General features: G+C 70.3%; 52 protein-coding genes and 2 pseudogenes (1 of these 54 running past the window's edge). 25 read left to right on the forward strand and 29 right to left on the reverse strand.

The features are described 5' to 3' along the window. Positions 1–1,141, reverse strand: a 1,141-nt coding sequence (locus ACFWBB_RS16780) for an MAB_1171c family putative transporter (RefSeq protein WP_385272061.1), incomplete at its 3' end; no start/stop codon positions are given. After that, positions 1,138–1,776: a toxin-antitoxin system, toxin component family protein gene (locus ACFWBB_RS16785; protein ID WP_385272064.1), complete on the reverse strand. Its 639-nt coding sequence runs from the start codon at positions 1,774–1,776 to the stop codon at positions 1,138–1,140. The genes ACFWBB_RS16780 and ACFWBB_RS16785, both read right to left, overlap by 4 nt. Positions 1,777–2,035: 259 nt before the next feature. Between ACFWBB_RS16785 and ACFWBB_RS16790 the strand changes: the two genes are divergently transcribed. The 4 genes from ACFWBB_RS16790 (at position 2,036) to ACFWBB_RS16805 (ending at position 6,860) form a co-directional block, all read left to right on the forward strand. Continuing rightward, complete coding sequence (locus ACFWBB_RS16790) at positions 2,036–3,394, forward strand: extracellular solute-binding protein (RefSeq protein WP_385272067.1); 1,359 nt, start codon at positions 2,036–2,038, stop codon at positions 3,392–3,394. Continuing rightward, positions 3,391–4,332: a carbohydrate ABC transporter permease gene (locus ACFWBB_RS16795; RefSeq protein WP_385272070.1), complete on the forward strand. Its 942-nt coding sequence runs from the start codon at positions 3,391–3,393 to the stop codon at positions 4,330–4,332. Before ACFWBB_RS16790 ends, ACFWBB_RS16795 begins: the two co-directional genes overlap by 4 nt. A gap of 20 nt (positions 4,333–4,352) precedes the next feature. After that, positions 4,353–5,243, forward strand: a complete 891-nt coding sequence (locus tag ACFWBB_RS16800; RefSeq protein WP_385272286.1) for a carbohydrate ABC transporter permease — start codon at positions 4,353–4,355, stop codon at positions 5,241–5,243. Between the two features lie 102 nt (positions 5,244–5,345). Continuing rightward, positions 5,346–6,860 carry an alpha-N-arabinofuranosidase gene (locus ACFWBB_RS16805; RefSeq protein WP_385272073.1) on the forward strand — a complete coding sequence of 505 codons (1,515 nt, stop codon included), beginning with the start codon at positions 5,346–5,348 and terminating at the stop codon, positions 6,858–6,860. Positions 6,861–7,025: 165 nt separating this feature from the next. Here ACFWBB_RS16805 and ACFWBB_RS16810 read toward each other — a convergent pair whose 3' ends face one another. Beyond that, positions 7,026–7,781: a helix-turn-helix domain-containing protein gene (locus ACFWBB_RS16810; protein WP_385272076.1), complete on the reverse strand. Its 756-nt coding sequence runs from the start codon at positions 7,779–7,781 to the stop codon at positions 7,026–7,028. 221 nt (positions 7,782–8,002) lie between these two features. On the opposite strand from ACFWBB_RS16810, the gene ACFWBB_RS16815 reads away from it, so the two are divergent. From ACFWBB_RS16815 to ACFWBB_RS16840, 6 genes are all read left to right on the forward strand, one after another. After that, on the forward strand, positions 8,003–8,674 hold the full coding sequence (locus tag ACFWBB_RS16815; protein ID WP_385272079.1) for a DUF4097 family beta strand repeat-containing protein: 672 nt from the start codon (positions 8,003–8,005) through the stop codon (positions 8,672–8,674). 34 nt (positions 8,675–8,708) lie between these two features. Beyond that, positions 8,709–9,683, forward strand: coding sequence for an ATP-binding cassette domain-containing protein (locus ACFWBB_RS16820; protein ID WP_385272082.1), 975 nt, complete (start codon positions 8,709–8,711; stop codon positions 9,681–9,683). Further along, the gene (locus tag ACFWBB_RS16825) at positions 9,680–10,492 is read left to right on the forward strand and encodes an ABC transporter permease (RefSeq protein WP_385272085.1); all 813 of its coding nucleotides are present in this window, start codon (positions 9,680–9,682) and stop codon (positions 10,490–10,492) included. Before ACFWBB_RS16820 ends, ACFWBB_RS16825 begins: the two co-directional genes overlap by 4 nt. 129 nt (positions 10,493–10,621) lie before the next feature. Next, on the forward strand, positions 10,622–11,080 hold the full coding sequence (locus tag ACFWBB_RS16830) for an RrF2 family transcriptional regulator (RefSeq protein WP_385272088.1): 459 nt from the start codon (positions 10,622–10,624) through the stop codon (positions 11,078–11,080). 282 nt (positions 11,081–11,362) lie between these two features. Next, positions 11,363–11,551 (forward strand): hypothetical protein, encoded by a 189-nt coding sequence (locus tag ACFWBB_RS16835; protein ID WP_385272091.1) that lies wholly within the window; start codon positions 11,363–11,365, stop codon positions 11,549–11,551. A 153-nt stretch (positions 11,552–11,704) separates the two neighbouring features. Beyond that, positions 11,705–12,355, forward strand: coding sequence for a DUF4360 domain-containing protein (locus tag ACFWBB_RS16840; protein ID WP_385272094.1), 651 nt, complete (start codon positions 11,705–11,707; stop codon positions 12,353–12,355). Between the two features lie 24 nt (positions 12,356–12,379). Here the strand turns inward: ACFWBB_RS16840 and ACFWBB_RS16845 are convergent, their stop codons facing one another. Continuing rightward, positions 12,380–12,622 (reverse strand): DUF397 domain-containing protein, encoded by a 243-nt coding sequence (locus tag ACFWBB_RS16845; protein ID WP_385272097.1) that lies wholly within the window; start codon positions 12,620–12,622, stop codon positions 12,380–12,382. Continuing rightward, positions 12,619–13,440: a helix-turn-helix domain-containing protein gene (locus tag ACFWBB_RS16850; protein ID WP_385272099.1), complete on the reverse strand. Its 822-nt coding sequence runs from the start codon at positions 13,438–13,440 to the stop codon at positions 12,619–12,621. Before ACFWBB_RS16850 ends, ACFWBB_RS16845 begins: the two co-directional genes overlap by 4 nt. 126 nt (positions 13,441–13,566) lie before the next feature. Here ACFWBB_RS16850 and ACFWBB_RS16855 point away from each other — a divergent pair, with 126 nt between their 5' ends. Then, positions 13,567–14,046 carry an ATP-binding protein gene (locus tag ACFWBB_RS16855; RefSeq protein WP_385272102.1) on the forward strand — a complete coding sequence of 160 codons (480 nt, stop codon included), beginning with the start codon at positions 13,567–13,569 and terminating at the stop codon, positions 14,044–14,046. 99 nt (positions 14,047–14,145) lie between these two features. Here ACFWBB_RS16855 and ACFWBB_RS16860 read toward each other — a convergent pair whose 3' ends face one another. Further along, a complete protein-coding gene (locus tag ACFWBB_RS16860) occupies positions 14,146–14,913 on the reverse strand; it encodes an intradiol ring-cleavage dioxygenase (RefSeq protein ID WP_385272105.1) in 768 nt (255 codons plus the stop codon). Between the two features lie 386 nt (positions 14,914–15,299). Between ACFWBB_RS16860 and ACFWBB_RS16865 the strand changes: the two genes are divergently transcribed. Beyond that, entirely contained in the window at positions 15,300–16,361 is a 1,062-nt protein-coding gene (locus ACFWBB_RS16865) for an arabinan endo-1,5-alpha-L-arabinosidase (protein WP_385272108.1), read from the forward strand. Between the two features lie 70 nt (positions 16,362–16,431). On the opposite strand, the gene ACFWBB_RS16870 is transcribed toward ACFWBB_RS16865, so the two are convergent. From ACFWBB_RS16870 to ACFWBB_RS16905, 8 genes are all read right to left on the reverse strand, one after another. Further along, positions 16,432–18,177, reverse strand: coding sequence for a pyridoxal phosphate-dependent aminotransferase (locus ACFWBB_RS16870; protein WP_385272111.1), 1,746 nt, complete (start codon positions 18,175–18,177; stop codon positions 16,432–16,434). A gap of 182 nt (positions 18,178–18,359) precedes the next feature. Continuing rightward, complete coding sequence (locus tag ACFWBB_RS16875) at positions 18,360–19,406, reverse strand: aldose epimerase family protein (protein ID WP_385272289.1); 1,047 nt, start codon at positions 19,404–19,406, stop codon at positions 18,360–18,362. A 215-nt stretch (positions 19,407–19,621) separates the two neighbouring features. Then, entirely contained in the window at positions 19,622–20,869 is a 1,248-nt protein-coding gene (mmsB, locus tag ACFWBB_RS16880; RefSeq protein WP_385272114.1) for a multiple monosaccharide ABC transporter permease, read from the reverse strand. Continuing rightward, positions 20,866–22,416, reverse strand: coding sequence for a multiple monosaccharide ABC transporter ATP-binding protein (gene mmsA, locus ACFWBB_RS16885; protein WP_385272117.1), 1,551 nt, complete (start codon positions 22,414–22,416; stop codon positions 20,866–20,868). Before mmsA ends, mmsB begins: the two co-directional genes overlap by 4 nt. 32 nt (positions 22,417–22,448) lie before the next feature. After that, positions 22,449–23,555 (reverse strand): multiple monosaccharide ABC transporter substrate-binding protein, encoded by a 1,107-nt coding sequence (chvE, locus tag ACFWBB_RS16890; protein WP_385272120.1) that lies wholly within the window; start codon positions 23,553–23,555, stop codon positions 22,449–22,451. A 142-nt stretch (positions 23,556–23,697) separates the two neighbouring features. After that, positions 23,698–24,669: a hypothetical protein gene (locus tag ACFWBB_RS16895; protein ID WP_385272123.1), complete on the reverse strand. Its 972-nt coding sequence runs from the start codon at positions 24,667–24,669 to the stop codon at positions 23,698–23,700. A 119-nt stretch (positions 24,670–24,788) separates the two neighbouring features. Further along, on the reverse strand, positions 24,789–25,793 hold the full coding sequence (locus ACFWBB_RS16900; protein WP_385272126.1) for a zinc-binding dehydrogenase: 1,005 nt from the start codon (positions 25,791–25,793) through the stop codon (positions 24,789–24,791). Next, entirely contained in the window at positions 25,790–26,950 is a 1,161-nt protein-coding gene (locus ACFWBB_RS16905) for a mandelate racemase/muconate lactonizing enzyme family protein (RefSeq protein ID WP_385272129.1), read from the reverse strand. The genes ACFWBB_RS16900 and ACFWBB_RS16905 overlap by 4 nt, the downstream gene beginning before the upstream one ends. Positions 26,951–27,410: 460 nt before the next feature. Between ACFWBB_RS16905 and ACFWBB_RS16910 the strand changes: the two genes are divergently transcribed. From ACFWBB_RS16910 to yjfF, 6 genes are all read left to right on the forward strand, one after another. Beyond that, positions 27,411–28,253, forward strand: coding sequence for a hypothetical protein (locus ACFWBB_RS16910; protein WP_385272132.1), 843 nt, complete (start codon positions 27,411–27,413; stop codon positions 28,251–28,253). 524 nt (positions 28,254–28,777) lie between these two features. Beyond that, positions 28,778–29,824 (forward strand): LacI family DNA-binding transcriptional regulator, encoded by a 1,047-nt coding sequence (locus ACFWBB_RS16915; protein WP_385272135.1) that lies wholly within the window; start codon positions 28,778–28,780, stop codon positions 29,822–29,824. Between the two features lie 135 nt (positions 29,825–29,959). After that, positions 29,960–30,967: an ABC transporter substrate-binding protein gene (locus ACFWBB_RS16920; RefSeq protein WP_385272138.1), complete on the forward strand. Its 1,008-nt coding sequence runs from the start codon at positions 29,960–29,962 to the stop codon at positions 30,965–30,967. Positions 30,968–31,211: 244 nt separating this feature from the next. Next, the gene (locus ACFWBB_RS16925) at positions 31,212–32,753 is read left to right on the forward strand and encodes a sugar ABC transporter ATP-binding protein (RefSeq protein ID WP_385272141.1); all 1,542 of its coding nucleotides are present in this window, start codon (positions 31,212–31,214) and stop codon (positions 32,751–32,753) included. Beyond that, a complete protein-coding gene (locus ACFWBB_RS16930; RefSeq protein ID WP_385272144.1) occupies positions 32,750–33,871 on the forward strand; it encodes an ABC transporter permease in 1,122 nt (373 codons plus the stop codon). Before ACFWBB_RS16925 ends, ACFWBB_RS16930 begins: the two co-directional genes overlap by 4 nt. Further along, positions 33,871–34,893, forward strand: a complete 1,023-nt coding sequence (gene yjfF / locus ACFWBB_RS16935) for a galactofuranose ABC transporter, permease protein YjfF (protein ID WP_385272147.1) — start codon at positions 33,871–33,873, stop codon at positions 34,891–34,893. The genes ACFWBB_RS16930 and yjfF overlap by 1 nt, the downstream gene beginning before the upstream one ends. Positions 34,894–35,096: 203 nt before the next feature. Here the strand turns inward: yjfF and ACFWBB_RS16940 are convergent. Both ACFWBB_RS16940 and ACFWBB_RS16945 read right to left on the reverse strand, forming a co-directional pair. Then, positions 35,097–35,270 (reverse strand): annotated as a pseudogene (locus ACFWBB_RS16940) (transposase); the annotation flags it as partial. 432 nt (positions 35,271–35,702) lie between these two features. After that, complete coding sequence (locus tag ACFWBB_RS16945) at positions 35,703–36,155, reverse strand: MarR family winged helix-turn-helix transcriptional regulator (protein WP_385272150.1); 453 nt, start codon at positions 36,153–36,155, stop codon at positions 35,703–35,705. Between the two features lie 96 nt (positions 36,156–36,251). Here ACFWBB_RS16945 and ACFWBB_RS16950 point away from each other — a divergent pair, with 96 nt between their 5' ends. Next, positions 36,252–37,271, forward strand: coding sequence for an NADP-dependent oxidoreductase (locus ACFWBB_RS16950; RefSeq protein ID WP_385272153.1), 1,020 nt, complete (start codon positions 36,252–36,254; stop codon positions 37,269–37,271). Positions 37,272–37,593: 322 nt separating this feature from the next. On the opposite strand, the gene ACFWBB_RS16955 is transcribed toward ACFWBB_RS16950, so the two are convergent. Beyond that, positions 37,594–38,751, reverse strand: a complete 1,158-nt coding sequence (locus ACFWBB_RS16955) for a serine hydrolase domain-containing protein (protein WP_385272292.1) — start codon at positions 38,749–38,751, stop codon at positions 37,594–37,596. A 299-nt stretch (positions 38,752–39,050) separates the two neighbouring features. On the opposite strand from ACFWBB_RS16955, the gene ACFWBB_RS16960 reads away from it, so the two are divergent. After that, on the forward strand, positions 39,051–39,935 hold the full coding sequence (locus ACFWBB_RS16960; protein ID WP_385272157.1) for an EI24 domain-containing protein: 885 nt from the start codon (positions 39,051–39,053) through the stop codon (positions 39,933–39,935). Between the two features lie 53 nt (positions 39,936–39,988). Here the strand turns inward: ACFWBB_RS16960 and ACFWBB_RS16965 are convergent. Further along, positions 39,989–40,135 (reverse strand): annotated as a pseudogene (locus tag ACFWBB_RS16965) (pyroglutamyl peptidase); the annotation flags it as partial. Positions 40,136–40,156: 21 nt separating this feature from the next. Next, complete coding sequence (locus ACFWBB_RS16970; protein ID WP_385272161.1) at positions 40,157–40,555, reverse strand: LysR substrate-binding domain-containing protein; 399 nt, start codon at positions 40,553–40,555, stop codon at positions 40,157–40,159. Between ACFWBB_RS16970 and ACFWBB_RS16975 the strand changes: the two genes are divergently transcribed. Continuing rightward, positions 40,470–42,905 (forward strand): glycoside hydrolase family 3 protein, encoded by a 2,436-nt coding sequence (locus ACFWBB_RS16975; RefSeq protein ID WP_385272164.1) that lies wholly within the window; start codon positions 40,470–40,472, stop codon positions 42,903–42,905. The two genes, ACFWBB_RS16970 and ACFWBB_RS16975, sit on opposite strands and share 86 nt — an antisense overlap. 125 nt (positions 42,906–43,030) lie before the next feature. Here ACFWBB_RS16975 and ACFWBB_RS16980 read toward each other — a convergent pair whose 3' ends face one another. Beyond that, complete coding sequence (locus ACFWBB_RS16980) at positions 43,031–44,008, reverse strand: aldose epimerase family protein (RefSeq protein ID WP_385272167.1); 978 nt, start codon at positions 44,006–44,008, stop codon at positions 43,031–43,033. Positions 44,009–44,023: 15 nt separating this feature from the next. Then, positions 44,024–44,926 carry an SGNH/GDSL hydrolase family protein gene (locus ACFWBB_RS16985; protein ID WP_385272170.1) on the reverse strand — a complete coding sequence of 301 codons (903 nt, stop codon included), beginning with the start codon at positions 44,924–44,926 and terminating at the stop codon, positions 44,024–44,026. 273 nt (positions 44,927–45,199) lie between these two features. On the opposite strand from ACFWBB_RS16985, the gene ACFWBB_RS16990 reads away from it, so the two are divergent. Next, complete coding sequence (locus tag ACFWBB_RS16990; RefSeq protein ID WP_385272173.1) at positions 45,200–45,694, forward strand: DUF3145 domain-containing protein; 495 nt, start codon at positions 45,200–45,202, stop codon at positions 45,692–45,694. Positions 45,695–45,788: 94 nt separating this feature from the next. Here the strand turns inward: ACFWBB_RS16990 and fabF are convergent, their stop codons facing one another. The 5 genes from fabF to ACFWBB_RS17015 all read right to left on the reverse strand — a co-directional run bounded on the left by fabF (position 45,789) and on the right by ACFWBB_RS17015 (position 50,755). Further along, complete coding sequence (fabF, locus tag ACFWBB_RS16995) at positions 45,789–47,069, reverse strand: beta-ketoacyl-ACP synthase II (RefSeq protein ID WP_385272176.1); 1,281 nt, start codon at positions 47,067–47,069, stop codon at positions 45,789–45,791. A gap of 103 nt (positions 47,070–47,172) precedes the next feature. Continuing rightward, positions 47,173–47,421: an acyl carrier protein gene (locus tag ACFWBB_RS17000; RefSeq protein ID WP_385272179.1), complete on the reverse strand. Its 249-nt coding sequence runs from the start codon at positions 47,419–47,421 to the stop codon at positions 47,173–47,175. Between the two features lie 80 nt (positions 47,422–47,501). Continuing rightward, on the reverse strand, positions 47,502–48,533 hold the full coding sequence (locus ACFWBB_RS17005) for a ketoacyl-ACP synthase III (protein ID WP_385272182.1): 1,032 nt from the start codon (positions 48,531–48,533) through the stop codon (positions 47,502–47,504). A 9-nt stretch (positions 48,534–48,542) separates the two neighbouring features. Further along, positions 48,543–49,460, reverse strand: coding sequence for an ACP S-malonyltransferase (locus tag ACFWBB_RS17010; protein WP_385272185.1), 918 nt, complete (start codon positions 49,458–49,460; stop codon positions 48,543–48,545). Between the two features lie 89 nt (positions 49,461–49,549). Beyond that, the gene (locus ACFWBB_RS17015; protein ID WP_385272188.1) at positions 49,550–50,755 is read right to left on the reverse strand and encodes a PucR family transcriptional regulator; all 1,206 of its coding nucleotides are present in this window, start codon (positions 50,753–50,755) and stop codon (positions 49,550–49,552) included. 112 nt (positions 50,756–50,867) lie between these two features. Between ACFWBB_RS17015 and ACFWBB_RS17020 the strand changes: the two genes are divergently transcribed. Further along, complete coding sequence (locus ACFWBB_RS17020; protein ID WP_385272295.1) at positions 50,868–51,566, forward strand: pirin family protein; 699 nt, start codon at positions 50,868–50,870, stop codon at positions 51,564–51,566. On the opposite strand, the gene ACFWBB_RS17025 is transcribed toward ACFWBB_RS17020, so the two are convergent. Beyond that, positions 51,532–52,353 (reverse strand): serine hydrolase domain-containing protein, encoded by an 822-nt coding sequence (locus ACFWBB_RS17025; RefSeq protein ID WP_385272191.1) that lies wholly within the window; start codon positions 52,351–52,353, stop codon positions 51,532–51,534. The two genes, ACFWBB_RS17020 and ACFWBB_RS17025, sit on opposite strands and share 35 nt — an antisense overlap. Before the next feature lie 19 nt (positions 52,354–52,372). Then, entirely contained in the window at positions 52,373–52,843 is a 471-nt protein-coding gene (locus ACFWBB_RS17030) for a GNAT family N-acetyltransferase (protein WP_385272194.1), read from the reverse strand. Between the two features lie 96 nt (positions 52,844–52,939). On the opposite strand from ACFWBB_RS17030, the gene ACFWBB_RS17035 reads away from it, so the two are divergent. Together ACFWBB_RS17035 and ACFWBB_RS17040 are read left to right on the forward strand one after the other, a co-directional pair. Next, positions 52,940–53,434, forward strand: coding sequence for a MerR family transcriptional regulator (locus ACFWBB_RS17035; RefSeq protein WP_385272197.1), 495 nt, complete (start codon positions 52,940–52,942; stop codon positions 53,432–53,434). After that, positions 53,431–54,447, forward strand: coding sequence for an aldo/keto reductase (locus ACFWBB_RS17040; RefSeq protein ID WP_385272200.1), 1,017 nt, complete (start codon positions 53,431–53,433; stop codon positions 54,445–54,447). The genes ACFWBB_RS17035 and ACFWBB_RS17040 overlap by 4 nt, the downstream gene beginning before the upstream one ends. Positions 54,448–54,462: 15 nt before the next feature. Here the strand turns inward: ACFWBB_RS17040 and ACFWBB_RS17045 are convergent, their stop codons facing one another. Then, positions 54,463–55,157, reverse strand: the 3' portion of a protein-coding gene (locus ACFWBB_RS17045; RefSeq protein ID WP_385272298.1) for a DUF4429 domain-containing protein. The gene runs 160 nt beyond the window's last position; 695 of the gene's 855 nt are visible here — the last part of the coding sequence; its start codon lies off the right edge, out of view; it ends in the stop codon at positions 54,463–54,465.

Consider the following 55,157-nt stretch of genomic DNA (forward strand, 5'->3'; position numbering starts at 1 on the left):
CGGCACCGGCGGCACCGGCGGCACCGGCGGCACCGGCGGCACCGGCGGCACCGGCAGCCCCCGTAGCCACGGCGGCGGAACCCGGGTGCCGCAGAGCCCGCTGCCGGGTCTCGACCGCGTCCAGGAGCGTCACGGCGGCGGCGAGGGCCTGCGCCCGGCCGCGCTCGAAGCCGAGGGCGACGCCCGCCTCGTAGGACCGCGTGCGCAGGTCGTCGTCGAGGTGCCGGGCGAGCTGGAGCAGCGCGTCGCGGATGAACGTCTCGCGGCGGATCAGCCGCAGTTCGGGCGTGGCCCGCAGGTCGAAGGGTTCGCGGGCGCCGGTGACGCTCCGCATCAGCCGGGCCAGGGGCTTCAGGCTGCGGTGCCGGCGCCGGACCCGCCACCGCTCCTGGAGGTACTGGCCGGCGTGCGGGACGATGAAGCCGATCGCGACCAGTGTGGCGGCGATACAGGCGGCCGACGGGGCGATGTTGGTGTTCAGCCAGTCGAGGTCGTGCCCGGTCCAGCGGGCCCCGACGGCCGTCAGCTTGGCCGCGCTGAACAGCAGGTTCGTGACATAGCCGGCCCCCAGGAACCGAAGTCCCCAGCGCAGCCAGGCGTCCAGGCCCGTGGTGCGGCTCCAGTTCCACACGAGCCGGGCCGTGACCGAGCAGGCCACCGTGTGCGCGACCAGGTAGAGCAGGATCTCCTCGCGCATGTAGGGCGTGTTGGCGTAGTAGGTGTCCAGGTCCCGGATCTGCTCCACGGGCACGTCGGCCAGCGCGAAGAGCACCCACAGCGCGACGACCACACCCGCGTAGACGGAGACCACCCAGCGGGTCGCCCGCCGGGTCTGGGCCGAGCGCTCGCTGCGGCCGTTGCGCCAGGCGATGATCAGCAGCAGCCAGGACGCGGAGAGCGCGGTGAGCAGGGAGTACACCCAGGGCGCCGCGATGTTCGGCACGCCGGTGACCCGGTTGGTCCAGGCGATGGTCTTCGGGGCCGCGAAGACGAACACCGCGCAGGCGAAGATCAGCAGACCGCCGACGGCGCGCAGCAGCGGATCCCGCCACAGTTTGAGGATGCTGGGCAGCTTGATGGCGAGTGCCGCGCCCAGGACGACGGTGGGCAGCCAGAAGGAGACGTACAGCCCGTGGCTCACCGCGCGGTGCCCCTGCGTCCGCGATAGCCCAGGGTCCGCTGGACCGCGGCCGTCTCCCCGCCCGGGCCGGGGGCGCCCGGGCCGGGGGCGGCCGGTCCGGGGTCGGAGAGGTAGCGCCGGAAGCGGGCCGCCAGCCGGTGGCCGAAGTCGTCGGCCTCGGCCTCGTCGTCCTCGCGGGAGCCGTTGCGGGCGGCGACGGTCAGCGCGGGGGAGTCCCAGCCGGACCGGCCGGCCAGGACGCCCGCCGCCACCGTGCCGACGCCGTGGTGGTGGTGCCGGTGCCCGGCGTGCAGATGCCACAACTCGTGGCCGAGAATGACCAGTTGCTGCACGGCTTCGGCCCGCTCCTCGACGATGACCAGGTCGAAGTCCTGGAACTCCACCCACAGTCCGGTCACCTCGATCTCGTCGGGGAACCGCTCGAACCGCACCTCGACGGGCCGCCCGCCGCGCCGCGCGGACATCTCCTCGCACAGCGCCCGGCACACGTCCCGCACCCCGGCCGGCCGGCCGGGGCGTGCCCGCACCGCTGCGGAGAGATCGCCGGTCAGCTCGCGCATGGCCGGTCCGGTCCTCGCGCGCCGCAGCGCCGAGCCGATCCGGGCCGCCCTCCCGAGGGCGCCCGCGATGTCCATCAACTCCCCCTTCTCAACCGCCCTGCGGCAGCCTGTTCGAGCCTACGCGGCCGGTTGTGCTCACGTCACGAGAAGTTTTCACGGGGGTGTCGCGGGTGCGGTCGAGGGCCGTCGGGAACCACCGATAGAAAGCGCTGTCAGAGATCCCGTCAAAACCATTGACGGGCGGGCGCATCGATTTTACGGTCCCGTTCGAAGTTACGAGCGCAATTCGAAATGTCGAACGAAATGTCGAACCAACGAACGGCAGGGGCAAGGTATGGGACAACCTGGCCTGAATCGCAGGCAACTTCTCTCCGCCGCGGGCGGGTTGGCGGTGGCGGGCAGCTTCGGCTTCGCCGCACTCGGCACCGGAGCCGACGCGCTCGCCGCCGGAGCGCACACCCGGGTCCGCTACTGGAACCTCTTCCAGGGCGGCGACGGCGCCAACCAGGTCGCGATGGTGGACGCCTTCCGCGACGGGCACCCGGACATCGCGGTGAAGGACTCCACCCTCGCCTGGGGCGGCCCCTACTACACCAAGCTCGCCATGGCCGCCGCCGGCAACCGCGCGCCCGACCTCGGTGTCATGCACCAGGGCCGCATCCCCGGCTTCGCGCCCGGCCGCCTCCTGGACCCCTGGGACGTCGACCTCCTCGCCAAGTACGGCGTACGCGAATCCGACTTCAACCCGGTGCTGTGGCAACGCGGCATCGTGGACGGCGAGTTGTACGCGCTGCCGCTGGACATCCACGTCCAGCTGAACTTCTACCGCAAGGACGTCTGTGAGAAGGCGGGCCTCCTCGACGCCGACGGCCGCCTCCCCGCCGCCGGTTCCGCCGACGAGTGGTTCGACATCCTGAAGGCGGCCAAGGGGCAGTTGAAGAAGGGGCAGCAGACGCTCGGCCTGCACGCCAACGACCAGAACTTCTGCTGGTGGTTCTTCGTCGCCTTCTACCAGCAGCTCGGCGGCACCTACTTCGACGACGACCGGACGACCGTCACCTTCGACACCGACAGGGCCACCCAGGTCCTGGAGTTCTTCCGCAGACACGTCACCGAGGGCTACGTCACCGTCGGCGAGGCGGACGGCGAGGCCTTCCTCGCCGGTTCGCCGTTCACCTGGGAGGGTAACTGGTCGGTGCCCTACTTCAACGGCGAGAAGGTCGAGTACGGCGCCCAGCCGCTGCCCCCGGTCTTCGGCACCCCCGCCACCCACGCCGAGTCGCACTCCTTCGTCCTGCCCCACCAGGCCGGCCGCGGCGGAGACGCGGACGAGGGCGCCTACCAGCTCGCCGCCTACATGGTCACCCACGCCACCACCTGGGCCAACGGCGGCCATGTCCCCGCCTATCTGCCCACCTTCGAGGACCCGGCCTATCTGAAACTGGCCCCCCAGAGCGAGTACTCGCGCCCCGCCATGGACCACCAGGCCAACGAGCCACACATCTGGTTCGCCGGCTCCACCGGCATCCTCGCCCAGCGCGTCGGCCCGATCGTGGCCTCCTCCAACCTGGGCTCCGCCGCACCGGACGAGGCAGCCCGCCGGATGAAGTCCGCGCTGAGCCAGCTGCTGGCGATGCGGAACCCGATGGACGGCCGCACGGCAGCCCAGGAGCTGAAGGGAACGCGCGCATGAGCACGCTCGCGCACGCCGGGACGCTGTCACCGCGCACCGCGGTCGCCGCCGAATCGGCCCGCGCCCGCTGGGGCCGCCGCTTCCAGCACGGCGGCTGGTTCGTGGCCCCGTTCTTCGTCCTCTACGGCCTGTTCGTCATCGTGCCGGTCGTCCGCGGCCTCTACCTCAGCTTCACCGACGCCAACATCTCCGGCGACCACACCGGCTTCGTCGGCCTCGCCAACTACCGCGAGGCACTCAAGGACGACCTGGCCTGGGACTCCCTCTGGCACAGCGTCCAGTTCACCCTCTACGTGGTCCCGGTGATCGTCGTCGTGGCCCTGCTGATGGCGCTGATCGCCCATCACACCACGCACTTCAAGTGGCTGTGGCGGTTGTGCTTCTTCGCACCCTTCCTGCTCCCCTCCGCGGTCATCGGCAACCTGTGGTGGTGGCTGTTCCAGCCCACCAACGGCATGGTCAACCACGTCCTGGGACTGGACACCCCGTGGCTCACCCAGAAGTCCACGGCGATGCTCGCGGTCGTCGTCGCCACCCTGTGGTGGACGGTCGGCTTCTCCTTCCTCCTCTACCTGGCCGCCCTCCAGAACATCCCCCAGCACCTCTACGAGGCGGCCGAGTTGGACGGGGCGAACGCCTTCCAGCGGATGCTGCACATCACCGTGCCCAACCTGCGCAACATCACCGGCCTGATCTTCGCCCTGCAGATCCTCGCCTCGCTCCAGGTCTTCGACCAGGCCGTGGTGATGTACCAGTTCGGACCGGGGCCGGAGGAATCGACCCGCACCTTCGTGCAGTACACCCTCGAACAGGGCTTCACGAGCTACCGCGTGGGCTACGCCTCCGCGATCTCCTTCATCCTCTTCATCATCGTCGCGGCCGTCGCCCTCGGGCGGATGTGGCTGCTGCGCAACCGCGAGGAGGCCACGACCCGATGACCACGCAGCCGATGCAGCCGATGCGGCCGGCGCAGCCGAACCGTTCGACGCGGCCGACGCCCACCGACGCCTCGCTCCGCAAGCCGCGCGGTTCCTGGACCCCGGCCCAGATCGCCCTCACCCTGGTGGCGGCGGCCCTCTCCCTCGTCTGGCTGGCCCCGCTCGCCTGGGCGCTGTCGACGTCCCTCAAGACCCCCACCGAGTCGGTGTCGGCGCCGCACTGGATCCCGCGGGACTTCACCCTGGAGTCCTGGAAGGCGGTGATCCGGGCCGGCAACATCCCCAACTGGTTCGTGAACTCGCTGGTCGTGTCCGTCTGCGTCACCTTCATCGTCCTGGCGGTCGCCTCCCTCGCCGGATACGGCTTCGCACGCACGGAGTTCAGGGGCAGGTCGGCGCTGATGGCGCTGACGATGGCGGGCCTGATGTTCTCCCCGGCGATCCTCGGTGTCCCGCTCTTCACCACGGTCCAGTCGCTCGGCATGGTGGACACCTACTGGGGCATGATCCTCCCGCAGTGCGCGCCGGCGGCGATGGTCTACATCCTCTACAAGTTCTTCCAGTCACTGCCGAAGGAGCTGGAGGAGGCGGCCTTCATCGACGGCGCGGGCCGCTGGCGGATCTTCTTCACGATCGTCCTGCCCCTGTCGAAGCCCTCGCTCTCGGCGGTCGGCATCTTCACGTTCATCGCCTCCTGGAACAACTTCCTGTGGCCGTACATGGTGACCAACAACCCCGACCTGATGACCATGCCGAACGGCATCGCGACCGTGCAGAACGCCTTCGGCATCGTCTGGCCCCAGCTCATGGCCGGCGGTCTGCTGGCGGGTCTCCCGCTGATCGTCGTGTTCGTCTTCTTCCAGAGCCAGATCGTGCGGGGCGTGGCCCACACGGGTCTGGCGGGCCAGTAGACACCGGCTTCCCAGGGGCGCGGGGAACCGCGCGACCGGCCACAGACCCACCCGTAGCGGCCAACGGACAAGCACCCCCTCCCCGATCCTCGAAAGGCGTACATGCGCACCGCACGTCTCACCCTCGACCCCGCCTTCACCGTCGGCGAAGTCAACCCCCGCCTCTTCGGCAGCTTCGTGGAACACCTCGGCCGCTGTGTCTACACCGGCGTCTTCGAACCCGGCCACCCGACCGCCGACGAGGCGGGACTGCGCACGGACGTCCTGGACCTGGTCCGCGAACTCGGTGTCACCGCCGTCCGCTACCCCGGCGGCAACTTCGTCTCGGGCTACAAGTGGGAGGACTCCGTCGGCCCGGCCGAGGACCGCCCGCGCCGCCTCGACCTCGCCTGGCGCTCCACGGAGACGAACCGCTTCGGTCTCTCCGAGTACATCGCCTTCCTGCGGAAGATCGGCCCGCAGGCCGAGCCGATGATGGCGGTCAACCTCGGCACCCGGGGCGTGGCCGAGGCCCTGGAGCTCCAGGAGTACGCCAACCACCCGTCCGGCACGGCCCTGGCGGAGCAGCGCATCGCGCACGGCGACAAGGACCCCTTCGGCATCCGGCTCTGGTGCCTGGGCAACGAGATGGACGGGCCGTGGCAGACCGGCCACAAGACGGCCGAGGAGTACGGCAGGCTCGCCGCCGAGACGGCCCGCGCGATGCGCCAGATCGACCCGGCGGTCGAACTCGTCGCCTGTGGCAGTTCCAGCCAGTCGATGCCGACGTTCGCCGACTGGGAGGCGAAGGTCCTGACGGAGACCTACGACCTGGTCGACCACATCTCCCTGCACGCCTACTACGAGCCGCACGACGGCGACTTCGACTCCTTCCTCGCCTCGGCGGTGGACATGGAGTCGTTCATCGAGAACGTCGTCGCCACCTGCGACCACGTGGGCGCGAAGCTCAAGTCGAAGAAGAAGATCAACCTTTCCTTCGACGAGTGGAACGTCTGGTACCTGTCCAGGTGGGAGGAGCACGCCCGCACGGCCGACCCGGGCGACTGGCCGGAGGCCCCCCGTCTGCTGGAGGACAACTACAGCGTCATGGACGCGGTCGTCTTCGGTTCGCTCCTCATCGCGCTGCTGCGGCACGCGGACCGGGTGACGGTCGCCTGTCTCGCCCAGCTCGTCAACGTCATCGCGCCGATCCTCACCGAGCCGGGGGGCCCGGCCTGGCGGCAGACGACGTTCTTCCCGTTCGCGCAGGCGTCGAAGCACGGCCGGGGCACGGTCCTCGACGTACGCGTGGACTCACCGACGTACGAGACGGCCAAGTACGGCGAGGCGGACCTCCTGCACGCCACCGCCGTCCGCGCCGACGACGGCACGGTCACCGTGTTCGCGGTCAACCGCAGCCGCACCGAGGCGCTGCCTCTCCATATCGGCCTGACCGGCCTCGACCTGACCTCGGTCGTCGAACACAGCGTGCTCGCGGACGCCGACCCGGACGCCCGCAACACCCTCGCCGACCCCGAGCGGGTCGCCCCGCACGCGGCCGAGGGCACGGCGCTGACGGACGGCGGGCTGACGGCGACGCTGGAGCCGCTGTCGTGGAACGTGATCAGGCTGGCGTAGGCAGGCCCGGCCTGGCCCGGCAGGCCCGGTCCGGCCGGGCCGGGCGTACGGGGGTATCGCCGGCCGGGCGGGCACGACCGGGACCGGCACCGGGGCCTGTCCTGGGACAGTCCCAGGACAGGCCCCGGACAGTAGGACTGGACCGTGGCGGGTGCCAGGGAGTCCTCACCCATGATCCGAACCCGGCTCGGCGGTGCCGTCAGAGGTCGCTTCGGCTTTCGTGTGGAGGACCTCGCGGGCCTGCTCCGCGGCGCGCAGGGTGCTCTCGCTGACGAAGTCGACGAAGCGGGCGATGTTCTCGAGGCGGGTGCCTGCCGGGGTGTCGGGGCCGAGGATGCGGACGCCCTGCCGTGAGGTCTCGACGACCTGGGCGAGGGACCGGGCGCTGGCGACCGTCGCCTGGTACCAGACGTCGTCGTCGATGACGTAGCGCTCGCGGCGGCGGTCGTCGCGTTCCCGGCGCGCGAGGCCCTGGCTCTCGAGGAACGTGATCGCCTTGGAGATGGACGCCGGGCTGACCTGGAGGCGCTGGACGAGTTCGGACGCGGTGAGGCTGGCCGTGTCGGTGGTGTAGAGGCAGACCAGCACCCGGGCCATCATCTTGGGCAGGCCCGACTGTATGAAGACGGTGGTGAGCGTCTCCTCGTACTCGCGCACGGCCTCGGCGTCGCGTCCGTGGGCCGGTGGGGGCGCCCCCGCCCCCCGGGGCGCCGTCTGCCTGCGTTGGTGGGCGCGGCGTTCCGTGGCGCGGTGGGCCAGATCGGCGCGGTAGGCGGTGGGGCCGCCGTTGCGCATCACCTCACGCGTGACCGTCGAGGTGGGACGGTCGAGACCTCTGGCGATCTCCGCGTAGGCGAGGCCGTCGGCCAGCCCCGACGCGATCTGCTGACGTTCCTGCTGGGTGAGCCTGCCTCCCGGCATCGCGGTCTCCTTCGTGGTTCCTGGTCTCTCAGCATAGCGTTCACTTCCTAGCCATTGCAACGCTCCGCATGACTGTTGTTGCGTTAGATTTCGAGCCGTTGCAACGATTTATGCACTGTGAGCTGCAACTATGACGCTCCTGTGCAACGAGTATGTTGCCGGATAGCTGAATGCAACGTAGCGTTTTCTTCATCGGAAACAACGAACCGAAGGAGCGCACGATGAACAAGTTCGCCACCCCCGCCCCGGTCTCCGCCATCCTCGCCGTCCCCGCGGGCCGCATCCGGATCATCGCCGCCGACCGGGCCGACACCACGGTCGAGGTCCGGCCCGCGGACGCCTCGAAGAGCCGTGACGTGAAGGCGGCGGAGCAGGTCACCGTCGAGTACGCCGACGGCATCCTGCGGGTCGAGGCCACACCGGCGAAGAACCGGGTCCTCGGCAACTCGGGGTCCGTCGAGGTGACCGTCCAGCTGCCCGCCGGCTCCAGCGTCGAGGTGAAGGCGGCCGCCGCCGAGTTCCGGGGCGTCGGACGGCTCGGCGACGTCGCCTTCGACGGCGCGCAGGGCTCGGTCAAGCTCGACGAGGCCGCGAGCGCCCGCCTCGTCCTCCTCGCCGGTGACGTCTCGCTCGGCCGTCTGGGCGGCTCCGCGGAGATCAGCACCCAGAAGGGCGACATCCGGATCGCCGAGGCCATGCGCGGCACGCTCGAACTGCGCACCGAGGCCGGCGCGATCTCGGTCGGCGCCGCCCGCGGAGTCTCCGCCTCCCTGGACGCCGGCACCGCCTACGGCCGGATCGACAACGCGCTCCAGAACACCGACGGCGCCGCCACCGGCCTGAACATCCGCGCGACCACCGCCTTCGGTGACATCACCGCCCGCAGCCTCTAGTCCACCGCTCGCAGCCTTCGAAGGAGCCCCTCTCATGACCAGCTTGGCCATCGCGGCGAACGGGCTGCGCAAGTCCTACGGCGACAAGGTCGTCCTCGACGGCGTCGACCTGGCCGTGCCGCAGGGAACGGTCTTCTCCCTGCTCGGTCCGAACGGGGCCGGCAAGACCACCGCCGTCAAGATCCTCTCCACCCTCGTCACCGCCGACGCCGGTGAGATCCACGTCGGCGGCCACGACCTCGCCGCCGACCCGCAGGCCGTACGGGCCGCGATCGGCGTCACCGGCCAGTTCTCCGCCGTCGACGGCCTGATCACCGGCGAGGAGAACATGCTCCTCATGGCCGACCTGCACCATCTGTCCCGGCAGGACGGACGGCGGATCGCCGCCGAACTGCTGGAACGCTTCGACCTCGTCGAAGCCGCGAAGAAGCCCGCCTCCACGTACTCCGGCGGTATGAAGCGCCGCCTCGACATCGCCATGACCCTGGTCGGCGGCCCGCGCATCATCTTCCTCGACGAGCCCACCACCGGCCTCGACCCCCGCAGCCGCCACAACATGTGGCAGATCATCCGCGAACTCGTCTCCGACGGCGTCACCGTCTTCCTCACCACCCAGTACCTGGAAGAAGCCGACGAACTCGCCGACCGCATCGCCGTACTCGACGACGGCAGGATCGCCGCCGAAGGGACCGCCGAGGAACTGAAACGGATCGTCCCCGGCGGTCACGTCCGGCTCCGCTTCACCGACCCGGCCGCCTACCGGTCCGCCGCCTCCGCGCTGCGCGAGGCCACCGGGGACGCCGAGGCCCTCGCGCTGCGGATCCCCGGCGACGGCAGCCAGCGCGAACTGCGCTCCATCCTCGACCGCCTGGACTCCGCAGGCATCGAGGCCGACGAACTCACCGTGCACACCCCCGACCTCGACGACGTCTTCTTCGCCCTCACCGGCAACGCCAAGGTCCCCGACCAGCCGAGCGAGTCCAACCAGTCCAAGGAGACCGTCCGATGAGCACCCTTCCGGCTTCCACCCGCCCGACCCGGATCTCCCTGGCCGTCCGCGACTCGTCCACGATGCTGCGCCGCAACCTCCTGCACGCGCGCCGCTACCCGTCCCTCACCCTGAACCTGCTGCTCACGCCGGTGATGCTGCTGCTGCTCTTCGTCTACATCTTCGGCGACGTGATGAGCGCCGGCATCGGCGGAGCGGACCGCTCCGACTACATCGCCTACATCGTCCCCGGCATCCTGATGATGACCATCGGCGGCACCGTGATCGGGACCGCGGTCTCCGTCGCCACCGACATGAACGAGGGCATCATCGCCCGCTTCCGCACGATGGCGATCCACCGCGGATCGGTGCTCGTCGGGCACGTCATCGGCAGTGTGCTGCAGTGCGTCGCCGGCGTGGTCCTCGTCGGTGGTGTCGCCGTCGCCATCGGCTTCCGCTCCACCGACGCCACGGCCCTGGAGTGGCTGGCCGCGTTCGGACTGCTCGTGCTGTTCGCCCTGGCGCTCACCTGGATCGCCGTCGGCATGGGCCTGGCCAGCCCCAACGCCGAGGCCGCCGCCAACAGCGCACAGCCGCTGATCCTCCTGCCGCTCATCTCCAGCGCCTTCATCCCGGCCGACACGATGCCCGGCTGGTTCCGCCCGATCGCCGAGTACCAGCCGTTCACCCCGGCCATCGAGACCCTGCGCGGCCTGCTGCTCGGCACCGAGATCGGCGACAACTGGTGGATCGCGCTCGTCTGGTGCCTCGGTCTCGCGGTGCTCGGCTACCGCTGGTCGGCCTCGAAGTTCAACAGCGACCCGAAGTAGACGCCATGACAGCGCGGGCCGCGTCCCGCGGCTCGTCCCGCACCGGGGCGGCGTACTCCGACACCGCGTCGGCGTACGCCGCCCCGTCCGTGTCATCGGCCGCCCGATCCCTGACGGCACAATGGGCTCATGAGGATCTCGGCGCGGGCGGACTACGCGGTACGGGCGGTACTGGAGCTCGCCGTGCGGCAGGACGGTGACCCGGTGAAGGCCGAGTCGATCGCCGCCGTGCAGGACATTCCGCACAAGTTCCTCGAGGGGATCCTCGGCGACCTGCGGCGCGGTGGGATCGTCGACAGCCGGCGCGGCGGGGGCGGCGGCTACCGGCTGGCCCGCGACCCGGCGGCGATCACGGTCGCGGACGTGATCAGGGCGGTGGACGGCCCGATCGTGTCCGTGCGCGGCGAACGCCCGACCGGTCTCACCTACACGGGCTCGGCGCAGCCCCTGCTCCCGCTCTGGATCGCGCTGCGGGCGAACGTACGGCGGATCCTGGAGGGCGTCACGATCGCCGACATCGCGGCGGACGCCCTGCCGGACCCGGTGCAGGCGCTGGCGGCGGAACCGGCGGCCTGGGAGAACCCGTAGTGCTCCACACGGTGACGGGCCGCCGCTCCCCCCGCCGAGGAGCGCCTGCCCGTCAAGGTGTGGCAACACGCCTCAGCGGCGGGCGGCCGGGCGGCCGGGCGGCCGGGCGGCATGATCCGGACCCGCTTCTCGGCCGGCGCGCTCTCGATGTCGTCGAGCTGCGCGACGATCGTGCTCCGCAGGTCGTCGTAGTCCTCGAAGGTGTGGCCGTTGAACAACGTGTAACCCGTCCACATCAGGTTGGCGCACACCCGGGCCGGCACCCGGCCGGTGTGGGCGCCCATGCCGACCAGCGCCACCGACGCGATGCTGCCGGACGACTCCCTGTTCTGCCGGTGGATCGCCTGGAGCGCGGCGGCGCAGGCCAGGGCCACGTTCAGGGTCTCGCTCACGTTCTGCGAGGACTGTTATCCGAGGAGCAGCCCCTCGTGTCCTGACGCGGAGCGACCGGGTGTGAACGGGCCGTGGTGAATGGCCGGAGTTCGGGCTGGGCGCGCCCCAGCACTCTCCCTACGATGCGATCGCCCCGGTTCTTCACAGCAACTCCATTGATTCTGCACAGAGTTGCTGTGCCGAGCCGGACGCGCATCCACCCCCCACCGATCCGAACGAAGGACAGAGACCATGGCAAGTGGGCTGCTCCTGGGCGGTGCGGTCGCCGCTCTCATCACCGCGGCGATACCCGCGCACAACTCGTCCCCCGTGTTCGACAACCCGCCCCCGGACAAGATCGTCATCGACGTCGCCACGGTGAACGGGTCCGGCTGTCCCGCGGGTACGGCGGCTGTCGCCGTCTCCGAGGACAACACCGCCTTCACCGTGACCTACAGCGACTACCTCGCCCAGGTCGGCGGGAGTTCCAATCCCACGGCGTTCCGCAAGAACTGCCAGCTCAACCTGATCGTCCACGTCCCCTCGGGCTTCACGTACGCCATCGCCAAGGCGGACTACCGCGGCTACGCCTCGCTCCAGTCCGGCGCGAACGCCGTGCAGCGGGCCTCGTACTACTTCCAGGGCTCGTCGCAGACGGTCTTCAAGAACCACAACTTCAGCGGCTCCTACAACGACAGCTGGCAGGCGACCGACAGTACCGACTGGGCCCAACTGGTCTGGGCACCCTGCGGAGTTCAGCGCAACTTCAACATCAACACCGAGCTCCGGGTCAACGCGGGCACGTCCTCGCCGAGCAAGGTCAGCTTCATGACCATGGACTCGACCGACGGCGACCTCAGCACGATCTACCACATGGCCTGGCAGCAGTGCCCGGCTAAGTAGGCGGCTCGCCTCTGGACCCCAGGGTCACCTCGCCGCGTGGGCCACGAACTCGGCCCACGCGGTGGGGGAGAGGGTGAGAGCGGGGCCGCTCTTGGCCTTGGAGTCACGGACGTGGATCTGGGAGGGGCAGGTGGCGACTTCGATGCAGTTGTCGCCGGAGCCGCTGCTGTAGCTGGACTTGTGCCAGGACAGGGCTACCTCGACGCAGTCGCCGTCGCCGCCGCTGCTGTAGCTGCTTTTGAACCATGCCAGTTCGGGCGTGTTCATAGGTCTCCTCGCATCTGCCGCAACAGGCTCCTGGAGTCTTCCAGCGTAAGAGCCTGTGACCGCATCCTGGCATAGCGCGTGTGCAGGATGCTGATCTCTTTCGGGTCAGAGACGAGCAGGCCACCGCGCTGCCCTTCGCAGTAGGCGAACCACTTGTGTTTCGGGGTCTCCAGCAGTTGCACGGGGCCGTCGAGCCCTGCATGCGATCTCCGGATCACCGGCATGATCTGGATCTCGACGTTCCGCAACTCCCCAAGCCCCAGCAGGTGATCGATGGACTCGCGGGTGACGTCCGCCCCACCCGTCTGCCGCCGCAGTACGTGCTCCTCGATGATGAAACTGAAGGCGGTGTTCGGACACTCGCGAAGCAATCGCTGCCGCTCGGCTCGCGCGAGCCAGTTGGCCTCGATCTGCTCGTCGTCCATGAGCGGCAGCTGTTCGGTGAAAAGGTGTCGCGCGTACGCCTCGGTCTGCAACAGCCCCGGGACAACGCGGCACTCGTAGACGTAGAGAGTGATCGCCGTCTTCTCCAGCCCCGCCCAGCGTCGGAACCAGGACGCCAGTCCTGGTTGCCGTTCCAGGAAGCCGGCCGCGCTCCGCAGCGCGCCCGTGTTGCCGAGGGCCCCCTCCGCCGCCTCGACGAAGTCCTCGTCCGGCATGCGCCTGCCCAGCTCCACCGAGGCCACCGTGTGCTTGGAGAAGCCCACCCGGCTGCCGAAGTCCTCCCTGCTCAGTCCGTGATGCACGCGCAACGCCTGGACCACCGCCCCGAACGTTCGCATACTGTCCGACGACTCCGGCTCACCGTCGACCACCATGGCCACCTCCCACACCCATGGTCACGTTAGGTGATCGGTACTGTCCAGTCAGTAATCGCGTACGCTTCCGCAGCGTACGCGGCTCCGACCTGGTGAGCCCCCGGGGGAACCCGTCACATTGGCCCCATGACAGCACGCCCCTCCCCTCAACCCCTGCTCACCGTACGTATGTTCAGCCAGCGGTTCAGCGCGACCCCGCGCGGTGCCCGCCTGGCGAGGCATCTCGCGTTGCACCAGCTGCACGCGTGGGGCATCCCGTACGGCGCGGAGGTCTCCGACGCGGTCGCGGTGATCGTCGGTGAGCTGGCCGCCAACGCCGTCACCCACGGGCGGGTACCCGGAAGGGACTTCGAACTGCGGCTCTCCTTCCCGCCCGGGAGTGTCCGGATCGAGGTCACCGACACGCGCAGTGGGCCCTGCCCGCCCGGACCCGGTGCCGTACCCGAACCGCGTCTCCTCGACGAAGCCGGCCGGGGGCTGCTCCTCGTCGACGCGCTCGCCGCCCGCTGGGAGGTGGTGGACCGGGAGCCGCCGCCGGGCAAGACGGTGCGGGCGGAGGTCGACGTGCCCAACTGGCTGTCGCTGGCGAAGCGGTTGCCGGCGTAGGCGGGAACGCCGACCGGGCGCCACCGGTGGTTGTTCCGGTGGCGCCCGGCCGAACAGGGGAGGGTCATACGGTGAGGGTCGGACGGGGCGGCGCCTGGGTCAGCGCTCTACCCCGAGGGTCAGCGTCCCCGCGTACCCGGAGGACGTCGAGCTGCCCAGGGCCGTCAGGGTCAGGAGGCCGGAAGCGGCGCCTCCGTCGTCGTAGATGGAGTCCTGGGCGAGGGTGGTGCGGGTGACCGTGTTGGTCGAGTACGGGGAGACCTTCGCGACGGCCGTCGTGATCGTCTCGTTGAAGAAGAGCTGGCCGGTGTGGAGCTCCTGGCCGCCCGTGAAGGAGCCGTTCGAGGTCAGGGTGACGTTGACGTGGACCTTGACGTGGATGTGGATGCAGCGGCCCCGGTACCAGCCGGGATAGATCGTGGTGATGTTGGCGACGCCGCTGGAGTTGGTGAGGACTCCGCCGCGCAGGAAGGTGCCGTCGTCCGGTTCGTTGTGGCCGTTGTTGCCGACGAAGCCGGAGTACTCGCCGAGGGCGTCGGTGTGCCAGATCTCCACGAGGGCATTGGAGAGGGGCACGCAGGTGTCGTCGTCGACGACCGTGAGGGTCAGCTTGAGCGGGACGCCGACCTTGCCCTCGGTGACGTCGGCGCGGACGTACTGTCCGTCGAGGTAGTAGGGGCCTTCGGTCATCTCCTTCGTAAGGGTGCAGACGGCCGCTGCGGCGACGGGGACGGTGTCTGCCGTGTCGGCGGTGGGGGCCTCGGGCGTGGCAGCGGCGCCTACGGCCAGGGCCGCTGCGGTGGCGCCGGAGGCGACGAGTACGGTGCGGCGCGCGACGGAGGGGCGCGCATCTGAGGTGTCTGTCATGAGCACGACACCGTAGAAAGGGTTCCTGTCGACACACTGTCAGTTCGGCAAAGTGAGGATCCGTCAAGTTACTTGCAAGGCAAATACCGACTCGGGGACTGGAGCCCAGAGTCCGGAGCCCAGGGCCCGGAGCTTAGAGCCCGGAGCCCGGAGCCCAGGGACCGGAGCTTAGAGCCCGGAGCCCGGAGTCGGGAGCCCGGAGCCGGGTGTCGCGGGGTCGGGTGTCGCGGGGTCGTCGCAGGCCGACGTGCCGATTTTCGAAGACTTTCGGGTGTGCGTGCGGGTCATTGACGCGCAAGGGGTTCGATTCTACGTTCCCGTCCGACGACGCGACTGCTGTTCGATATCACGAACGGACAGCAAAACCCCACTGAAGGAGCGTCCGCATGAGCCGTACTTCCCGTATCTCCCCTGTATCGCGCACCTCCCGCACACCCCGTACCGCCGGTCCGGTCCGCACCTCCCGCACCTCCCACACGCCCCGCAGGTCCCGAAGGGCCGCGCTGCTCTCCGTCCCGGCGGCGGTCCTGCTCGCGCTGGTCCCCTCCACCGCCTCCGCGTACCCGAATCCCGGCACGGTCACCGGCTCCACGGTCGTGCACGACCCGACGATGATCCGCACCTCCGCCGGGCGCTACCTCCTCTACGCGACCGGCGGCGGCCTCTCCTACCGCACCTCCACCGACCGCGTCGCGTTCAGCGCGGGCGGGGACGCCTTCTCCACCCGGCCGGCCTGGTGGTCGTCGTACGGCACCACCGAGGCCTGGGCGCCCGACATCTCGTACCAGGGCGGCAAGTACCTGATGTACTACGCCGTCTCCACCTTCGGATCCAACAAGTCCGCGATAGGACTGGCCGGTTCGAGCACCGGACTCCCCGGCTCCTGGACCGACTACGGCACCGTCTACACCTCGACCACGTCGAGCGACTACAACGCCATCGACCCGAACCTCTTCGTGGACGACGACGGCAAGTGGTGGCTCTCGTTCGGGAGTTGGTGGACGGGGATCAAGATGATCCGGATCGATCCGTCGACCGGCAAACCGCTCGTGTCCGACACCGCCCGGCGCTCGATCGCCTCCCGCCCCACCGGGACCAAGGCCGTCGAGGCGCCCTACGTCGTCAGGCACGGCGGCTACTACTACCTCTTCGCCTCCTACGACACCTGCTGCGCCGGCACCGGCTCCACCTACAAGGTCAAGGTCGGCCGTGCCACCGCCGTCACCGGCCCGTACTACGACAAGAGCGGCGTCGCGATGACGAACAACGGCGGCACACCGGTCCTGGAGTCGCACGGCAGCGTCATCGGCCCCGGCGGACAGTCGATCACGCACGACACCGACGGGGACCTGATCGTCTACCACTACTACGACGGCAACGACAACGGCACCCCCAAGCTGGGGATCAACCTCCTGAACTGGAGCAGCGGTTGGCCGGTCGCCTACTGACGCCGCCGGTCGGCCGCCCGGGGCGGCAATCCGTGCGGGGCGTCCATCCGTGCGGGACGCTGTCCCCGCGCTATCCCGCCTGACCCATGCCCGCCGCGTTCGGCCAGCTCTGGGCGTTCGGCCAGCCTGTCGCCGCGGCCGGGGAGAGGCCGTTGGTGCCCCGGACCTGGGCGGCCGTGAGACCGCCACGGGCCGGGACACCGGGCGGGGTCGGGCCCATCGGCGGGGCGGGGGCCTGCGGCATGGCCGGCGCCATCGCCGCGGGCGCCATGGCCGCGGGGGCCATGGCGGGGGACATCGCCGGCGGAGCCATGGCGGGCGCCATCGCCGCCGGGGCCATCGCGGCCGCCGGGGCCATCGGCGGAGCCTGGGCCGGGACGGGGGTGGGAGCCGGGGCGGGGGCCGGGGCCGGCGCGGGCACCGACTGGGGGAAGATCTGTGCCGCGGCCGGCAGCGGCATCCCGACGCCGTCGGACGGCATGGGCTGCATCTCCGGGGCCATCGCGGGAGCCATCGCCGGGGCCTGCATCGGCATCGGGGCGGCGGCCGGGGCGGCCGCGACCAGCCCCGGCATCGCCATGCCCATGGCCTGAGCGGCAAGGCCCGGCATGCCTGCCCCGTTGGTGACCAGCCGGTCCACCGCCGCCATGCCCGAGCTGTAGCCGGCGCCGGCGCTCAGCTCGGGCACGGCGGCTCCCCTCCTGGTCCCGTAGAGCACCTGTTCCATGCCGGACACCAGGCGTCGGACGTCCACCTGGGGGCGCACCACGAGCCTCAGGAAGCGGCTCGACGAACCGATCTTGTTACCGCACTCGCGGACCAGGATGCGGTGCTCGGCGAGCAGCCGGTCGCGGACCACGGTGCCCTCGGCGCCGACGGGAAGGCGCACGAAGAGGAAGTTCCCCTGGGAGGGGTAGACGGTCAGCCCGGGCAGCGCGCTGAGCTGGCTCGCCATGTCGAGACGGTCCCGGCGCACCTGCATCAGGCTCTGCGCGTACTCGGGGCCGTGCTCCTTCAGCATGAACACCACGTACTCGGCGAAGGCGTTGAGGTTCCACTTGGGCAGCATCGAGCGGACCCGGCCGGCCAGCGACGGGTTGGCGACCATGTAGCCGAAGCGGATGCCGTGCAGACCGAAGTTCTTGCCGAGGCTGCGCAGCACGATGACGTTCGGCCGGATCATCGCCTCCTGCACGACGCTCGGTTCCTGCTCCGCGTCCGCGAACTCCAGGAACGACTCGTCGATGATGATCAGGTCCAGGTCGGCCATCGCGTCCATGAACTGCACGAGCGCGCGCTTGTGCAGGAAACCGCCGTCGGGGTTGTTCGGGTTGCAGATGACGGCGACCCTGGTGCCCCGGGTCCGGATGAACTCGGCGTACTGCGCCAGGTCCAGGGCGAAGCCGCTGGACTCCTGGAGCGGGAACATGTCGACCCGCTTGCCGGTCTCCATGGGCTGGTCGGTCCAGCGGCCGAAGGTGGGGACGGGGACGGCGAGGGACTCACGGACCAGCAGATGGTCGATCCAGGTGATCAGCTCGGTCGAACCGTTGCCCATCGCCACGGCCTGCGGCGGGAGTTGGAGCAGCTGGCACAGTTCGGCCGTGATCGTGTCGGCGCCGCTCGGGTAGTACGTGATGATGTCCCGCAGCCGCGCGGCCATGGTGTCCATCATGGCCGGGGTGGGGAAGTAGGGATTGCAGGGTATGCAGAAGTCCACCGGGCCGACCCCCTCGCCGCCCTCCCGTGTCAGCGCCGCCATCGACGGGCTGTGCGCCGCGGTGTTGCGGAACAACGAGGAGACGTTGTCGGCCATGGAACCTCCGTATGGGGCGGGCCCGGCGGGGACGACCGGGCCCGTCGTCATTGGGTGGCCCGCGCGGGGGAGCACGGGCCGCTCTTACATACGGAGGTTTGAGGGGCGCTGTTCAACCGCTGAGGAATCGGTAAGAAATTGTGGTTTAGCTGTGCGGGCGGCTCGCCGGCTGTGCGGGCGGGTCAGGCGCCGAACGAGTGGACCGTCGTCGTCCGGTACGTCTGCCCAGGTCGCAGCACCGTGGAGGGGAACGCCGGCTGGTTCGGCGAGTCCGGGAAGTGCTGGGTCTCCAGACACAGGGCGTCGCCCTGACGGTAGGCCTGGCCACCGGTGCCGGTGAGGGTGCCGTCGAGGAAGTTGCCGGAGTAGAACTGGAGCCCCGGCTGGTCGGTGGCGATCTTCAGGGTGCGGCCGGAACCCGGGTCGCGCAGCGTGGCCACGTGCACCGGCTCGGCGGTGACGCCCTTGTCGAGGACCCAGTTGTGGTCGTAGCCCTGGGCCCGGACCTGCTGGACGTGGGCGGCCCTGAGGCCGCGGCCGATCGTCCTGGTCTCGCGGAAGTCGAAGGGCGTGCCGGAGACCTGCGCGAGCTCGCCGGTGGGGATCAGGCCCGGGTCGGTGGGCGTGTAGCGGGCGGCGGCGATCGTCAGCTCGTGGTTCTCGATCGTGCCGCCGCTCTCGCCGGCGAGGTTCCAGTAGACGTGGCTGGTGAGGTTGACGACCGTGGCCCTGTCGGTGGTGGCCTCGTAGTCGATGCGCCAGTCCCCGTGCCCGGTGAGGGTGTACGTCACCTTCACGTCGAGCGTGCCCGGGAAACCCATCTCCCCGTCGGCGCTCGTGCGGTACAGGTACAGGCCGACGTCGGAGCCCGCGGTGAACGGCTCGACGTCCCACACCTGCTTGTCGAAGCCCGTGGCGCCGCCGTGCAGGCTGTTCACGCCGTCGTTGACGTCGATCCGGTGGGCCTCGCCGTCGAGGGTGAACCGGCCCCCGGCGACGCGGTTGCCGTAGCGGCCGATCAGCGCGCCGAAGTACGGCGTCCTTTCGACGTAGTCCTCGAGGTTGTCGAAGCCGAGACAGACGTTGGCGTGGCGGCCGTGACGGTCGGGGATCTCCAGGGACTGGACGATGCCGCCCCAGGAGAGGACCTTCAGCCGGGTGCCGCCGTTCTCCAGCGTCCAGCTGTGGATCTCCGTGCCGTCGGCGAGCTTGCCGAAGAGCGTCTTCACCACTTCCTGCCTTCCCCTATCCACCTTCGGCCCACTGCCTCCGGCCTACTGCCTCCGGCCTACTGCCTCCGGCCTACTGCCTCCGGCCCGTCGGCTCCGGCCCGCTGGCTCCGGCCTACTGCCTCCGGCCCGTCGGCTCCGGCCCGGTGCGGTCGGCTTCCCGCCCGCACCGGAAAACAGAACGGGCCCCGCCTTCCGGCGGGGCCCGTTCAGGTTCAGGAACCTGACTTGCGCTTGTTCCAGACGTCGAACCCGACCGCGATCAGCAGGGCGAGGCCCTTGATGACCTGCTGCCAGTCGCTGCCGACGCTGAGGAGGTTCATGCCGTTGTTCAGCACACCGAGGACGAGACCACCGATGATGGCGCCGAGGACGGTGCCGACACCGCCGCTCATGGAGGCGCCACCGATGAACGACGAGGCGATCGCCTCGAGTTCGAAGCTGAGGCCCGCCTTCGGCGAGGCCGCGTTCAGACGGGCGGCGACCACCAGACCCGCCAGGGCCGCGAGCACGCCCATGTTCAGGAAGACCAGGAAGGTGACCTTCTTGTCCCTGACGCCGGACAGCTTCGCCGCGGGCAGGTTGCCGCCGATGGCGTAGATGTGACGGCCGAACACGGCGTTGCGCATGACGTAGCCGTAGCCGACGACCAGCGCGCCGAGGATGATCAGGATGATCGGCGCGCCCTTGTAGCTGGCGAGCAGCATGGTGACGGTGAGGACCGCGGCGGCGATCGCGACGAGCTTGAGCAGGAAGAGGTTCCTCGGTACCACGTCGAGCGAGAACTCCTGCTGGCGCTTGCGGTCGCGGACCTCCTGGAGGACCACGAAGGCCAGCAGGGCGAAGCCCAGCAGCAGCGTGAGGTTGTGGTAGTTGGTGTTCGGGCCGACCTCCGGCAGGAAGCCGTTGCCCATCTTCTGCAGACCGTCGGGGAACGGGCCGAGGGTCTGGCCCTCCAGGAGGATCTCCGTCAGACCGCGGAAGAGCAGCATGCCCGCGAGGGTGACGATGAAGGAGGGTATGCCGAGATAGGCGATCAGGAAGCCCTGCACCGAGCCGGCCACCGCGCCCACGATCAGGCACAGCACCAGCGCGACGGGCCACGCCACGTCGTGCTGCACCGTGAGGACGGCCGCGAAGGCGCCCACGAACGCCGTCACCGAACCGACCGAAAGGTCGATGTGACCCGCGATGATCACCAGCATCATGCCGATCGCGAGGATCAGGATGTAGCTGTTCTGCAGGACCAGGTTGGAGACGTTACGGGGCAGCAGCAGGTCGCCGCCGGTCCACACCTGGAACAGGACCACGAGCAGGCCGAGCGCGATCAGCATGCCGTACTGGCGCATGTTGCGCCGCAGTCCGTCCAGCACCAGATGCAGCAGCCCGCCGCCGGTGGCTGAGCCCCCGCTCTTCCCGGGCGGCGCCGCCGCCGGGCTCTTGTCGGTCACGTCCGTGCTCATCGCGATACCTCTTTGTCCTTCGTCATCTGACGCATCAGCACTTCCTGCGTGGCCTCGGCCCGCGGGAACTCACCCGTGAGCCGTCCGGCGGCCATCGTGTAGATGCGGTCGCACATGCCGAGCAGTTCGGGCAGCTCGGAGGAGATGAAGACGACCGCCTTGCCCTGGGCGGCCAGCTGGTCGATGACCGTGTAGATCTCGAACTTGGCGCCGACGTCGATACCGCGCGTCGGCTCGTCCAGGATCAGCACGTCGGGACCCGCGAAGATCCACTTGCTGAGGACGACCTTCTGCTGGTTGCCGCCGGACAGCTTGCCCACCGGCTCGAAGACGGTCGGCGCCTTGATGTTCATGGACTTGCGGTAGCCCTCGGCGACCTGCCGCTCGTCGTGCTCGTCGACCACCCCTCGCTTGGCGACCTTGCTCAGGGCGGTCAGCGAGATGTTGCGGTTGATCGTGTCGATGAGGTTGAGGCCGTAGTGCTTGCGGTCCTCGGTGACGTACGCGATCCCGTGACCGATCGCCTCCGCGACCGTCTTGGTGCGGATCTCCTTGCCGTCCTTGAGGACCGTGCCGCCCACGTGCCGGCCGTAGCTGCGCCCGAAGACGCTCATCGCGAGCTCGGTGCGGCCCGCGCCCATGAGGCCCGCGATGCCGACGATCTCTCCGCGGCGCACCTGGATCGACACGTCGTCGACCACCTTGCGCGACTGGTCGATCGGGTGGAGCACGGTCCAGTCGCGGATCTCCAGGGCCGGGGCCGCGTCCTTGTCCGCATCGTGCGGGGTGCGCTCCGGGAAGCGGTGGTCGAGGTCGCGCCCGACCATGCCGCTGATGATCCGGTCCTCGGTCGTCTCCGCCGACTTCACGTCGAGCGTCTCGATGGAGTGCCCGTCGCGGATGATCGTCACCGAGTCCGCGACCTTGCGGATCTCGTTGAGCTTGTGGGAGATGATGATCGAGGTGATGCCCTGCTTCTTCAACTCCAGGATGAGATCCAGGAGTTTGCCGCTGTCCTCGTCGTTCAGGGCCGCCGTCGGCTCATCCAGGATGAGCAGCTTCACCTTCTTCGACAGCGCCTTCGCGATCTCCACGAGCTGCTGCTTGCCCACGCCGATGTCGGCGACGCGGGTCTCCGGGTGGTCCTCGAGACCGACCCGGCGCAGCAGCTCCGAGGCGTGCCGCAGGGTCTCCCGCCAGTCGATGAACCCGCCCTTGGCGTGTTCGTTGCCGAGGAAGATGTTCTCCGCCAGGGAGAGGTACGGCGACAGCGCCAGCTCCTGGTGGATGATAACGATGCCGTGCTGCTCGCTCGCCCGGATGTCCTTGAACTGGACGACCTCCCCCTCGAAGAGGATGTCGCCCCCGTAGGAACCGTGCGGATGGACGCCGGAGAGCACCTTCATCAAGGTGGACTTGCCGGCGCCGTTCTCCCCGCAGATGGCATGGACCTCGCCCTGACGGACAGTCAGTGTGACGTCCGACAGTGCTTTGACGCCGGGAAAGGTCTTGACGATCGAGCGCATTTCCAGGACGGGTCCCGCCATGGTCGTGCCTTCCAATCCGTAAGGTTCGACGCTTACTTGAGCTGGTCCGCCGTGTAGTAGCCGCCCTGGACGAGTTCCTTCTCGTAGTTGCTCTTGTCGACGGCGACCGGCTGCAGCAGGTAGGCGGGGACGACCTTGGTGCCGTTGTCGTAGGACTTGGTGTCGTTGACCTCGGGCTTCTTGCCGTTGAGGGAGGCGTCGACCATGTCCGTGGCGACCTGGGCGAGCTTGCGGAGGTCCTTGTAGACGGTCATCGACTGCTGACCCGCGATGATCGACTTCACGGAGGCCAGCTCGGCGTCCTGACCGGTGATCACCGGCAGGGGCTTGGCGGCGGTGCCGTAGCCGTCCGACTTCAGCGCGGCGATGATGCCGATCGAGATGCCGTCGTAGGGCGAGAGCACCGCGTCGACCTTGCCGCTCTTGTACGACGAGGTGAGGATGTCCTCCATGCGGTGCTGGGCGGTGGCGCCGTCCCAGCGCAGGGTGGTGACCTGGGTCATCTTGGTCTGGCCGGACTTGACCACCAGCTTCTTGCTGTCGATGTACGGCTGGAGCACGCTCATCGCACCGTTGAAGAAGTACTTGGTGTTGTTGTCGTCGTTGGAACCGGCGAACAGCTCGATGTTGAACGGGCCCTTGCCGCTCGCCAGACCGAGCTTGTCGACGATGTAGCCGGCCTGGAGCTTGCCGACCTTCTCGTTGTCGAAGGACGCGTAGTAGTCGACGTTCTTCGTGCCGAGGATCAGACGGTCGTAGGAGATGACCGGGATCTTGGCGTCGGCGGCCTGCTGGAGGACGTTGTTCAGGGACTTGTTGTCGATGGCGGCGACGATCAGCGCCTTGACACCCTGCGTGATCAGGTTCTCGATCTGCGAGACCTGCTGGTCGGGGTCGTCCTCGCCGAAGACCAGCTTGGTCTTGTAGCCCTTGGCCTTGAGGTCCTTCTCGACGTTGGCACCGTCGGTGATCCAACGCTCGGAGGACTTGGTCGGCATCGCGATGCCGATCGTCCCGCCCTTGGAGTCGCCCGAGTCTTCCTTGCTGCCGCCGTCACCGGACTGCCCGCAGGCGCTCAGGGTCAGGGCGAGGGAGGCGGCTCCGGCTATGGCGGCGAGGGCGGCTCTGCGGTTACGCATGTTCATCATCCTTGATGTGGTGTGCAGGGATCGGTCTCGCGGTGCGAAGGGCGCTCCCGGAGGTGACGCCGGGAAGACCGAGAGAAGATGTGTGGGATTCTGCGCGCCTGTGTCGGCTTCTGTGAAGCAAGTTTCCGGAACGTTATGACTGAATGCCGAATCGGTTCAGTTCGCCCGGCAGGCGCGAGCCCAGGGGGGCCATGTCGCCGTCGGCTCCGTGCCGCGCGAGGAGGTCGAGGGCGAGCCGTCCGCGGCGCACCCGCTCCCGGGCGGTGGAGAGCGTCAGGTCCCGCATGTGGTGGCCGTACGGGTAGATCGCGGGGGCCTTCGACAGGCCGAACTTCAGATAGAGCGGTGCGCCGCGCCGGATCAGCTCGGCGACCTCGTACATCCGGATGTAGCCGCCGAGATCGTCGGGGGCCTCGATGTACATGTCCATGGGAGCGCCCGACACCCGGCGGATCTCGGTGAGGTGATCCAGGGTGAGGTCACTGGGCACGTTGACGGAGTCGGCGCCGAGCCGCTCGTACACCGCGTACGCCGCCGGGTTGACGGGGCCGATGAGCGCCGACACCTTCAGCGTGGTGTCGGCCGGGATGAGGCCGGCCAGCCGCGCCCGGTGCAGCGTCCACAGCACGCCCTCGTCGGCGACGAGCAGGCACTTGACGCCCAACTCCGTTGCCCGGACCGCGTCTTCGACACACCCGGCCACGGCGTCGTGCCCACGGGCGCGCAGCCCGCCGCCCTTGGAGTCGGTACGGGTCGAGCCGCCGATGTCCCAGGTGCCGCGCGGACCGGTGAACAGGCAGAGCTCGATGTCCCGCTCGCCGGTGGCCTCGACCATCTCCGTGATCTCGGCGTCGGTCAGCATCCACACGCCGCTGCCCTGGCTGATCCGGTGGATCGGCACGTCGAGGCGCGAGGCCTCCTTGAGGATGACGGCCAGCGCTTCGGGACCCTCACACGAAGGGACCTCGGTGCGCCAGCGGCCACCGCCCGGGAAGGTGTGGGCGGAGGTGTCGGCGGGGTCGAGGGCGGGCGCGCCCAGGCCGAGCGCGGTGAGCGCCTGCTCACCGGGTCGACGGGCTGCCGTGGCGGAAGCGTCGGTGGTCACATGCCGTCCTTCGTGTTCGATATGTCGGTCAAGGTTCGCGGCTCAGGTCGTGCGGGACTTGGGTGTACGCCGGTGCGGGGCGGTCAGGTAGCCCCGCACCGGCGTACGGCTTGAAGGGCCTACGGCTTGAGCAGCACCTTGCCCACCTTCGGATCGCCGGATCCCACCAGCTCGATCGCCTCGGAGAACTCGGCGAGCGGCAGCTCGTGCGTGACCAGCGGCAGCGGATCCAGCAACCCGGCCCCGAACACCCGGACGGTGTGCGACCAGGCGTCCGGCGGCGCCCCGAAGACGGTGTGCACCTCCAGCTGCCGTACGACCAGGTCCGTCGGGTCGAGCCCGTCGGCGCCGGCGGCCGGGATCCCCGTCAGCACCAGCCGTCCACCACGCCGCAGCAGCGAGGCCGCGGTACGCGCGGCGGACGCCGAGCCGGCGGTCTCGATGACGACGTCGAAGTCGTCCGGCAGCCCCTCGTCCCGCGTACGGAAGTCGGAGGCGCCGAACTGCCTGGAGAGCCCCTCCCGGTCCCGGCGCGTGCCCACGACGAGCAGCTCGGCCGGGGAGCCCGCCTTCAGGAACTGGACGGCGAACATGCCCAGCGTGCCGGTGCCGACGACGGCCACCTTCTCGCCGGGCAGCGCCCGCGCCTTGATCGCGGCGGCCGCGATACAGGCGGCGGGTTCGAGCAGGGCCGCCGCCGTGAGGTCGGCGTCGTCGGCCAGGACGTGCAGCAGCCGGGCCGGCAGGGTGAGGGTGGCGGCCATGGCCCCGGGCTGGGTGAAGCCGGTCTCCTCGTACCCGTCCGTGCACAGCGTCGTCTCGCCCGCGTGGCAGCGGTCGCAGACCTGGCAGTTGCGGAAGCCCTCACCGACGACCTTGCGGCCGACGAGCGACGAGGGGACCCCGGCACCGACCGCCTCGACCGTCCCGGACCACTCGTGGCCGGGGGTCAGCGGGTAGCGGACGTACCCCTCGGGCCGGTTGCCCTGGTACACCTCGCGGTCGCTGCCGCAGATGCCGGTGGCGTGCACACGGACCAGCGCCTCACCGGGTTCCGGCTGCCGCGGCTCGTGCGGAACGAGCCGGTGCTCACCGGGCGCCTCGACGACGACGGCTGTGCTCACTTGGTGCTGCCCTTCGGCTTGCGCTGCTCCCAGCCCTCGGCCCAGAGGTCGAAACGGGCCTGCTGCTGCGGGAACTCGGCGGCGGCGTCGACGTCGAGCTCGACACCCAGACCTGGCGCGTCGGACAGGTGGAAGTAGCCGTCCACGACCTGGGGAGCCCCCTTGACGACCTTCTTGATCTCCGAGTCGGCGAAGTCGTTGAAGTGCTCGAGGATCTTGAAGTTCGGGGAGGTGAACCCGACCTGGAGCGAGGCGGCGGTCAGGACCGGGCCGCCGACGTTGTGCGGGGCCACGAGCACGTAGTTCGCCTCGGCCGTGGCGGCCAGCTTCCGGGTCTCCCAGATGCCACCGATGTGGCCGACGTCCGGCTGGATGATGTCCACGGCCTGGCTCTCGAAGAGCTCACGGAACTCGATGCGGTCGTGGATGCGCTCACCGGTGGCGATCGGGATGTCGACCTTGGCGGCGACCTTCTCCAGGGCCTTCAGGTTCTCCGGCGGGCACGGCTCCTCCAGCCACGCCGGCTTGAACTGGGCGAGCTCGTTCGCGAGCCGGACGGCGGTGGAGGGGGAGAAGCGTCCGTGCATCTCCAGCATCAGCTCGGCGTCCGGGCCGATGGCGTCGCGCACGGCCTCGATGAGGGAGACCGCGTACAGGGTCTGCTGGTGGTCCAGCTCGTAGTGGCCGGTGCCGAAGGGGTCGATCTTGAGCGCCTTGTAGCCGCGCTCCATGACGCCCTGGGCGGCCTTGTGGTAGGCCTCCGGGGTCCGCTCGGTGGTGTACCAGCCGTTGGCGTAGGCCTTGACCTTGTCGGTGACCTTGCCGCCGAGGAGCTGCCAGACGGGCACGCCCAGAGCCTTGCCCTTGATGTCCCAGCAGGCCATTTCGACGACGGCGATGCCCGACATCACGATCTCGCCGGCCCGCCCGTAGTCGCCGTACTTCATGCGGCGCGTGAGGTCCTCGACAGCGAACGGGTCGGAACCGAGAATGTGGTTGGCCTCGGCCTCCTTCAGGTAGCCGAGCAGCGCGTCGGTGTGACCCAGCATGCGGGTCTCTCCGACACCCGTGATGCCCTCGTCGGTGTGCACCAGGACATAGGTCAGGTTCCGCCACGGCGTCCCGACCACGTGTGTGCTGATTCCGGTGATGCGCACGGAAGTTACCCTTCGGCTGTTCGAGATTTCGTCACATGTTCGAAATGCTGGGCAGACAGTAAGGACCGTGCGAGGCGAGTGTCAATGGGTCGAACAGGTAACGGTATCGACGGTTTCGATGCTTCTTCGGAAAGTCGGGGCGTCGCGGTGTGTGCCAGCTCACCCAAGTTACCGCGTCGGTATGGCCGGTTTCCCACACAACTTTCACAGGCGAACCCCGGTATGTGACCGTCCGGGAACCTAGTCTTCCCGCGTCATGGACTACTGCCACCCGTGCCGAAGGCACCTCAACGGCGCCCTCGCCTGCCCGGGGTGCGGCGCGCCAGCCCAACAGCTACGCGCGTATCCGCCCACGGCGCCCACTGCGTACGAGCCTGAACCGTATGCGCCGGAATCATATGAACCAGCGGCGTATGCGACGGAATCGTACGACCCGGAGTGGTATGCGGCAGAATCGCACGTGCCGGGGACGTACGCACCGGAATCGCAGGTGCTCGGGCCGTACGCACCGGAGCCCCACCCGCAGGACGCGTCGGCGCACGAGACGCCCGGCGATTCGGACGACCACGGGGGCCACGGGGATCACGGGGATCACGGCGAGAGTGATCGCTCCGGTGAGCCTGACGCTCACGGTGACCGCGACGATCGTGGTGACCGCGACGATCGCGAAGCCGAGAGCGGCGAGCCGCAGGGCCGTGCCGCGCGCCGCCGTGAGCAGGACCGGGGTGAGCAGGACCGCCGTGAGCAGGGCCGCGGTGACCGGCGGGGCCCCAAGGGCGAGGCCTCCGCGCCGGACGCGAGCCGTCGCGACCGCAAGGCCTCCGTCCACCGCCGGCGCCGCAAGCGTGTGGTGCTGATCGGCGTCGGCTTCGCCCTGGCGGCGGCCGGCCTGAGCCTGGCCGAACTCGGCGTGGACGCACCGGGGTTCTCTTCCCCCGGTAACCCGGCGGCGGCCGGGGGAGAGTCGTCGGAGGCCGACGGCTCGGCGGCGGAGCCCAGCGCGTCCGCGCAGCCCCTGGACGACCGGACGGACACGGGCGGCGGCAAGGCCTCGTCCTCCGCGAGCCCCTCCGCCTCCCCGTCGGCGTCGGAGTCCCCGACGGACGGGACGGCCACGCCGGCCCCGGACAAGGAGGCCCAGTCGGCCCCCCTCCCCGACTCCTCCGGATCGACCTCCGCAGCCACGGCTCCGTCGGGCCCGGACTCGGGCTCCACGCCGACGGCCGACCCCACGCCGTCGGGCGCGGCCCCGAACCCGTCGCCGTCACAGACGTGCACGCGCTTCCTGTGGTGGTGCTCGTAGCGCTCCGAGGGGGCGGACCGCCGGGTGTCCGGTCCCGCGGGGGCCTGCGGACCGTGCACGCCGTCGGACGGGCGCCGGCTCGCCCTGGACGGCCCGTCCAGGGCGGTGTGCCGGATGTCCGCGGATCGCGCATGTCCCCCGGCGAAGGCGCGGGTTCGGCGGAACCCGGCCGTGGAGGCCGTTGTGGGGCCGTCGCCCGGGGTGCGCGCCTCGGGCCGCCTTTGAGCCTCTGACCAGGAGCGATGTGCTGTTGCGGCCAGGCGCGTAATGGAATCGTGACGAGCTTCCCGTGCAACCCTCTTGACCGCCGTGAATTGTTAGCGCTCACAATGACCTCCGCGTTCACCAGTCAGTGACCAGCGTCAGCACGGGGGAGGTACGAGGGTCGTGTCCGTTGCGTCCCAACGCGGGCTTTCCCCGGGAGCCGCTGTGCCTGCCGGGATCCCGCAGTGAAGCCGGCGGAGCGGAGACATCCGCCCGCGTCGGACGACTTATCGACAACCGAGCGCCAAGGAGGTGCGGCCGTGACACACACTCAGCTCCGGCCGCCCACCATGGCCGACGTGGCCCGCCAGGCCGGCGTGTCGCACCAGACGGTGTCCCGCGTGCTGGGGGACCACCCCAACGTGCGGGTCGCGACCCGGGACAGGGTGCTGCGCGCCATCGAGGAGATGGGTTACCGCCGCAACTCCTCCGCACGGGCCCTGGCGACCAGACGCACCCGGACGCTGGGTGTGGTCGCCTCCGACACGACCCTCTACGGTCCGGCCAGTACCCTGTTCGCCCTGGAAGAGGCGGCGCGTGCCGAGGGATATCTCGTCTCGACGGTCAGTCTGCGCGAACTGACCATGGAGAAGCTCTCCGAGGCCCTCGACCACCTCAGCGAGGGCGGGGTGGAAGGCGTGGTCGCCATCGCCCCGCAGCGGTCGGCGGTGGACGCCCTGGCCGAACTCCGTCATCCCTTCCCGGTGGTGGTCGTGGGCGGCGGGTCCGGTATGGACATCCCCGGTGTCGGGGTGGACCAGCACCTGGGGGCGCGGCTGGCGACCGGTCACCTGCTGGCCGCCGGGCACCGCAACGTCTGGCACCTCGCCGGGCCCGAGGACTGGCAGGAGGCGGCCGACCGGGCCGCCGGCTGGCGGGCGACCCTCGAAGAGGCGGGCGTCGAGCCGCCCATGCTGCTGCGGGGGGACTGGAGTCCGCTGTCGGGCTACCGTGCGGGCCAGGAACTGGCCGGCTGGGTGGGCCGGGGGCTGACCGCAGTCTTCGTCGCCAACGACCAGATGGCGCTGGGGGTGTTGCGGGCCCTGCGGGAGGCGGGGGTCCGAACTCCCCAGGACGTCGCGGTGGTCGGCTTCGACGACATCCCCGAGTCGGAGTACTTCGCCCCTCCGCTCACCACCGTGCGGCAGGACTTCTCGGCGGTGGGCAAGCGGGGCATCGCACTGCTCCTGGAACAGATCGAGGGCCGGCCGCCCACCGCCGCGCCCCGCATCGCGATCGAGCCCCAACTCGTCGTACGCGCAAGCACTTTCCCCTACGCCGCTCAACCGGAGGGCGTGCCCCTCTGACGGACCGGTCGAACGCCCTTGACCGGCACTGTGACCGAAATGCCGAACAGTGATCGACAGGCTGGACGCAGTGCGGCCGGTCCCCTCGAGTACCAGCAGGTCCATCCCCGGGCCGGCTCTTCAAAGGAGAAGAACATGCTCAGCAGAAGGAACTTCCTCACCGCGGCGGTCGGCGTGGCGGCGGCGGGTGGCCTGGCGGCCTGTGCCAAGGAGGACGACAGCACGTCCAGCGGCTCCTCCGGGGACGGCAGCAAGGCGCTCACGCTCGGCTTCTCCCAGGTCGGCTCGGAGAGCGGCTGGCGCAGCGCCAACACCACCTCGGTGAAGGACGCGGCCAAGACGGCGGGTTACAACCTCAAGTTCTCCGACGCGCAGCAGAAGCAGGAGAACCAGATCTCCGCGATCCGGAGCTACATCACCCAGGGGGTCGACGTCATCGCCTTCTCGCCGGTGGTCGTCACCGGCTGGGACGCGGTGCTGAAGGAGGCCAAGGCCAAGAAGATCCCGGTGGTCCTCACCGACCGCTCCGTCGAGACCTCCGACGACTCCCTGTACGTCACGCTGGTCGGCTCCGACTTCACCGACGAGGGCCGCCGCGCCGCCAGGATCCTCGAGAAGGTCCTGACGAAGGCCGGCCACAAGGGCGCGGTGAAGATCGCCCAGCTGGAGGGCACCACCGGCGCCGCCCCGGCGATCGAGCGCGCCAAGGGCTTCAAGGAGATCATGGACGCCGACCACAAGGACGACTGGAAGGTCGTCGTCAGCCAGACCGGTGACTTCACCCGCGCCGGCGGCAAGCAGGTCATGGCGGCCTTCCTCACGTCCAACCCGGACATCAACGTCCTCTTCGCGCACAACGACGACATGGCCATCGGCGCCATCCAGTCCATCGAGGCGGCGGGCAAGAAGCCCGGCAAGGACATCCTGATCGTCTCGATCGACGGCGTGAAGGACGGCTTCGTGGCCATGTCCGAGGGCAAGATCAACGCCATCGTCGAGTGCAACCCGCTGCTCGGCCCCCAGCTGATGGACGTCGTGAAGAAGGTCAAGAACGGCGAGACGGTCGAGCGCTGGATCAAGACCAAGGAGGGCGACTTCATGCAGGACCAGGCCGCGGCCGCGCTCCCGAGCCGCAAGTACTGACCGACGCACCCACCGGCAGGGAGCCTCCGGCCGACCGATATCTCGGTCGGCCGGGCCGGGCCCTGTGGGGCCTGTAGCGGCTCACTTCCAGGAGGAGCGCCGCCGTGACTCCGCCCCGGGTGAGGGGCTTCCAGCCCGGAAGTCGCGGTCCAGCCCGAACCGGCCCCTTATGGGGCGTAATCAGCCGAACACGGAATGAATTCGCCCACCGGGCAAAGCCGGTGGCCCCCTCGGTAGGAGAGGTATGGCAGAGCCACGGCCCGTCCTGGAAATGACGGGCATAGTCAAGGAGTTTCCGGGGGTACGGGCTCTGTCGGATGTCGACTTCCGGCTCTTCCCGGGCGAGATCCACGCCCTGATGGGCGAGAACGGCGCGGGCAAGTCCACCCTCATCAAGGTGCTCACGGGGGTCCACCCCCTGGACGGCGGCACGATCACGCTGGACGGCGAACCGGTGCGCATCGCCAGCCCGTTGCAGGCCCAGCAGGCCGGCATCAGCACCGTCTACCAGGAGGTCAACCTCTGCCCCAACCTGTCGGTGGCGGAGAACATCTTCATCGGGCGTGAACCCACCCGCATGGGCCGCATCCAGTGGAAGCAGCTGCGCCGGCGGGCGGCGGAGCTGGTGGACCGGCTCGGACTCGACATCGACGTCACCGCCCCGCTGTCCTCGTACCCGCTGGCCGTGCAGCAACTGGTCGCGATCGTAAGGTCGTTGGGCACCGGTGGCGACGGCGAGGGCGAGGGAACGGGCGCCAAGGTGCTGATCCTCGACGAGCCGACCTCCAGCCTCGACCGGGACGAGGTGCTCCAGCTCTTCGCCCTGATGCGGCGGTTGAAGGACGAGGGCGTCGCGATCCTGTTCGTCTCGCACTTCCTGGACCAGATCTACGAGGTCTGCGACCGGATGACCGTACTGCGCAACGGCACCCTCGTCGGCGAGCACATGGTGAGCGACCTCGACCAGGTCGGCCTCGTCCAGCTCATGCTCGGCAAGGCCATGGGCCAGCTGGACGAGCTCCACGAACACCAGCTGCACGCCGACGCGGGCGAGACCCTGCTCAAGGCGGACGGTCTCGGCAGGACCGGAGGCATCGCGCCGTTCGACCTGGAGATCAGGAAGGGCGAGGTGATCGGGCTCGCCGGCCTGCTCGGATCGGGCCGTACCGAACTCGCCCGGCTGCTCTTCGGCGCCGACCAGCCGGACGCCGGCAAGGTGTTCATCGGCGGCAAGCAGGTCTCGATGAGCGCCCCGAACGACGCGATCGGCGCCGGGGTCGCGTTCTGCTCCGAGAACCGCAAGAGCGAGGGCCTGGTGCCCGACCTGACGGTGCGGGAGAACATCATCCTGGCCCTGCAGGCCTCGCGCGGCTGGACCCGGCCCATTCCGGCCGCCCAGCGCGACGAACTCGTCGCCAAGTACATCAAGGCGCTGGACATCCGGCCCGCCAACCCCGAGGCCAGGGTGGGCCAGCTCAGCGGCGGCAACCAGCAGAAGGTGCTGCTGGCCCGCTGGCTGATCACCCAGCCGAAGCTGCTGATCCTCGACGAGCCGACGCGCGGCATCGACATCGGAGCCAAGGCGGAGATCCAGAAACTCGTCGTCTCACTCTCCGAGGACGGCGTGTCCGTGCTGTACATCGCGGCCGAACTGGAGGAGGTACTCCGGCTCAGTCACACCATCGGAGTACTGCGCGACCGCCGGCTGGTGGCGCAGATCACCAACGGGCCCGAGATCACCACGACCCGGATCCTGGAGACCATCGCGAGCGGAGAGCACCAGTGACCACCTCTTCGACCACCTCTTCCCGGTGGCGAGCGCTGACCCACCACCACCTGTTCTGGCCGGTGGCGGTCCTGGTCCTGCTGCTGCTCGTCAACGTTCCCTTCACCCCCGACTTCTTCTCGGTCAAGATGGCGGACGGCCACCTCTACGGCAGCCTCGTCTCGATCGTGCTGTTCGGCTCGCCCCTCATCCTGGTGGCGGTCGGTATGACCCTGGTCATCGCGACCGGCGGCATCGACCTCTCCGTCGGCGCCGTGGTCGCCATCACCGGGGCGCTGGCCTGCTCGTACATCAGTGACCAGTCCGACCAGGGCGCCCTGTCCGGGGTGCTGCTCGCCATGGGGCTGGGCCTGCTGGCCGCGGTCGTCTGCGGCCTGTGGAACGGCTTCCTGGTCGCCAGGATGGGCATCCAGCCGATCATCGCCACCCTGATCATCATGGTCGCTGGGCGAGGTGTCGCCCAGCTGATCACCGACGGCCAGATCATCACCATCAACAGCGAGCCGTACAAGCTGATCGGCGGCGGCTACTGGCTGACCCTGCCGTTCTCCATCTTCGTGGTGGCCGCGGTCGTGGCCGTCACCGTGGTGCTGACCCGGCGCACGGCTCTAGGTCTGCTGGTCGAGGCGGTCGGCGGCAACGCGGAGGCCAGCCGTCTGGTGGGCATCAGGTCCCGGCGCATCAAGATCATGGTGTACGCGTTCTGCGCGCTGTGCGCGGGCATCGCCGGCCTGATGATCAGCTCCAACACCTCGGCCGCGGACGGCAACAACGCCGGCCTGTGGATCGAACTCGACGCGATCCTCGCCGTGGTGATCGGCGGCACCTCGCTGCTGGGCGGCCGGTTCTCCGTCGGCGGCACGGTGGTCGGCGCCCTCGTCATCCAGACCCTGACCACCACGATCTACACCATCGGCGTGCCGACCCAGACCAACCTGGTCTTCAAGGCCGCCGTCGTCATCGTCGTCTGCCTGCTCCAGTCCCCGAAGTTCCGCGCCAAGGTGTTCGGTGCGAAATTCGCCGCAGGGTTCGCCGCGAAGGGACGCGCCAAGCAGGGCGCGGCCCCGGCCGACCCCGCCACGGCGACCGAGGCCGCTCCCAAGATGGAGGTGTCGTGATGAGCGCGACCACCCAGAGCCCCACGGCCTCCGACAGCCGTACCCCGTCCAAGGCCGCGCGGCTGCTCGGCGACCGGCGGCTGCCCGTCGGCGTGACGGCCCTGCTCTTCCTCGTGATGTACCTCGTGGGCCTGAGCCGGTACCAGAACTACGGGTTCGGCGAGCCGCAGGTCTTCCTGAACCTGTTCATCGACAACGGCTATCTGCTGGTCGCCGCGGTCGGTGTCACCTTCGTCATCCTGTCCGGCGGTATCGACCTGTCCGTCGGCTCGATGATCGGTTTCACGACGATGTTCACGGCCTGGCTGGTGGAGCGCCAGGGGCTGCCGATCGTGGTCGTGATCCCGATGGCGCTGGCCGTGGGAGCCTTCGGCGGCTTCCTGATGGGCTATGTGATCCACAACTTCGAGATCCAGCCCTTCATCGTGACCCTCGCCGGCCTCTTCCTCTTCCGCGGCCTGTGCCTGGTCATCAGCAAGGAGTCGATCTCGATCGGCGACTCCTCGGTGAGCAGCATGGCCCAGGCGCAGGTGTCGCTGGGGATGGGTTTCCTCTCGATCGGCGCGATCGTCTCGCTGGTGGTCCTCGCCGTGGCGTTCTACGTCCTGCACTACACCCGCTTCGGGCGCCGGGTGTACGCCATCGGCGGCAACGAGCAGTCGGCCATGCTGATGGGTCTCCCGCAGGGCGGCACGAAGATCGCCGTGTACACGGTGAGCGGCTTCTGCTCGGCGCTCGCCGGGCTCCTCTTCACCCTGTACATCCAGTCCGGTGACCCGTTGCACGCGACCGGTATGGAACTCGACGCGATCGCCGCCGTCGTCATCGGCGGCACGCTGCTGACGGGTGGCTCCGGCTATGTGCTGGGAACCCTGTTCGGGGTGCTGGTGCTGGGTCTGATCAAGAGCATCATCCAGTTCGAGGGCACGCTCAGCTCCTGGTGGACGAAGATCGCCACGGGTGTGCTGCTGTGCGCGTTCATCCTGGTCCAGCGCTTCATGACGACCCGCAAGAAGGCCTGAAGCCGAAGGCGACGGCACCCGGCACCCGGTCCCACGCCCGGAGCCGGGTGCCGTCGCCGTGCTGTCCCGGCGTCCGGATGGTGAAGGCGGGCCATCTCTACCTCTGATCTTGGCCAGTGCTCCGCCCTTCAGGGTGGGGGTGAAGGCCTTCCTCGGGTCGGAGGCGCGGAGCGCCGGAGTGCGCTGCCTCTTGGGGGTGACGGTCAGACGGGGCGCTGCTGGTTTTCGATGTACTGCTTGACGATGGTCAGGGGTGCCCCACCGCATGATCCTGCGAAGTAGGAGCCGGACCAGAAATGTCCGCCCCACAGGTACCGGCGGACGTGGCTGTCGTACTCCTGGCGGAGCCTGCGGGAGCTGACGCCCTCGAGGGAGTTCCCTCGCGGCAGGCGAACTGGTCCGCGGAGCGAACCGCACGGGCCGCAGGGGCGGGAATTCCGGCTCGGACGACTGAGCCGCAGGCGCGCACGAGCAGGTCCGTCGGGGTCAGGCGGGGCCAGGCGCGGGCCCGGCGGGGAGGTAGACCCGGTCGGGCCCGGTCGGCCCGGGTGAGGTCCGTGGGGGTCAGGCGCGTCGGGCCTGGCGGGGAGGCAGACCTGGTCGGGCCCGGTCAAGCCCGGTCGGGCCCGGTGAGGTCAGGCAGGGTCCGGCGCGTCAGGCTCGGACCCGGCGGGGAGGCAGACCCGGTCAAGCCCGGTCAAGCCCGGTCGGGCCCGGTGAGGTCAGGTAGGGTCCGGCGCGTCAGGCTCGGACCCGGCGGGGAGGCAGACCCGGTCAAGCCCGGTCAAGCCCGGTCAGGTCCGGCGGGGTCAGGCCCCGCAGGCCTCCGTGCCCAGCATGCGCCGCAGCAGCCCCCGCAGTACCACCCGCTCCTCTTCCGCCAGCCCCGCCAGCGGTTCCCGCGCGAACCGCAGCGACTCGCGCAGCCCCTTGGCGATTCGCCGGCCCTCGTCCGTGGCCGCCGCCAGCTTCACCCGGCGGTCGGCCGGGTCCGGGCGCCGCTCGACCAGACCGCGTGACTCCAGGCGGTCGACGATGCCGGTCACGTTGGACGGCTCACACTTCAGCTTCTGCGCCAGCTTCCGCATCGGCAGCGGCTCAAGCGACAGCAGGCTCAGCAGCCGGGCCTGTGCGCCGGTGAGGGCGTGACCTGCGGCGGCTTCCTCGTAGTCCTCGTAGTAGCGGGTCACGACCTCGCCGATCAGCCCGACGACCTCCATGGTCAGGGCATCGGGGAGCGGGGTCGGATGTGAGGTCGGCATGAATGCAGGGTACCCGTTACTTGACATCCTGAAATATTCAGGAGCATGGTTGTTTCAGGTAGTGAAGCATTTGCAAGCGTTGAAAGGCAGCCCCCCATGACCGACTCGGCCCTCCCCACCACCAGCCGCGAATGGCGTCTGCTCAGCCGTCCCGTCGGCTGGCCGAAGCCCGAGGACTTCGAGCTGGCCGAGGCGGAGATCCGGCAGCCCGGCCCGGGTGAGGTGCTGGTACGCAACGCCTACGTCTCCGTCGACCCCTACATGCGCGGCCGCATGAGCGCCGCCAAGTCGTATGTGGCCCCCTTCGAGCTGGGCAAGGCCATGCAGGGCGGGGCGGTCGGCGAGGTCGTCGCCTCCGGCGCCGAGGGCGTCGCCGTCGGCGATCACGTCCTGCACTTCGGCGGCTGGCGCGAGTACGCCACCTTCGACGCCAAGCAGGCCGTCAAGGTCGATGCCGAGGCCGCACCCCTCTCCACCTACCTCGGCGTCCTCGGGATGACCGGTCTGACCGCCTACGCCGGCCTGCTGCGCACCGGCTCCTTCAAGGAGGGCGACTCCGTCTTCGTGTCGGGCGCGGCCGGCGCCGTCGGCAGCCAGGTCGGCCAGATCGCCCGGCTCAAGGGCGCCTCCCGGGTCATCGGCTCGGCCGGCTCCGACGAGAAGGTCAAGCTGCTCGTCGAGGAGTACGGCTTCGACGCCGCCTTCAACTACAAGAACGGCCCCGTCGCCGCACAGCTTCGTGAGGCCGCTCCCGACGGTGTCGACGTCTACTTCGACAACGTCGGCGGCGACCACCTCGAGGCGGCCATCGGCTCGCTCAACGAGAAGGGCCGCATCGTGATCTGCGGCATGATCTCCGTCTACAACAACACCGAGCCGGCCCCCGGCCCGAAGAACCTCGCCCGCCTCATCGCGACCCGCGGCCGTATCGAGGGCCTCCTGGTCGGCGACCACTACGACCTCCAGCCGGAGTTCGTCCGGGAGGTCGGCGCCTGGGTCCGCTCCGGCGAGCTGAAGTACCGCGAGACGGTCGTCGAGGGCATCGAGAACAACCTGGAGGCGTTCCTCGGGGTCCTGCGCGGCGACAACACCGGAAAGATGATCGTCAAGCTCTGACCTCCGGTCCGTGACGCCGCCCTGACGCCCCGGGCACCAGCCGTCGCGCGCACGACGAGGCCGCACCCCCGGACGGCGGTTTCTAGGGGTGCGGCCTTCGCTCGCTCGTCGGCCCTTTCGCCGTGCACCGCCGCCGACGCGCCGAGGCCCCGATACGCACCGGCGGTCGGTCGTCGGACCGGCGGTCGGCCGTCGGACCGGTCGTCCCGCCGACATTCCCGCCGACCGCCTCGTCGAGTCGACTGTCCCGCGTCCCGCGTGCGGCCTGCCGCGTCGTCGCTCTCGCCGGCCGGCGTGCCGCGTGCCGTCGGCTCTCGGCTCCTCAGCCGGAAGCCAGCGCCGCGCCGTGCACGGCTCCAGCCAGCCGGTCGTTCTCCGGCGCGGAGCCGCCCGGGAAGGCGAACCGGCGCCGGGTGTAGCCGTAGGCGAGCCCGCTGCGCGGATCCGCGAACGCCTGACAGCCGCCCGCCCCGCTGTGCCCGAACGCCCCGGCGCCCAGGAACGGGTGCCAGGTGTCCGCGGTCGCCTGGAAGCCCAGCCCGTACGACCTGTGCGAGCGCGCCACCACGTCGTACCCCACGGAGTGCAGCTGTCCGAACTCCGCCGCCGTGTCCTCCTTCAGCAGCGGCACCTTCCCGCCGACCTCGCTGATCGCCGCCGCGTACAGCCCGGCCAGTCCGCGCGCCGAGGCCACCCCGCCCACCGAGGCCGGCCCCCTGGCCCGGATCAGCGGGTCGTTCGGCAGGAGTTCCAGGTCGGTCGGCTCGGCGGCGTGCCGGTTGAAGGCGACGGCGGCGAGGGTGTGCGGGCCGCCGGGCAGGGAGTCCAGCAGCGCCCGCTGCGCGGCGGTCGGCGCCATCGGCTGCGCGGTACGGAAGCGCGGCTCGTGCGCGGCGGGCAGCCCCAGGAAGAAGTCCAGCCCGTACGGGACGCGCACCCGCTCCTCGTGCACCTCCTGGAGCGTACGGCCCGTGGCCCGCCGTACGACCTCGCCGGTGAGCGCCCCGATGACCAGCCCGTGGTAGCCGAAGGCGGTGCCCGGACGCCAGAACGGCCGCTGGTCGGCGAGGCGTTCGGCGATCTGCCGGTCGTCGGCCAGCTCCTGCGGCGAGAACCCGGTGTCCGTGCCGATCACCCCGGCCCGGTGCGCGAGCAACTCGCGCAGGGTCAGCGCGCCCTTGCCCTCGGCCGCGAACTCCGGCCAGTAGTAGGTGACCTTGCGGTCCAGCTCCAGGGTGCCCTCCTGGACGAGGAGGGCGACCACCAGGTGGGCGGCGCCCTTGGTCGACGAGTAGACGCCGTAGAGGGAGTCGGGTCCGGCACCCTCGCCCGGCACCCACAGGTCGACGACCCGCCGGCCGTGCACATACGCGCACAACTGGCCTTCGTAGTCGGGCTCCTCCTCCGCCACGAACGCGGCGAACTCCTCCCGAACCGCTTCGAATCCGTCGGCGACGGTGCCGTGGATCTCCCTCGTCATCCGAGTCAATCGAGTCATCCGCTCTCCTCAACCAGCCCACTGCTCGCGTGTGCCGTCAAATCCCTCAAGCCCGGCCTCACCCCGTACCACGCCGTCACACCGAAGCACCTCCTCCAACGTGCCGAGATCGTTGCTTCCGTAGATCGGTACGGCGAGGTGTACCTGTTCGACTCAACTGCGACGAGCAGGTGTTGGTGTCACCGATGCCCCGGATGGCCTACGAGGGCCGCCACGAGCGCGCCGTGGTGGGTGGCCACGGCCCACGGCCGTGAAATGTGCACGACCGATAGAGTTCGGCCATGCGCGATCTTGGGGTGGGGTTCAGGTACCTGCTGAAGGGCCAGCGGTGGGTGGCCCGGCACGGCAAGCAGTACGGGTTCGGACTCCTTCCCGGCCTGATCACGCTTGTCCTCTATGTGGCCGCGCTGGTGGCGCTCGCCGTGTGGGGCGAGGACTTCGTGGGATGGACGACGCCGTTCGCGGACGACTGGTCGAGCCCCTGGCGCGGTGTGTTCCGCGGCTTCCTCGTCGCCGTGCTGTTCGCCCTCGGCCTGCTGCTCGCCGTCCTCACCTTCACCGCGGTCACCCTGCTCATCGGGCAGCCCTTCTACGAGAGCCTCTCCGAGAGGGTCGACCGGGACGTCTCGCCCGACGGCACGGCCCCCGAGTCCGGGCTGCCGCTCTGGCGCGAACTGTGGATCTCCGCCCGCGACAGCCTCCGCGTCCTGTGCCGCGCGCTGCTCTGGGCCGTGCTGCTGTTCGCCCTCGGGTTCATCCCGGTCGTCGGGCAGACGGTGGTCCCGGTGATCGGCTTCTTCGTCACCGGCTTCTTCCTCACCGAGGAACTGGCCGCCGTCGCCCTCCAGCGCCGGGACGTCGACCTGCGCGCCCGGCTCGCCCTGTTCCGCTCCCGCAAGACCCTGATCTGGGGCTTCGGCACCCCGCTGGGCCTGGCCTTCCTGGTGCCCGTCGTCGCGGTGTTGCTGATGCCGGGCGCGGTCGCGGGCGCCACGATGCTCGCCCGCGACCTGCTCGGCGAGGAGATCTCCGACGGCGACGGCGACGACGGCGACGACGAGGGTGACGCGCGAGGCGCGGGAGGCGAGGGAGGCGAGGGACGCGGCTTCGGCAGGGCCCACGCACCCGATGGGCACGCGCACGGCGGCCGCAACGCCACGCCCTGACGGGGCCGCCCGCCACCGCCGCCCCCACGGCTCCTCGGCCCGCACGCGCGGAGCTACGCCCCCGCCGCCACGCTCAGGATCGCCCGCACCTGGGCGACGATGTCCAGCCGGTTGCGCACGAACTCCGGATCGGTGACCGTGCCGGTGGCCGGATCGGTGTTGCCGGCCCCGAACTGGAGGACCGGTGTGTGCACATGCCCGTATCCCGTGACGGAAGTGGTCTACGCCATGCCACGACGGATCTCCGCCGCCGCCTCCCGCAGCGCGGTGACGAACGCCTCCGCCGCCGGCGTGAGCGAACGTCCGCGTTCCGTCGCCGCGTACACCGCTCGCGCGGGGGCGTCCTCGTCACGCACCGGCAGCAGCGCGATGTCCGGCCGTACGGACGACGCGGCGAGCGCCGGCACCAGCGCGACGCCGAGACCCGCGGGCTCGCTGTGAGGGTGCTCGACCGACGGGTGCGCCTCTGATTCGCTCGTAGTCCGCCAGGGGCAGGATGGAGGCGTCCCTGAACCGCAACGAGGAGGCGCCGCGATGGCGGAAGTGGAAGCGGCGGTCGAGACGGCCCTCGGCAAGCTCGACCTGGACGCCAAGACCCGGCTGCTTGCCGGCCAGGACATGTGGTCGCTGCCCGGGCTTCCCGAGATCGGGCTGAAGTCCCTCGTCATGTCCGACGGGCCGATCGGCGTCCGGGGGGTGCGCTGGACCGCCGACGACCCGTCCGTCGCCCTGCCCTCCCCGACCGCCCTCGCGGCCGGCTGGGACCCGGAACTCGCCCGCCGGGCCGGCGTCCTGCTCGCGCAGGAGGCCCGCCGCAAGGGCGTCCACGTCCTGCTCGCCCCCACGGTCAACCTGCACCGCTCCCCGCTCGGCGGCCGCCACTTCGAGGCCTACAGCGAGGATCCGTATCTGACGGGCGTGATCGGCGCGGGCTATGTGAACGGCGTCCAGTCCGGCGGTGTCGGCACCACCGTCAAGCACTTCGTCGCCAACGACGCCGAGACCGACCGCTTCACCGTGAACAACCTCGTCGGCGAACGCGCCCTGCGCGAGCTGTACCTGGCGCCCTTCGAGGCCATCGTCGAGAACGCCCGCCCCTGGGGCGTCATGACCGCCTACAACACGGTCAACGGGACGACGATGACCGAACACCACCACCTCGTGAACGAGGTCCTGCGCGGCGAGTGGGGCTTCGACGGCTTCAACGTCTCCGACTGGATGGCCGCCCGCGACACCGTGGGCGCGCTGCGGGGCGGCCTCGACGTCGCCATGCCCGGGCCGCAGACCATCTACGGCGAGGCCCTCGCCGAGGCGGTACGCGACCGCCGGCTCGACGAGTCCGAGGTCGACGAGGCCGTCCGCCGCGTCCTGCGCCTGGCCGCCCGCGTCGGCGCCCTCGCGGACGTCGAACCGGCCGTCACCGAGCCGCCCGCGCCGGTCGACGGCGAGGCCCTGGCCCGTGAACTGGCCCGCCGCTCCTTCGTCCTGGTCCGCAACGAGGGCGACGCGCTGCCGCTCAGGCCCGGCACCGTCGCCCTCGTCGGCGCGGCCGCCCGCGACGCCCGGGTCCTCGGCGGCGGCTCCGCGACCGTCTTCCCGGTCCGCACGGTCTCCCCGCTCGAAGGCCTCACCGCCGCGCTCCCCGAGGGCACCCTCAGCTACGCGGTCGGCGCCGACCCCACCACCGAACTCGCCGTCGCCGACAAGGGGTTCGAGCTGCGGGCGGTCTGTCGTGACGCCGCCGGAACCGTCATCGGCACCGGCTCCGCGCCGAACGGCCAGATCCAGTGGATGGGCTCGGACCTCCCCGAGGGCGTCACCCACGACTCCCTCCACACGATCGGGCTGACCGGCACCTTCACCCCGCGCGAGAGCGGCCCGCACACCTTCGGCATCAAGGGCACGGGTGCCTTCACCCTCACCGTCGCCGGGACGACGTACTACGACGACGTCCAGCTCCCCGCCGACGACAGCGACCCCTTCGAGGCGTTCTTCGGCTCCCCCCAGCCCCGCGCCCAGGTGGGACTGACCGCCGGCGCACCGGTCGAGGTCTCCCTCACCCACGTGTTCGCGCTTCCCGAGGGCATCCCCTTCAAGGCCGTCGCCTTCGCGCTGGCCCACCAGGAGCCGACGCGCGACCCCGACGAGCTGATCGCCGAGGCGGTCGAGGCGGCGCGGACCGCCGACACGGCCGTCGTCGTGGTCGCCACCACCGAACGCGTCGAGTCAGAGGGCTTCGACCGCAAGGATCTGCGCCTCCCCGGCCGACAGGACGACCTGGTCCGTGCCGTCGCCGCCGCCAACCCCAACACCGTCGTGGTCGTCAACGCGGGCTCCCCGGTGGAACTGCCGTGGCGTGAGGACGTCGCGGCCGTCCTGCTCACCTGGTTCCCCGGTCAGGAGGGCGGATCGGCGCTGGCGGACGTCCTGACGGGCGCCCACGAGCCCGGCGGCCGGCTCCCCACCACCTGGGGCTCCCTCGCCGACGCCCCGGTCACCGAGGTCACCCCCACCGACGGCGAACTCCGTTACACCGAGGGCGTCTTCATCGGCTACCGGGCCTGGGAGAAGGAGGGGCGCACCCCGGCCTTCCCCTTCGGGCACGGCCTCGGCTACACCGACTGGGCGTACGAGTCGGCCGACATCACGGGCTCCACGGTCACGGTGCGGGTCCGCAACACCGGCGAGCGGGCGGGGCGCGAGGTCGTGCAGGTCTACCTCGCCCCCACCGGGGCGGCCCCGGCATCGCAGAGCCCGGCGCCCGACCGCCCGGCCCGCTGGCTGGCCGGCTTCGCCGGTGTCGAGGCGGGCCCGGGGGAGAGCGCCGAGGTCACCGTGGAGATCCCCACCCGTGCCTTCGAGGTGTGGGACGAGGCGGACCACCGGTGGTCCTTTGTGAAAGGTTCGTACGAAATCCAGGTGGGCCGCTCGATCGCGGACCGCAGGATCACCGCGACGATTAACGTATGAACCGGCGCTCGTCGCCCCGCTGACAGCCCCGGTCCGGGACCTGACCCCTGGACCGGGGCAACATCTTCTCCGGTTTTCCAGGGGCTTGCACCGGAGAGCGCGGTTCCTGCCGGGGCGTGCGGTCCCTACCGGACCGAGAAGCCGTACACCGTCTCCGACCGGTACCGCGCCCCCGGCCGCAGCACGGTGCTCGGGAACTGCGGCCGGTTCGGCGAGTCGGGAAAGTGCTGGGTCTCCAGCGCGACGCCCTCACCGGGCTCGAAGGGCTCGCTCAGATAGTCGGCGGTGTACAGCTGGAGCCCCGGCTCGGTGGTCGCCACCGTCAGCGCCCGCCCGGACGCCGGATCGTACAGCTCGGCCACCTCGACCGGCGTGTCCGTGACGCCCTTGTCCAGCACGAAGTTCTGGTCGTACCCGGCGCCGACCTTGCGGGCCGTACGGAAGTCGAAGCGGCTGTCCGCCACCCGCGCGAGCTCACCCGTCGGGATCCGGTGCGCGTCGACCGGCGTGTACCGGGAGGCGGCCAGCCGCAGTTCGTGGCCGCCGGCGCTGCCGCTCCCCGGTCCGCCCAGGTTGAAGTAGCTGTGGTTGGTCAGGTTCACCACCGTCGGCGCGTCCGTGACCGCCTCGTACACGAACCGCAGCGCCCCCGACGCGTCGAGCGTGTACGTCGCGGTGACCTCCAGGCGGCCCGGGAAGCCCTCCTCGCCGTGCGGGGCGACCCGGCTGAGCCGCAGCCCGTGCTCGACCGGCTCGACGTCCCACACCCGCTTGTCGAAGCCGCGCTCGCCGCCGTGCAGGGAGCCCGGATCGTCGTTCGGCGCGAGCGCGTACGTGAGCCCGTCCAGCGGGAAGCGGGCCAGTGCGATCCGGTTGGCGTACCGGCCGACCAGCGCCCCGAGATAGGGCTCCGGGTGCGTGACGTAGCCCTCCAGGTCCGCGAACCCCAACACCACGTTCGCCGCGTGCCCTTCCCGGTCCGGCACCTCGACGGACTGCACGATCCCGCCGTACGAGAGGACCCGCACCCGCGTGCCCGCCCGCTCCAGGGTCCAGCGGTGCACCGCGGTGCCGTCGGAAAGTGTCCCGAAGTGTTCGCTCATGAGCGAAACCCTAAGTCACGAGGTCTTCGCGGTGACTCCTCGATAGGCCATCTCCGCGAGCCGCGCCTGTCCGTCCTTGCTGGGGTGGAACCAGTCCCAGTGGCTCAACTGGTCGGTGCCGAACCTGAACCGGTACACCGCGCCGCCGTCGAACCGGCACCGCACGTCCTTCGCGCAGACCTCCGCCAGCACCGAGTTGTAGGCCTCCACCCGCTTCTGCACGGTGTCCCGGCGCAGGGTCGCCGCCGAGTCCAGCGCGTCCGCGTCGCCCAGCATCGACGGGCACAGGCCCAGCTTCCACACCTGCTTGCCCAGCACGTTCGTCCGCCCCTGCGACCACAGCCGCTTCAGGTCCGGCACGCTCGACACATACACCTGGGTCTTCGGCAGCGCACGGCGCAGGGTGCTCAGCGCGTCCTGGAACTGCGCGCGGAAGTCGGCCACCGACGTCATCGCCGACGTCGAGTTCCGGCAGGCGTCGTTCGCCCCCGCCATCACCGTCACCAACTGCGGCTTCTCGGCCGCCGCCTGGGTCATCTGGGCCGGTACGTCCGCCATCCGCGCCCCGGTCGCCGCGTAGTTCCAGCTGTGCGTGGCCGCCTTCGCCGGGCCCAGCAGCCGGACGGCGAGGCTGTTCACCTCCGTGCTGCTGCCGGTCGCCCAGGACACCTCGGGGCAGTCCGCGAGCACCGTACACGCGTCGAAGCCACGCGTGATCGAGTCACCCACCGCCGCCACCGAGGAGGGACTGGAGTCCCACAACGGGGTCGGCGACGGCGACGGCTTCGCCTGCCGGGCGTGCGTGCCCGAGGGCCCCTCGGCGTCGCCGCCCCCCAGTGCGTCACAGCCGGTCAGGCCCAGGACGGCCGCCGCCGTGCCCGCGAGCACGGCCCGCGCGTGCCGGTTCCGTTTCCGCATCCGCTGGTGTTCCCCTCGCTCTTCGAAGCTCCTCGAAACAACGCCCCCCTATGACAACGCGCGGGAGTTCCCGGCGAATCACACCCACAAGATGGAACGCCTCACGCCCGTACAGGCGTCCTGCCGGGTGAATGACGGAGGTTTCGGGGCGCTGGGACCGACGGTACGTCACACTCCTTGCGCCGCCGCACGGTAGCCTCGCCATCAACACGGCTGCCTGCCACCGCCGCCATGCCAGCCTGCAAGACTGTCCCGCTCTGCCCGGAGGTCCCGGTGACGACACGTGGAGTTCTGTACGTGCACTCCGCGCCGCGCGCGTTGTGCCCGCACGTCGAGTGGGCCGTCGCCGGGGTGCTCGGCACGCGCGTCAACCTCGACTGGATCCGGCAGCCCGCCGCGCCCGGCACCTGGCGTTCGGAGTTCTCCTGGAAGGCCGAGGCCGGCACCGCGTCCAAACTGGCCTCCGCACTGCGCGGCTGGCACCTGCTGCGCTTCGAGGTCACCGCCGAGCCCTGCGCCACCGCCGAGGGCGAGCGCTACAGCTGCACCCCCGACCTCGGCATCTTCCACGCCGTCACCGGCATCCACGGCGACATCCTGATCCCCGAGGACCGGCTCCGCGCGGCCCTGCTGCGCAGCCGGCGCGGTGAGACGGACCTGGAGGCCGAACTCTCCAAGCTCCTCGGCAAGCCGTGGGACGACGAGCTGGAGCCCTTCAGATACGCGGGCGAGGGAGCTCCGGTGCGCTGGCTGCACCAGGTCGTCTGAGACCGGGACAACGCGAAGGGCCCCGCCTCGAGAGGTGGGGCCCTTCGCGTTGTGTACGGGAAGCCGTGCACAGGCAGCTGTGTACGGGTGCTTCTCAGACCGTCCGGAACGCCAGGACCACGTTGTGTCCGCCGAAGCCGAACGAGTCGTTCAGGGCGGCGATACGGCCCTCGACGGGCAGCTTGCGCGCCTCGCCCCGCACGATGTCCGCGTTGGCCTCGGCCTCGGGGTCGAGGTTCTCGATGTTGATGGTCGGCGGAGCGATCCGGTTGTACAGCGCGAGGACCGTCGCGACGGACTCCACGCCGCCCGCGCCACCCAGCAGGTGACCGGTCATCGACTTGGTCGCGGAGACCGCGAAGTGGTCCGCGTCGTCGCCGAAGACCTTGCGCAGCGCCTTCAGTTCGGCCACGTCACCGGCCGGCGTCGAGGTGGCGTGCGCGTTGACGTGCACGATCTCCGCCGGATTCAGGTCGGTGTTGTCCAGCAGGTTCTGCAGGGCGTGCGCGATACCGCGGCCCTCGGGCTCCGGCTGCACGATGTCGTGGGCGTCGGAGGAGATGCCCTGGCCGACCGCCTCCGCGTACACCCGGGCCCCGCGGCGAGCGGCGTGCTCGGCGGACTCCAGGACGATCACACCGGCGCCCTCGCCCATGACGAAGCCGTCGCGGGAGATGTCGTAGGGACGCGAGGCGCCCTGCGGGTTCTCGTTGTTCTTGGACATCGCCATCATGTTGCCGAACGCGGCGATGGGCAGCGGGTGGATCGCCGCCTCCGTACCACCGGCGACGACGACGTCGGCACGGCCCGTACGGATCATCTCGATGGCGTAGCCGATGGCCTCCGCGCCCGACGCGCACGCCGAGACCGGCGTGTGCACGCCCGCGCGGGCACCCACGAGCAGACCCACGTTGGCGGAGGGGCTGTTGGGCATCAGCATCGGCACGGTGTGCGGGGAGACGCGGCGGACGCCCTTCTCCTTCAGCACGTCGTACTGGTCGAGCAGGGTGGTCACGCCGCCGATGCCGGAGGCGATGACCGCGCCGAGCCGGTCGGGGTCGACGTCACCTTCGCTGCCGTCCTCGCCGGCCTTGCCGGCGAAACCGGCGTCCTTCCAGGCTTCCTGGGCCGCGATCAGCGCGAACTGCGCCGAGCGGTCCAGCTTGCGGGCCTGCGGCCGCGGGATGACCTCGAGGGGTTCCACCGCGACCCTGGCCGCGATGCGGACGGCCTGGTCGGCCGCCCACTCCTGCTCCAGGACCTTGACGCCGGACTTACCGGCGACCAGGCCCTCCCAGGTTGAGGCTGCGTCGCCACCCAGCGGTGTGGTTGCGCCGATACCGGTGACGACCACGGTGCGATTGGTCGGGCTCACGGATTCTTTCTCCAACGTTGCGAGGAGGACTACCCCCGCCTCAGCGGGGAGAACGGCGCCACCGCCGGGTGGCGGGGCAGTTCGGCCCAGGGAGGCCGGTGGATCAGCCCTGGTTCTTGAGGATGTAGCTCGTCGCGTCGCCGACGGTCTTGAGGTTCTTGACGTCCTCGTCCGGGATCTTGACCTCGAAGCGCTCTTCAGCGGCGACGACGACCTCGACCATGGACAGCGAGTCGACGTCCAGGTCGTCGGTGAAGGACTTGTCCAGCTGGACGTCCTCAACCGGGATGCCGGCGATCTCGTTCACGATGTCGGCGAGACCGGCGACGATCTCTTCCTGAGTGGCGGCCATGTTGGCGCTCCTTCTTTGATATTCCAGAGGTTGTGGCATTGGGTGCTCCGCGTCGGACCGGATGATCCGGCACGGAGTGCCTAGGGGAGGGTAACGACAGTGGCGGCGTAGACGAGACCCGCCCCGAATCCGATGACGAGCGCGGTGTCGCCGCTCTTCGCCTCGCCGGTCGCCAGAAGCCGCTCCATCGCGAGCGGGATCGAGGCGGCCGAGGTGTTGCCGGTGGTGCGCACGTCACGGGCGACCGTGACGGACTGCGGCAGCTTGAGAGTCTTCACCATCGAGTCGATGATCCGCTCGTTGGCCTGGTGCGGGATGAAGACGTCGAGTTCGTCGGCGGTGATGCCGGCGGCGTCCAGCGCCTCCTTGGCGACCTTCGCCATCTCGAAGACGGCCCAGCGGAAGACCGCCTGGCCCTCCTGCGTGATGGCGGGGAACTTCACCTTGCCCGCGCTGTCGAGCGGGAGGTTGGAGACGTCGCCGGTGTGGAACTCGTTCCACGGCACGGTCTGCTTGATCGTCTCGGACTTGTCGCCCTCCGAGCCCCACACGGTCGGGCCGATGTGCGGTTCGTCGGACGGGCCGACCACGACCGCGCCCGCGCCGTCACCGAACAGGAAGGCCGTCGCGCGGTCCTCCAGGTCGGTCAGGTCGGACAGCCGCTCGACGCCGATGACGAGCACGTACTCGGCGGAACCTTCCACCACCATGCCCTTGGCGAGGGTCAGGCCGTAGCCGAAGCCCGCGCAGCCGGCCGAGATGTCGAAGGCGGCGGCCTTGTTCGTGCCGAGCTTGTCGGCGATCTCGGTGGCCACGGCCGGCGTCTGCTTGAAGTGCGAGACGGTCGAGACGACCACCGCGCCGATCTGCGCGGCGCTGATCCCGGCGTCGGCGATGGCCTTGCCGGACGCCTCGACCGACATGGCGGCGACGGTCTCCTCGTCGTTCGCCCAGTGCCGGGTCTCGATGCCGGAGCGCGAGCGGATCCACTCGTCGGACGAGTCGATCGTCTCGAGGATCACCTCGTTGGGGACGACCCGGGTGGGCCGGTAGCCGCCGACTCCGAGGATGCGCGCGTACGGGGAGCCCTTACTGGGCTTGATCTTCGCCATCAGGGCTCCTCAGGCGACGCCGTGCTCGGCGATGAGCTCGCGAGCGGCGTCGAGATCGTCGGGGGTCTTCAGCGCCAGCGTCTTCACACCGGGCAGGGCGCGCTTGGCGAGGCCGACCAGGGTGCCGCCGGGGGAGACCTCGAGGAGCGCGGTCACGCCGAGCTCCTTGAAGGTCTCCATGCACAGGTCCCAGCGGACGGGGTTGGCGACCTGGCCGACCAGGCGCTCCAGGATCTCGGCGCCGGTGGCGACGGCCCGTCCGTCCCGGTTGGAGACGTAGCGGACCTTCGGGTCGGCCGGCGTGAGGTCCGCGGCCGCCTTGGCGAGGGCCTCGACGGCCGGCGCCATGTGACGCGTGTGGAAGGCGCCGGCGACCTTCAGCGGGACGACCTTGCGGACACCCTCGGGCTTGTCCTCGTTCAGCGCGGCGAGCTGCTCCAGCGTGCCCGCGGCGACGATCTGGCCCGCGCCGTTGATGTTCGCCGGGGTCAGCCCCAGCTTCTCCAGGTGCGCGACGGACACCTCGGGGTCACCGCCGAGCAGCGCGGACATACCGGTCTCGGTGATCGCGGCGGCCTCGGCCATGGCCAGGCCGCGCGTGCGTACGAGGGTCAGCGCGGCGGTGTCGTCGAGGACGCCGGCGAAGGTGGCGGCGGTGAACTCGCCGACGCTGTGACCGGCGACGGCGCCGGGGGTCACCTCGCCGAGTGCGGTCGCGGACAGGATTCCGGCGGCCACCAGCAGCGGCTGGGCCACGGCGGTGTCACGGATCTCGTCCGCGTCGGCCTGGGTGCCGTAGTGGGCGAGGTCCAGGCCGATGGCGTCCGACCACGCGGCGACGCGGGCTGCGGCACCGGGGAGTTCGAGCCAGGGGGTCAGGAAGCCGGGCGTCTGGGCGCCCTGGCCGGGAGCGACGAGTACGAGCACTCTCACACTCTCTCTTGTGGACGGCCAAAGCCGCCCGTGGGGACAGGGACGAAGAACGGCAGGGGGTTTTGTGGAGCCCCGACAAAAGCCTAGGTCTGGGGATCACCGTCGACCAGACGCCCCAGGATCAGTGCGATCCGGAGCGTGAACGCGGAGCGTACATCCGAAGGCGACCAACCGGTGACGTCAGTCACACGTCGAAGCCGGTAGCGCACGGTGTTCGGGTGGACGAAGAGCATCCGGGCGGCCCCTTCGAGACTGGACGCCTGTTCGAGATAGACGGCGAGCGTCTCCAGGAGCGCGGAACCGGCCTCCTCGAGCGGTCTGTAGATCTCCTCCACCAACTGCTCACGCGCGCCGGGATCACCGGCGATCGCGCGTTCCGGCAGCAGATCGTCCGCCAGCACCGGCCGCGGTGCGTCCTGCCAGGCGGAACCCGCCTTGAGCCCGGCCGCGGCGGCCTGTGCCGACCGGGTCGCGGCGAGCAGGTCGGGCACGACGGGCCCGGCCACCACGGATCCCGCGGCGAACGGGCCGATCAGCGATCTGGCGACGGCGAGCGGGTTGTCGCTGCCGCCGGCGATCACGACCAGGCGGGAGCCGAGCACGCCGGTGAGCACCTGGAGCTTGGCGTGCCGCGCGGCCCGCCGGATCGCCTCGACGGTCAGCTCGGAGTCGCCGTCGGGCGCGGTCCCCAGGACCACGCACACATGCTCGGGCGCGTTCCACCCCAGGGCCGCGGCCCGGCTCACCGCCCCCTCGTCGGCCTCACCGCTCAGCACGGCGTTCACGACGAGCGACTCCAGCCGGGCGTCCCAGGCGCCGCGTGCCTCGGCGGCCTGGGCGTAGACCTGGGCGGTCGCGAAGGCGATCTCCCGGGCGTACACGAGGAGCGCCTCGCGCAGCACGTTCTCGTCGCCGGGGGCCGCGACCTCGTCGATCGCGGACTCCATGACCTCGATGGTGGTCCGCACCATCTCGACGGTCTGCCGCAGCGTGATGGCCCGGGTCAGCTCACGCGGTGCGGTCCCGAACACATCCGTGGAGATGGCCTGCGGGGCGTCCGGATGCCGGAACCACTCGGTGAAGGCGGCGATGCCCGCCTGGGCGACCAGCCCGATCCAGGAACGGTTCTCCGGTGGCATCGCCCGGTACCACGACAGTGTCTCGTCCATCCGCGCGATGGCCTGGGCGGCGAGACTTCCGGAGGACTTCTCCAGCCGCTTCAGCGTCGCGGGGTGGGGGTGGACGGCGTGCGCCGCAGGATCGGGGTGAGTGGTTTCGGGTTCGGGCACGGGACAAGACTGCCTTATCGGGACGGGGGCGTGCGCCGCCGGGTCACGGGAGGGCGCGGCACGCGGTCGTCGCACGGGCGGCGGCGGTGCGGGGGTCTACCGTAGACGCGTGATGCACGTACGGCGCGCCGGTGAGCGCTACCGAGGCGGGGACCCGGCGGCCGGGATCGACACCAGGCACGCCTTCTCCTTCGGCCCCCACTACGACCCCGGCAACCTCCGCTTCGGGCCGCTGATCGCCTGCAACGAGGAGCGCCTCGCGCCCGGCGCGGGCTTCGACGAACACCCGCACAGCCACACCGAGATCGTCACCTGGGTGGTCGAGGGCGAGCTCACCCACCACGACTCGGCCGGCCACCGGACCCTGGTCCGCCCCGGCGACGTCCAGAGGCTCAGCTCCGCGGGCGGCGTACGGCACGTGGAACGCAACGACGCCGACGTGCCGCTGGCCTTCGTCCAGATGTGGCTGGCCCCGTCCGACCCCGGCGGCGACCCGGCCTACGAGACGGTCCGCGGCATCGCCGACGCCACCCCGTACGCCGTCCCGGAGGCGGGCGCGATGCTGCACGTGCGGCGGCTGGGCGCGGGGGAGCGGACCGCCGTGCCGGACGCGCCCCACGTCTACGTCCATGTCGTGCGCGGCGAAGCCCGCCTGGACGGCGAGAAGCTGGCGGCGGGTGACGCGGCGCGCATCACGGACGCGCGGGACGTGGAGGCGGTGGGCGTGACGGACACGGAGCTGCTGATGTGGGCCTTCGGCCCGGGGGGCGAGGAACTCAGCCCCGCACCTCGGCCAGCACCGCGTCCGTGAACGCGGGCCACGCCTCGACCGCCCAGGGCCCGAACGCCCGGTCCGTCAGGGCGACCCCGGCGACGCCCGCCGCGGGATCGACCCACAGGAACGTACCGGACTGCCCGAAGTGACCGAAGGTGCGCGGCGAGGAGGAACTCCCCGTCCAGTGCGGCGACTTGGAGTCGCGGATCTCGAAGCCGAGGCCCCAGTCGTTGGGGTTCTGGTGCCCGTACCCCGGCAGCACGCCCTTCGTCCCCGGGTACTGCACGCTCATCGCCGCCGCCACCGTCCGTGGATCCAGCAGCCGGGGCGCCTGCAGCTCCGCCGCGAACCGCAGCAGGTCCGTCACGGTGGACACCCCGTCCTTGGCCGGGGAGCCCTCCAGGGAGGTGTCGGCCATCCCCAGCGGCTCCAGCACCGCCTGCCGCAGATACTCCGCGAAAGGGATCTCCGTGGCCTTCGCGAGGTGGTCGCCGAGCTGCTCGAACCCGGCGTTGGAGTACAGCCGCCGCTCTCCCGGAGGCGCCGTCACCCGGTGCTCGTCGAAGGCCAGCCCGGAGGTGTGGGCGAGGAGATGACGGACCGTGGCCCCCGGCGGCCCGGCCGGCTCGTCCAGCTCGACCGCCCCCTCCTCGTACGCGACGAGGGCCGCGTACGCGGCGAGCGGCTTGGTGACCGAGGCCAGCGGGAAGCGCCGCCCGACGGGTCCGTGGGTCCCCAGGACCGTACCGTCGGCCCGTACGACACCCGCCGAGGCGGAGGGAACCGGCCAGTTCTCGATCAACGCGAGGCTCGTCAACGACATGCGGCCGAGCCTATGTGTCTCAGAGCAGCAGCTCCATCAAGGGGTCCGGCTTGGGCTTGAAGCCCATGGAAACGTAGAGGGGGGCCGCGTCGGCGGACGCGGTGAGCTGGATCTGTACGGCACCCCGGGCCCGGAACCACTCCAGCAGCGCGTCCATGCACGCCCGCGCGTACCCACGGCGGCGCGCGTCCGGGTCGGTGGCGACGCTGAACACGAAACCGATGGTCCCGGCCGGGTTGCCGACCCGGCCGATCCGGTACTCGACCGTCCCGACGACCAGCGCGGCCAGCGTCCCCGGCCGCTCCGGGTGGTCCACGACGAAGGCCGCGAAGTCCCCGTCCGGCTCGGACAGCCGCTCCCGCAGCGTGGGCAGCGACTCGGCGTGCCAGCCGGTGGAGGAGTCCACCGGAGACATCGAGTCGATCATCACTTGACGCAGCCGCAGCACTTCGGCGGCATCTTCGGGCAGGGCACGGCGTACAGGACTCATGCCCCGCACGCTAACCAGTGTGATCAAGCCGCGTCCCCCGTTTTCTTACCGTTTCCGCTTGCTTGGAGCGCACTCCAAGGCCATAGCGTGGAGGCCATGACGGTGTTGCAGACCACACCCGTGACCATCGATCAGACCCCGAACCCCCAGGACGTCTGCGCCGCGCCACCACCGCGGCACCCCCGTCCGGACGGGCAGGACAGCTACACGATCAGCGAGGTCGTCGCCTTCACCGGCCTCACCGCCCACACCCTGCGCTGGTACGAGCGGATCGGGCTGATGTCCCACATCGACCGCTCGCACACCGGCCAGCGTCGCTACAGCAACCGTGACCTGGACTGGCTCGACCTCGTCGGAAAGCTGCGGCTGACCGGTATGCCGGTCGCCGACATGGTGCGGTACGCCGAGCTGGTGCGGGAGGGGGAGAGCACGTTCCGCGAGCGGTACGAGCTCCTGGAGGCGACCCGGCGGGACGTCCGGGCCCGGATCGCCGAGCTCGAGGACACCCTCGCCGTGCTCGACCGGAAGATCACGTTCTATGCGGACGCCACCGGCGTCCGGCACGACGAAGCGGAAAGGACCGCCCGATGACCGACTCCAGGATCCCGACGGCACGACTCGGCGAGAACGGCCCCGAGGTCGGCGTCCAGGGCCTCGGCTGCATGGGCATGAGCTTCGCCTACGGCCCCCCGGACGCGAAGGAGTCCCGGGCCACCCTGGAACGCGCCCTGGAGCTGGGCGTCACGATGTACGACACGGCGGACGCGTACGGCGCGGGGGAGAACGAGAAGTTCCTCTCCCCGTTCTTCGGGGCCCACCGCGACGAGGTCGTGATCGCGACCAAGTTCGCCCTGGCGGTCCCGCCGGACGACCCGACGCGGCGGATCATCCGCAACGACGCGCCCTACATCCGCCAGTCCGTCGAGGCCAGCCTGAAGCGGCTGGACGTCGACGTCATCGACCTCTACTACATGCACCGGCGCGATGTGAACGTGCCGATCGAGGACACCGTCGGCGTGATGGCCGATCTGGTGCGCGAGGGCAAGGTCAAGCAGCTGGGCCTGAGCGAGGTGACGGCCGCCGAACTGCGCGCGGCGCGGGAGGTCCACCCCATCGCCGCGGTGCAGTCGGAGTGGTCGCTGTTCAGCCGCGACATCGAGGCCCAGGTGGTGCCGGCGGCCCGGGAGCTGGGCGTGACCCTGGTCGCGTACTCCCCGCTCGGCCGGGGCTTCCTCACCGGCTCCTTCGCCGACGCCGACCGGGACCTCGCCGCCGACGACTTCCGTCGTCAGCAGCCCCGCTTCACCGGCGACAACGCCGCCGCCAACGGGGCTCTCCTGGACCCGATCCGCGCGATCGCCGAGGCCCACGGGGCGACGCCCGGCCAGATCGCCCTGGCCTGGGTGCAGCAGCAGTCCCAGGTGCACGGCCTGTCGGTGGTCCCGATCCCGGGCACCCGCAAGCCCACCCGGGTCGAGGAGAACGCGGCGGCGACGGCCATCGTCCTGACGGAGGAGGATTTGGCCCTGCTGGAGCCGATAGCGGGCAAGGTGGCAGGCGACCGCTACACCGACATGAGGTTCACTTCCGCGGGTCGTGAGTGAACGTCCTCGGCGTCCCTAGAGCTCGGCCAGCAACTCGGCCTTCTTGACGGAGAACTCCTCGTCGGTGACCAGCCCGGCCAGGTGCAGCTCCCCGAGATGCCGGATCCGCTCGGCGATGTCGGCGGGGTCCCGGCGCGGCGCGGCCGCGGCCGGGACGGCCGCCGCGGTTCCGCGCCCGCGGACCGCAGCGAGGACCGCCGCCGCGAACGGCAGCGACTCGTGCACCGGCCCGTACCCCAGCCCGAAGACGACGGCCCCCGGGTCCTGGTCGGCCTGGGTCGGAGCGGCCTCGCCGCGCAGCAGCCGCAGATGCCCCTCGAACACCTCGGGCGACCGCCACTCGACGCCGCTCAGCGCGGACACGGCGAAACTCTGGTCGCCGGCCTTCCACTTCGCCGACGAAGCCCCCGTCCAGAACCACCGGAAGCGCACCGTGCGACCGTCGAACGAGGCCTTCCCGTCGTACGCCTTGAACGACAGCGGCGCTTCCGGCGCGTCCACGAGGAACCGTTCCGCCGGTCCGGACTCGGTCAGCCGCTCCTGCAGCTCGTCGGCGTAGTACTCGGCGAGAGTCTCCCGCTCGGCGGGCAGCACCAGCCGGTACGGGTCGCACCCTTCCTTGAGCTGTCCCGCGGCCGCCTCCATCAACGGATCGGCTCCCGGCCGCGGCTCCGCCCGGAGCACGACCGTGCCGCGTTTGCCGGCGGTCA

Origin of the sequence: Streptomyces sp. NPDC060000, from assembly GCF_042737375.1 — a bacterium.
Taxonomy (GTDB): Bacteria; Actinomycetota; Actinomycetes; order Streptomycetales; family Streptomycetaceae; genus Streptomyces.

What these genes read in the sequence shown, in the direction of transcription:
- ACFWBB_RS16845 (WP_385272097.1), bottom strand. Translation starts at nt 12,622, where the DNA reads ATGAACACGCCCGAACTGGCATGGTTCAAAAGCAGCTACAGCAGCGGC.
- ACFWBB_RS16985 (WP_385272170.1), bottom strand. Translation starts at nt 44,926, where the DNA reads ATGCGGAAACGGAACCGGCACGCGCGGGCCGTGCTCGCGGGCACGGCG.
- ACFWBB_RS17030 (WP_385272194.1), bottom strand. Translation starts at nt 52,843, where the DNA reads ATGAGTCCTGTACGCCGTGCCCTGCCCGAAGATGCCGCCGAAGTGCTG.
- ACFWBB_RS17040 (WP_385272200.1), top strand. Translation starts at nt 53,431, where the DNA reads ATGACCGACTCCAGGATCCCGACGGCACGACTCGGCGAGAACGGCCCC.
- ACFWBB_RS17000 (WP_385272179.1), bottom strand. Translation starts at nt 47,421, where the DNA reads ATGGCCGCCACTCAGGAAGAGATCGTCGCCGGTCTCGCCGACATCGTG.
- ACFWBB_RS16960 (WP_385272157.1), top strand. Translation starts at nt 39,051, where the DNA reads ATGCGCGATCTTGGGGTGGGGTTCAGGTACCTGCTGAAGGGCCAGCGG.
- ACFWBB_RS16790 (WP_385272067.1), top strand. Translation starts at nt 2,036, where the DNA reads ATGGGACAACCTGGCCTGAATCGCAGGCAACTTCTCTCCGCCGCGGGC.
- ACFWBB_RS17005 (WP_385272182.1), bottom strand. Translation starts at nt 48,533, where the DNA reads ATGGCGAAGATCAAGCCCAGTAAGGGCTCCCCGTACGCGCGCATCCTC.
- ACFWBB_RS16795 (WP_385272070.1), top strand. Translation starts at nt 3,391, where the DNA reads ATGAGCACGCTCGCGCACGCCGGGACGCTGTCACCGCGCACCGCGGTC.
- ACFWBB_RS16870 (WP_385272111.1), bottom strand. Translation starts at nt 18,177, where the DNA reads ATGGCCGACAACGTCTCCTCGTTGTTCCGCAACACCGCGGCGCACAGC.
- mmsA (WP_385272117.1), bottom strand. Translation starts at nt 22,416, where the DNA reads ATGGCGGGACCCGTCCTGGAAATGCGCTCGATCGTCAAGACCTTTCCC.
- ACFWBB_RS16955 (WP_385272292.1), bottom strand. Translation starts at nt 38,751, where the DNA reads ATGACGAGGGAGATCCACGGCACCGTCGCCGACGGATTCGAAGCGGTT.
- ACFWBB_RS16855 (WP_385272102.1), top strand. Translation starts at nt 13,567, where the DNA reads ATGACAGCACGCCCCTCCCCTCAACCCCTGCTCACCGTACGTATGTTC.
- ACFWBB_RS16840 (WP_385272094.1), top strand. Translation starts at nt 11,705, where the DNA reads ATGGCAAGTGGGCTGCTCCTGGGCGGTGCGGTCGCCGCTCTCATCACC.
- ACFWBB_RS16825 (WP_385272085.1), top strand. Translation starts at nt 9,680, where the DNA reads ATGAGCACCCTTCCGGCTTCCACCCGCCCGACCCGGATCTCCCTGGCC.
- ACFWBB_RS16800 (WP_385272286.1), top strand. Translation starts at nt 4,353, where the DNA reads ATGCGGCCGGCGCAGCCGAACCGTTCGACGCGGCCGACGCCCACCGAC.
- ACFWBB_RS16865 (WP_385272108.1), top strand. Translation starts at nt 15,300, where the DNA reads ATGAGCCGTACTTCCCGTATCTCCCCTGTATCGCGCACCTCCCGCACA.
- ACFWBB_RS16860 (WP_385272105.1), bottom strand. Translation starts at nt 14,913, where the DNA reads ATGACAGACACCTCAGATGCGCGCCCCTCCGTCGCGCGCCGCACCGTA.
- ACFWBB_RS16815 (WP_385272079.1), top strand. Translation starts at nt 8,003, where the DNA reads ATGAACAAGTTCGCCACCCCCGCCCCGGTCTCCGCCATCCTCGCCGTC.
- ACFWBB_RS16925 (WP_385272141.1), top strand. Translation starts at nt 31,212, where the DNA reads ATGGCAGAGCCACGGCCCGTCCTGGAAATGACGGGCATAGTCAAGGAG.
- ACFWBB_RS16975 (WP_385272164.1), top strand. Translation starts at nt 40,470, where the DNA reads ATGGCGGAAGTGGAAGCGGCGGTCGAGACGGCCCTCGGCAAGCTCGAC.
- ACFWBB_RS16810 (WP_385272076.1), bottom strand. Translation starts at nt 7,781, where the DNA reads ATGCCGGGAGGCAGGCTCACCCAGCAGGAACGTCAGCAGATCGCGTCG.
- ACFWBB_RS17025 (WP_385272191.1), bottom strand. Translation starts at nt 52,353, where the DNA reads ATGTCGTTGACGAGCCTCGCGTTGATCGAGAACTGGCCGGTTCCCTCC.
- ACFWBB_RS16830 (WP_385272088.1), top strand. Translation starts at nt 10,622, where the DNA reads ATGAGGATCTCGGCGCGGGCGGACTACGCGGTACGGGCGGTACTGGAG.
- chvE (WP_385272120.1), bottom strand. Translation starts at nt 23,555, where the DNA reads ATGCGTAACCGCAGAGCCGCCCTCGCCGCCATAGCCGGAGCCGCCTCC.
- mmsB (WP_385272114.1), bottom strand. Translation starts at nt 20,869, where the DNA reads ATGAGCACGGACGTGACCGACAAGAGCCCGGCGGCGGCGCCGCCCGGG.
- ACFWBB_RS16980 (WP_385272167.1), bottom strand. Translation starts at nt 44,008, where the DNA reads ATGAGCGAACACTTCGGGACACTTTCCGACGGCACCGCGGTGCACCGC.
- ACFWBB_RS16970 (WP_385272161.1), bottom strand. Translation starts at nt 40,555, where the DNA reads ATGTCCTGGCCGGCAAGCAGCCGGGTCTTGGCGTCCAGGTCGAGCTTG.
- ACFWBB_RS16850 (WP_385272099.1), bottom strand. Translation starts at nt 13,440, where the DNA reads ATGGTGGTCGACGGTGAGCCGGAGTCGTCGGACAGTATGCGAACGTTC.
- ACFWBB_RS16945 (WP_385272150.1), bottom strand. Translation starts at nt 36,155, where the DNA reads ATGCCGACCTCACATCCGACCCCGCTCCCCGATGCCCTGACCATGGAG.
- ACFWBB_RS17020 (WP_385272295.1), top strand. Translation starts at nt 50,868, where the DNA reads ATGCACGTACGGCGCGCCGGTGAGCGCTACCGAGGCGGGGACCCGGCG.
- ACFWBB_RS16920 (WP_385272138.1), top strand. Translation starts at nt 29,960, where the DNA reads ATGCTCAGCAGAAGGAACTTCCTCACCGCGGCGGTCGGCGTGGCGGCG.
- ACFWBB_RS16820 (WP_385272082.1), top strand. Translation starts at nt 8,709, where the DNA reads ATGACCAGCTTGGCCATCGCGGCGAACGGGCTGCGCAAGTCCTACGGC.
- ACFWBB_RS16785 (WP_385272064.1), bottom strand. Translation starts at nt 1,776, where the DNA reads ATGGACATCGCGGGCGCCCTCGGGAGGGCGGCCCGGATCGGCTCGGCG.
- ACFWBB_RS17035 (WP_385272197.1), top strand. Translation starts at nt 52,940, where the DNA reads ATGACGGTGTTGCAGACCACACCCGTGACCATCGATCAGACCCCGAAC.
- ACFWBB_RS16950 (WP_385272153.1), top strand. Translation starts at nt 36,252, where the DNA reads ATGACCGACTCGGCCCTCCCCACCACCAGCCGCGAATGGCGTCTGCTC.
- yjfF (WP_385272147.1), top strand. Translation starts at nt 33,871, where the DNA reads ATGAGCGCGACCACCCAGAGCCCCACGGCCTCCGACAGCCGTACCCCG.
- ACFWBB_RS16835 (WP_385272091.1), top strand. Translation starts at nt 11,363, where the DNA reads ATGCCGACCAGCGCCACCGACGCGATGCTGCCGGACGACTCCCTGTTC.
- ACFWBB_RS16805 (WP_385272073.1), top strand. Translation starts at nt 5,346, where the DNA reads ATGCGCACCGCACGTCTCACCCTCGACCCCGCCTTCACCGTCGGCGAA.